This is a genomic window from Camelimonas abortus (assembly GCF_042432745.1).
In the GTDB taxonomy this organism is placed as follows: domain Bacteria; phylum Pseudomonadota; class Alphaproteobacteria; order Rhizobiales; family Beijerinckiaceae; genus Camelimonas; species Camelimonas abortus.
The window spans coordinates 2133870-2190527 of the sequence record NZ_JBHLWR010000006.1 but is presented as its reverse complement, the minus strand read 5'-3'; the positions used below and the strand labels follow the sequence as shown (position 1 = coordinate 2190527).

At 71.9% G+C, this 56658-nt stretch carries 46 protein-coding genes and 1 tRNA gene (2 of these 47 running past the window's edge); 24 read left to right on the top strand and 23 right to left on the bottom strand.

What is annotated here, in order from left to right:
- Positions 1-326, bottom strand: partial view of an MFS transporter gene (locus ACFFJB_RS11765; protein WP_376831548.1) — the start only. The gene continues 1093 nt to the left of window position 1, outside the view; 326 of the gene's 1419 nt are visible here — the first part of the coding sequence; the start codon lies at positions 324-326; the stop codon falls past the left edge of the window.
- A 3-nt stretch (positions 327-329) separates the two neighbouring features.
- On the bottom strand, positions 330-1910 hold the full coding sequence (locus ACFFJB_RS11760; RefSeq protein ID WP_376831547.1) for an OpgD/OpgG family glucan biosynthesis protein: 1581 nt from the start codon (positions 1908-1910) through the stop codon (positions 330-332).
- Positions 1911-2643: 733 nt separating this feature from the next.
- Here ACFFJB_RS11760 and ACFFJB_RS11755 point away from each other — a divergent pair.
- Together ACFFJB_RS11755 and ACFFJB_RS11750 are read left to right on the top strand one after the other, a co-directional pair.
- Positions 2644-3798: a type III PLP-dependent enzyme gene (locus tag ACFFJB_RS11755; RefSeq protein WP_376831546.1), complete on the top strand. Its 1155-nt coding sequence runs from the start codon at positions 2644-2646 to the stop codon at positions 3796-3798.
- Positions 3799-4047: 249 nt separating this feature from the next.
- Positions 4048-4623, top strand: a complete 576-nt coding sequence (locus tag ACFFJB_RS11750; RefSeq protein WP_376831545.1) for a GNAT family N-acetyltransferase — start codon at positions 4048-4050, stop codon at positions 4621-4623.
- A gap of 51 nt (positions 4624-4674) precedes the next feature.
- On the opposite strand, the gene ACFFJB_RS11745 is transcribed toward ACFFJB_RS11750, so the two are convergent.
- Positions 4675-5529, bottom strand: a complete 855-nt coding sequence (locus ACFFJB_RS11745) for a creatininase family protein (RefSeq protein WP_376831544.1) — start codon at positions 5527-5529, stop codon at positions 4675-4677.
- Between the two features lie 265 nt (positions 5530-5794).
- Here ACFFJB_RS11745 and ACFFJB_RS11740 point away from each other — a divergent pair, with 265 nt between their 5' ends.
- From ACFFJB_RS11740 to ACFFJB_RS11720, 5 genes are all read left to right on the top strand, one after another.
- Positions 5795-6805, top strand: a complete 1011-nt coding sequence (locus tag ACFFJB_RS11740; RefSeq protein ID WP_376832672.1) for an ABC transporter substrate-binding protein — start codon at positions 5795-5797, stop codon at positions 6803-6805.
- Complete coding sequence (locus ACFFJB_RS11735) at positions 6789-7574, top strand: ABC transporter ATP-binding protein (RefSeq protein WP_376831543.1); 786 nt, start codon at positions 6789-6791, stop codon at positions 7572-7574. Before ACFFJB_RS11740 ends, ACFFJB_RS11735 begins: the two co-directional genes overlap by 17 nt.
- Positions 7571-8377, top strand: a complete 807-nt coding sequence (locus ACFFJB_RS11730; RefSeq protein WP_376831542.1) for an ABC transporter permease — start codon at positions 7571-7573, stop codon at positions 8375-8377. The genes ACFFJB_RS11735 and ACFFJB_RS11730 overlap by 4 nt, the downstream gene beginning before the upstream one ends.
- 313 nt (positions 8378-8690) lie before the next feature.
- Positions 8691-9149: a MarR family winged helix-turn-helix transcriptional regulator gene (locus ACFFJB_RS11725; RefSeq protein WP_376831541.1), complete on the top strand. Its 459-nt coding sequence runs from the start codon at positions 8691-8693 to the stop codon at positions 9147-9149.
- Positions 9150-9263: 114 nt separating this feature from the next.
- Positions 9264-10235, top strand: coding sequence for a 2-hydroxyacid dehydrogenase (locus tag ACFFJB_RS11720; RefSeq protein WP_376831540.1), 972 nt, complete (start codon positions 9264-9266; stop codon positions 10233-10235).
- Between the two features lie 81 nt (positions 10236-10316).
- On the opposite strand, the gene ACFFJB_RS11715 is transcribed toward ACFFJB_RS11720, so the two are convergent.
- Complete coding sequence (locus ACFFJB_RS11715; protein ID WP_376831539.1) at positions 10317-10565, bottom strand: hypothetical protein; 249 nt, start codon at positions 10563-10565, stop codon at positions 10317-10319.
- Between the two features lie 416 nt (positions 10566-10981).
- Between ACFFJB_RS11715 and ACFFJB_RS11710 the strand changes: the two genes are divergently transcribed.
- Positions 10982-12178 (top strand): amidase, encoded by a 1197-nt coding sequence (locus ACFFJB_RS11710; protein ID WP_376831538.1) that lies wholly within the window; start codon positions 10982-10984, stop codon positions 12176-12178.
- A gap of 7 nt (positions 12179-12185) precedes the next feature.
- On the opposite strand, the gene ACFFJB_RS11705 is transcribed toward ACFFJB_RS11710, so the two are convergent.
- Positions 12186-13229, bottom strand: coding sequence for a nickel/cobalt transporter (locus tag ACFFJB_RS11705; protein ID WP_376831537.1), 1044 nt, complete (start codon positions 13227-13229; stop codon positions 12186-12188).
- Positions 13220-13912, bottom strand: a complete 693-nt coding sequence (locus ACFFJB_RS11700) for a DUF1007 family protein (protein ID WP_376831536.1) — start codon at positions 13910-13912, stop codon at positions 13220-13222. Before ACFFJB_RS11700 ends, ACFFJB_RS11705 begins: the two co-directional genes overlap by 10 nt.
- Positions 13913-14385: 473 nt before the next feature.
- Between ACFFJB_RS11700 and ACFFJB_RS11695 the strand changes: the two genes are divergently transcribed.
- Together ACFFJB_RS11695 and ACFFJB_RS11690 are read left to right on the top strand one after the other, a co-directional pair.
- The gene (locus ACFFJB_RS11695; RefSeq protein ID WP_376831535.1) at positions 14386-15705 is read left to right on the top strand and encodes an MFS family transporter; all 1320 of its coding nucleotides are present in this window, start codon (positions 14386-14388) and stop codon (positions 15703-15705) included.
- 370 nt (positions 15706-16075) lie between these two features.
- A complete protein-coding gene (locus ACFFJB_RS11690; RefSeq protein ID WP_376831534.1) occupies positions 16076-17077 on the top strand; it encodes a cyclase family protein in 1002 nt (333 codons plus the stop codon).
- A 123-nt stretch (positions 17078-17200) separates the two neighbouring features.
- Here ACFFJB_RS11690 and ACFFJB_RS11685 read toward each other — a convergent pair whose 3' ends face one another.
- Positions 17201-18505, bottom strand: a complete 1305-nt coding sequence (locus ACFFJB_RS11685; protein WP_376831533.1) for an MFS transporter — start codon at positions 18503-18505, stop codon at positions 17201-17203.
- 292 nt (positions 18506-18797) lie between these two features.
- The gene (locus tag ACFFJB_RS11680) at positions 18798-20294 is read right to left on the bottom strand and encodes an AMP-binding protein (protein ID WP_376831532.1); all 1497 of its coding nucleotides are present in this window, start codon (positions 20292-20294) and stop codon (positions 18798-18800) included.
- Between the two features lie 220 nt (positions 20295-20514).
- On the opposite strand from ACFFJB_RS11680, the gene ACFFJB_RS11675 reads away from it, so the two are divergent.
- Both ACFFJB_RS11675 and ACFFJB_RS11670 read left to right on the top strand, forming a co-directional pair.
- Complete coding sequence (locus tag ACFFJB_RS11675; RefSeq protein ID WP_376831531.1) at positions 20515-20817, top strand: type 1 periplasmic-binding domain-containing protein; 303 nt, start codon at positions 20515-20517, stop codon at positions 20815-20817.
- A 189-nt stretch (positions 20818-21006) separates the two neighbouring features.
- Positions 21007-22503, top strand: a complete 1497-nt coding sequence (locus ACFFJB_RS11670; protein ID WP_376831530.1) for a porin — start codon at positions 21007-21009, stop codon at positions 22501-22503.
- A gap of 73 nt (positions 22504-22576) precedes the next feature.
- On the opposite strand, the gene ACFFJB_RS11665 is transcribed toward ACFFJB_RS11670, so the two are convergent.
- Positions 22577-23335 (bottom strand): uracil-DNA glycosylase, encoded by a 759-nt coding sequence (locus ACFFJB_RS11665; protein ID WP_376831529.1) that lies wholly within the window; start codon positions 23333-23335, stop codon positions 22577-22579.
- A gap of 72 nt (positions 23336-23407) precedes the next feature.
- On the bottom strand, positions 23408-25009 hold the full coding sequence (locus ACFFJB_RS11660) for a bifunctional metallophosphatase/5'-nucleotidase (protein ID WP_376831528.1): 1602 nt from the start codon (positions 25007-25009) through the stop codon (positions 23408-23410).
- A 268-nt stretch (positions 25010-25277) separates the two neighbouring features.
- On the opposite strand from ACFFJB_RS11660, the gene hemH reads away from it, so the two are divergent.
- The 3 genes from hemH (at position 25278) to ACFFJB_RS11645 (ending at position 28009) form a co-directional block, all read left to right on the top strand.
- Positions 25278-26342 carry a ferrochelatase gene (gene hemH, locus ACFFJB_RS11655; RefSeq protein WP_376831527.1) on the top strand — a complete coding sequence of 355 codons (1065 nt, stop codon included), beginning with the start codon at positions 25278-25280 and terminating at the stop codon, positions 26340-26342.
- A gap of 164 nt (positions 26343-26506) precedes the next feature.
- Positions 26507-27490, top strand: a complete 984-nt coding sequence (locus ACFFJB_RS11650) for an SPFH domain-containing protein (protein ID WP_376831526.1) — start codon at positions 26507-26509, stop codon at positions 27488-27490.
- Between the two features lie 48 nt (positions 27491-27538).
- Entirely contained in the window at positions 27539-28009 is a 471-nt protein-coding gene (locus ACFFJB_RS11645; RefSeq protein WP_376831525.1) for an NfeD family protein, read from the top strand.
- A 15-nt stretch (positions 28010-28024) separates the two neighbouring features.
- On the opposite strand, the gene ACFFJB_RS11640 is transcribed toward ACFFJB_RS11645, so the two are convergent.
- Together ACFFJB_RS11640 and galU are read right to left on the bottom strand one after the other, a co-directional pair.
- On the bottom strand, positions 28025-29047 hold the full coding sequence (locus ACFFJB_RS11640; RefSeq protein ID WP_376831524.1) for a KpsF/GutQ family sugar-phosphate isomerase: 1023 nt from the start codon (positions 29045-29047) through the stop codon (positions 28025-28027).
- A gap of 215 nt (positions 29048-29262) precedes the next feature.
- Entirely contained in the window at positions 29263-30138 is an 876-nt protein-coding gene (gene galU / locus ACFFJB_RS11635) for a UTP--glucose-1-phosphate uridylyltransferase GalU (RefSeq protein ID WP_376831523.1), read from the bottom strand.
- Positions 30139-30520: 382 nt separating this feature from the next.
- Here galU and ACFFJB_RS11630 point away from each other — a divergent pair, with 382 nt between their 5' ends.
- The gene (locus ACFFJB_RS11630; protein ID WP_376831522.1) at positions 30521-31801 is read left to right on the top strand and encodes a DUF459 domain-containing protein; all 1281 of its coding nucleotides are present in this window, start codon (positions 30521-30523) and stop codon (positions 31799-31801) included.
- Positions 31802-31901: 100 nt separating this feature from the next.
- Here ACFFJB_RS11630 and ACFFJB_RS11625 read toward each other — a convergent pair whose 3' ends face one another.
- From ACFFJB_RS11625 to ACFFJB_RS11615, 3 genes are all read right to left on the bottom strand, one after another.
- On the bottom strand, positions 31902-33317 hold the full coding sequence (locus ACFFJB_RS11625; protein WP_376831521.1) for a glutamate synthase subunit beta: 1416 nt from the start codon (positions 33315-33317) through the stop codon (positions 31902-31904).
- 234 nt (positions 33318-33551) lie between these two features.
- Positions 33552-38324 (bottom strand): glutamate synthase large subunit, encoded by a 4773-nt coding sequence (gene gltB / locus ACFFJB_RS11620; RefSeq protein ID WP_376831520.1) that lies wholly within the window; start codon positions 38322-38324, stop codon positions 33552-33554.
- Between the two features lie 854 nt (positions 38325-39178).
- A complete protein-coding gene (locus ACFFJB_RS11615) occupies positions 39179-39673 on the bottom strand; it encodes an Hsp20 family protein (protein ID WP_376831519.1) in 495 nt (164 codons plus the stop codon).
- Positions 39674-39874: 201 nt separating this feature from the next.
- Between ACFFJB_RS11615 and ACFFJB_RS11610 the strand changes: the two genes are divergently transcribed.
- Positions 39875-40945, top strand: a complete 1071-nt coding sequence (locus ACFFJB_RS11610; protein WP_376831518.1) for an alpha/beta fold hydrolase — start codon at positions 39875-39877, stop codon at positions 40943-40945.
- Positions 40946-41066: 121 nt separating this feature from the next.
- On the opposite strand, the gene ACFFJB_RS11605 is transcribed toward ACFFJB_RS11610, so the two are convergent.
- The 3 genes from ACFFJB_RS11605 to ACFFJB_RS11595 form a co-directional block, all read right to left on the bottom strand.
- Complete coding sequence (locus ACFFJB_RS11605; RefSeq protein WP_376831517.1) at positions 41067-41507, bottom strand: HIT family protein; 441 nt, start codon at positions 41505-41507, stop codon at positions 41067-41069.
- Positions 41508-41583: 76 nt separating this feature from the next.
- Positions 41584-42375, bottom strand: a complete 792-nt coding sequence (gene hisN, locus ACFFJB_RS11600; RefSeq protein WP_376831516.1) for a histidinol-phosphatase — start codon at positions 42373-42375, stop codon at positions 41584-41586.
- Between the two features lie 150 nt (positions 42376-42525).
- Positions 42526-43416 (bottom strand): N-formylglutamate amidohydrolase, encoded by an 891-nt coding sequence (locus ACFFJB_RS11595; protein WP_376831515.1) that lies wholly within the window; start codon positions 43414-43416, stop codon positions 42526-42528.
- 272 nt (positions 43417-43688) lie between these two features.
- Between ACFFJB_RS11595 and cpdR the strand changes: the two genes are divergently transcribed.
- The 4 genes from cpdR to ACFFJB_RS11575 all read left to right on the top strand — a co-directional run bounded on the left by cpdR (position 43689) and on the right by ACFFJB_RS11575 (position 45405).
- Complete coding sequence (gene cpdR / locus ACFFJB_RS11590; protein ID WP_376832670.1) at positions 43689-44048, top strand: cell cycle two-component system response regulator CpdR; 360 nt, start codon at positions 43689-43691, stop codon at positions 44046-44048.
- A 227-nt stretch (positions 44049-44275) separates the two neighbouring features.
- Positions 44276-44350: transfer RNA gene (locus tag ACFFJB_RS11585), tRNA-Val, on the top strand.
- A gap of 148 nt (positions 44351-44498) precedes the next feature.
- Positions 44499-44624: a type B 50S ribosomal protein L36 gene (gene ykgO / locus ACFFJB_RS11580; protein WP_376831514.1), complete on the top strand. Its 126-nt coding sequence runs from the start codon at positions 44499-44501 to the stop codon at positions 44622-44624.
- A gap of 133 nt (positions 44625-44757) precedes the next feature.
- Positions 44758-45405, top strand: a complete 648-nt coding sequence (locus tag ACFFJB_RS11575) for a tetratricopeptide repeat protein (protein WP_376831513.1) — start codon at positions 44758-44760, stop codon at positions 45403-45405.
- 100 nt (positions 45406-45505) lie between these two features.
- On the opposite strand, the gene pyk is transcribed toward ACFFJB_RS11575, so the two are convergent.
- Entirely contained in the window at positions 45506-46954 is a 1449-nt protein-coding gene (pyk, locus tag ACFFJB_RS11570; RefSeq protein WP_376831512.1) for a pyruvate kinase, read from the bottom strand.
- Positions 46951-47352 (bottom strand): DUF1036 domain-containing protein, encoded by a 402-nt coding sequence (locus ACFFJB_RS11565; RefSeq protein WP_376831511.1) that lies wholly within the window; start codon positions 47350-47352, stop codon positions 46951-46953. The genes pyk and ACFFJB_RS11565 overlap by 4 nt, the downstream gene beginning before the upstream one ends.
- A gap of 564 nt (positions 47353-47916) precedes the next feature.
- Here ACFFJB_RS11565 and ACFFJB_RS11560 point away from each other — a divergent pair.
- Positions 47917-48183 (top strand): DUF2312 domain-containing protein, encoded by a 267-nt coding sequence (locus ACFFJB_RS11560; RefSeq protein WP_376831510.1) that lies wholly within the window; start codon positions 47917-47919, stop codon positions 48181-48183.
- A 141-nt stretch (positions 48184-48324) separates the two neighbouring features.
- Here the strand turns inward: ACFFJB_RS11560 and ACFFJB_RS11555 are convergent, their stop codons facing one another.
- The 3 genes from ACFFJB_RS11555 to ACFFJB_RS11545 form a co-directional block, all read right to left on the bottom strand.
- Complete coding sequence (locus ACFFJB_RS11555; protein ID WP_376831509.1) at positions 48325-50184, bottom strand: peptidoglycan L,D-endopeptidase MepK; 1860 nt, start codon at positions 50182-50184, stop codon at positions 48325-48327.
- A gap of 392 nt (positions 50185-50576) precedes the next feature.
- Positions 50577-52553: a L,D-transpeptidase family protein gene (locus ACFFJB_RS11550; RefSeq protein WP_376831508.1), complete on the bottom strand. Its 1977-nt coding sequence runs from the start codon at positions 52551-52553 to the stop codon at positions 50577-50579.
- Positions 52554-52638: 85 nt separating this feature from the next.
- Positions 52639-54114, bottom strand: a complete 1476-nt coding sequence (locus tag ACFFJB_RS11545; RefSeq protein WP_376831507.1) for a sigma 54-interacting transcriptional regulator — start codon at positions 54112-54114, stop codon at positions 52639-52641.
- 468 nt (positions 54115-54582) lie between these two features.
- Here ACFFJB_RS11545 and ACFFJB_RS11540 point away from each other — a divergent pair, with 468 nt between their 5' ends.
- Positions 54583-56454 (top strand): M3 family oligoendopeptidase, encoded by a 1872-nt coding sequence (locus ACFFJB_RS11540; RefSeq protein WP_376831506.1) that lies wholly within the window; start codon positions 54583-54585, stop codon positions 56452-56454.
- 90 nt (positions 56455-56544) lie between these two features.
- A protein-coding gene (locus ACFFJB_RS11535) for a RidA family protein (RefSeq protein WP_376831505.1) crosses the window boundary here: on the top strand, positions 56545-56658 show its start. Its footprint extends 300 nt past the window's final position; 114 of the gene's 414 nt are visible here — the first part of the coding sequence; its start codon is at positions 56545-56547; its stop codon lies off the right edge, out of view.

Genomic DNA, 56658 nt, shown 5'->3' with positions numbered 1-56658 from the left:
AACGGCATGGAGGGCGCCAGGCCGCAGGCCGCCGAACCAAGGCCGAAAATCGCCGCGCCGGCGAGATAGGCCCCGCGCGGCCCCGCCGCCCGCAGCAGCGCCGGCGAGGCGGCGGAGGCCAGAATCGACGCCACGATGAACAGCGAGGTGTTCCAGGCGTAGAAGTCGATGCCGCCGATGTCCGCCACCACCGAGGGCAGGATGGTGGCGGCGATGTAGACGTTGACGGCGTGCAGGGCGGCGCCGCCGGCGAGCGCCAGCGTCAGCGCCCCGTTGCGGCCGCGGAACAGGTCGCTCCAGCCGGCGGCGCCCGTGGCGGAGGTCATCGCTTACGGCGCTTTCCAGGGGCAGATCCACGTTTCGGTCAGCGCCTTGGCGCCGGCGCGCAGGAAGACGCGCACGTCCACGGTCTTGCCGGGCGGCGCCTCCACGTCCACGCCGGCGCGGAAGCCGCCGATATGCGGATTGGGAATGAGGAAGGTGCGCAGGATGCGCCCGTCGGAGACCGAGGCGTCCACCTGCACCCGCGACGGGTCTTTCAGCCAGTATTTCAGCTCGCCGCCGGCGAAATCCACCATCAGGCGGCGGGCGTTGGGATTGACCGGCTCGGCCGAGCCCAGCGCCCGCGGCGCCGACTGGAAGCTGTTCACCGCCTCGCCGCCGGCGTGCATGCCGGCGGTGGGGCCGATGCTGGTGATGGCGTAACGGTAAACCAGCTGCTCGCCCGGCTGCGCCGGCGCCTTCGGGATCCAGCAGGCGACGATGTTGTCGTTGGTTTCGTCGGTGGTGGGCAGCTCGATCAGCTCGACCACCCCTTCGCCCCAGTCGCCGCGCGGCTCCACCCAGTACCCGGGACGGCGCTCATAGGCGATGTCGAGATCCTCGTAATGTTCGAAGACGCGGTCGCGCTGCATCAGGCCGAAGCCGCGCACGTTGTTCTCGACGAAGGCGGAGATGTGCGTCTGCGGCGGGTTGCGCAGCGGTCGCCAGATCCACTCGCCGGAGGCGCAGTGGATCAGCAGGCCGTCGGAATCATGCGCCTCCGGGCGGTAGTCGTCGATGAGGCGCCGGTCGTTCTCGCCAATGAAGAACATGGAGGTGAGCGGCGCCACGCCCAGCTTTGCGATCGTCCGGCGCGGGAACAGCGTGGCCTCCACGTCCACCACCGTGTTTTTCGCCGGATAGATGATGAACTGGTAGGCCCCGGCTATGGAGGGGCCGTCGAGCAGGGCGCACACGACGACGCGGCTGTCGTCGTTCTTCGGCGCCTCCACCCAGAACTCGCGGAACGCCGGGAATTCCTCCTGCCCGCCGGCGTTGATGGCGATGCCCCGCGCCGAGAGGCCGTAGACCTGGTCCCGGCCGAGGAAGCGGAAATAGCTGGCGCCGATGAACGAGATCAGCTCGTCATGCACCCGCGGGTCGTTGAGCGGATAGTGCAGGCGGAAGCCTGCGAAGCCGACGTTGACCGGCAGCGGGCGGGCGAAGCGGTTGGCGCCGAAGTCGAACATCTGCGGCGAGTAGGGCACCGGCGTGGCCACGCCGTCGCGCACCACGTTCACCGTCACCGCCTGCTGGAACAGGAAGCCGAGGTGGAACATCTGCATGCGGTAGACGCCGCCCTGGCCGACGGGCAGGGCCTTGTCCGGCCGGTAGCGGATGTCGCGCCACTGGTCGAAGCCGAGCTTCGCCAGCGCCTCGGGCGCCTGGGAGGGGGGCGGGGCGTAGGGCAGGGCGGCCAGCTCGCGGGCCCGCTTCACCACGTCCTGGTAGCTGAACGGGGTGATGCCGGCGTCTTTCATGGCCGCGCCGGCGTCGGAGGAGTCGTCCGCGCCGGCGCCGTCCGCCAGGGCGAAGGCGGAGAGCGCCAGCAGGCCTTCGACAAAGGTTCTGCGTGAAAACTTCGACATTCTGACTCACTGCACCCTGGCGCGCGGCCGGATGCGGGCCGCGTCGCGCCTGCGCCCCGGGCGGACCTCAAGGACCGATTCGGGGGACGATGATTAACATGCCGGCGCGCGGGAGCCGGCGTGGAGCGGCCTTTGGCGCGGCTTTTCACCGCTCATCGCCTGGCCTTGCGTCAGAATTTTGCCCTTTTCGGCCGTTCGGGCCGCTTTTCGACGCTGCGGGCGAAATAACCCTTGCATGGCGGGTCGCGAGATTCTATCTCACCACCTGCCCAAATTCGCACGTGCCTGTGGCCGCGTGCCGGTTGGTGGGTATCCGGACAAGAGGCCGGACAACCGCCCGGGGTCTAAGGGCCGACTGACGCGAGGAACGGAAACCTGCGTTGGCGGCCCCGGTCGCAATGCGGCCTGACCCCAACATCAGACCGGCAGCCGGAGGCGAAACCGGCGAACCCCGCTTCTCCACGGGGGACGCAGCTTAAAGCAACGACGGAGCGGGCTTTTTTGGTCTCGTCGGCCCTCCAAAGGTCGACACCGAAGAGGCTTGTCCATCATTGCCGCGCGTGCGGACCGGGGTCTCCCCAGTCCAAACCAAGGCAGCACGGTCGGTAGATACGTCGTGGTCTGGTCGCGTCTCCACAGCGCGCCGGAGCGCGATGCGTCATCCGCATCATGCCGAACGCCGCCGGAAAAAGGCGTCCGGGCGTTCATGTCAGCTTTGAGGGGAGATACGCGCATGACCGAGCGTATTCGCGAATTCCTTCGTAATCGCCGCGAGGATGGTCCGTGCATGGTGCTGGATCTGGAGGTCGTGCGCGAGAACTACTACAAGTTCGCGGCCGCGCTTCCGGATACCCGCGTGTTTTACGCCGTGAAGGCCAACCCGGCGCCGGAGGTGCTGCAGCTGCTGGCCTCGCTGGGCTCGTGCTTCGACACCGCTTCGGTGCAGGAGATCGAGATGTCGCTGGCCGCCGGCGCCACGCCGGACCGCATCTCCTTCGGCAACACCATCAAGAAAGAGCGTGACATCGCCCGCGCGCTGGCGCTGGGCGTGCGCCTGTTCGCCGTGGACTGCCAGGCCGAGGCCGACAAGATCATCCGCGCCGCCGCCGGCGCCGGCGTCGCGCCCGAGGAGGTGCGCGTGTTCTGCCGCGTGCTCTGCGACGGCGCCGGGGCCGAGTGGCCGCTGTCGCGCAAGTTCGGCTGCGAGCCCTCCATGGCCGTGGACGTGCTGGAGCACGTGCACCGCAACGGCCTCACCGCCTATGGCGTGTCTTTCCACGTCGGTTCGCAGCAGCGCGACACCGAGGCGTGGGATTCGGCCCTCGCCATGGCGGCGGGCGTGTTCCGCGCCTGCGCCGAGCGGGGCGTGATCCTGTCGATGGTGAACCTGGGCGGCGGCTTCCCGACGCGCTACCTGCGCGACGTGCCGGAGGTCGAGGCCTATGGCGCCTCCATCTTCAACGCCCTGCGCCGTCACTTCGGCAACCGCATTCCCGAGACGATCATCGAGCCCGGCCGCGGCATGGTTGGCAACGCCGGCCTGATCGAGACCGAAGTGGTGCTGGTTTCGAAGAAGAGCGAGAACGACGACGTGCGCTGGGTCTACCTCGACATCGGCAAGTTCGGCGGTCTGGCCGAAACCATGGACGAGGCGATCCGCTATCCCATCACCACGGTGCGCGAGCATTCGTCGGAGATGGCCCCGTGCATCCTCGCCGGCCCCACCTGCGATTCGGCCGACGTGCTGTATGAGAAGCAGCCCTACATGCTGCCGGTCAGCATCGAGATCGGCGAGAAGCTGCTGATCGGCGGCGCCGGCGCCTACACCACCACCTATTCGTCGGTGGCGTTCAACGGCTTTCCGCCGCTGAAATCCTACGTCATCTGACCCGCGCCGGGCGGCCGCGCCGCCCGGTTCCCGCCGGCGCCGGCGCCCGCCGCCCCTTGCGGGCGGCGTTCGCCTGCGCGCCGCCTTCCCGCCATGCCGCCCCTGCGCCGGCCGTGCCCTTGCGGGGGCGCGGCGCGGGTCCGTCCGCGCCTGGCTTCGCCGTTTCCCGTCCGGCTCCGTTGCGGCCCGCCGGCCGGGCGCGCCCCCAACCTGCGCCGGCTCGCGCCGGCCGTTCCAGGACTGACGCCCATGATCGTCATCGGCGACGAAACCCCGTTCGAGACCACCGCCCGCGAGGCGCTGCTGGACCAGGCCATGGGCCCGGACCGCCGCCTGAAGGCGAGCGAGCGTCTGCGTGAGGGACAGGTTCCGGCCGCGGGGCTGGCGCTGGCGGCGCGCGAGACCTCCGGCGACGGGCCGGCGCGTCTTGTCGGAACGGTGCGGCTGTGGCGGGTGCTGGCCGGCGACCGGCCGGCGCTGCTGCTCGGGCCGCTGGCCGTGGCCACGGACCGCCAGGGCGACGGCGTCGGCGGCCTGCTGATGCGCGAGGCCATCGCCCGCGCCCGGGCGCTGGGGCACGGGGCCATCATTCTGGTGGGCGATCCGGAATACTACGCCCGTTTCGGCTTTTCGGCGGCGCTGACCGGCGCCCTCGCCATGCCCGGCCCGTGGGAGAAACGGCGGCTGGTGGCGCTGGAGCTGGTTGCGGGCGCGCTGGCGGGGGCGGCGGGCATGATCCGGCCGGCGGACGCCGCGGAGGAGGCCGCCGCGGCCGCGGGAGCGGGACGGCTTCGATGGGGCGTCGCCGGCCGCGCCGCCGCCTGAGCGGCGCTTTACCCGCAAGGCCGCCGGCCCTGTCCGGAGCCGGCGGCGGGCTCAGAGAAAGCCCGGCCGCTGACGCAGGCCGCCGCCCAGCTCGAAGCGGCGCATTTCACGCAGCAGCCGCACGAAGGCCGCCGCGGCGTGGTTTGCGGCGGCCTCGCCCTTTTCGCGGCTGGCCCGGCTGGCGTCGCCCATGGCGCCGGAGGGGTGCAGGTCCTGGGAGAGCCAGCTGAAACCCGCCGGCCGGTCGGCGCGCAGCAGCTCGTAGTCACGTTCAAGGGCGAGGCTCGCCGGCGCGAAATTCTCCGCCCGCTCCATGCGCACCAGATCCGGGCGGAACGCCAGCATCAGCGAGGTCTCGATCTCGCCGCCATGGATGCCGTGGCGGATCTCCTGGGCGTCGAACAGCCCCTCCGGCCAGCCGAGGCGCTGCCAGGACGTCTGCACCACCAGCATGTTGGCCTCCGCGCGCATGGCGCGGCCCACCACGTCCATCACCGGGCTGTTGCCGCCGTGAGACGACACCAGCGCAAGCTTGCGGAAGCCGGCCCGGCTGACGCCGACGGCGATCTCCCGCCACGCGGCCATGGCCGTCGCCGGCGCCAGCGTCAGCGAGCCGGGAAAGGCGATGTGCTCCGTGGACAGGCCCACCTCCTGCACCGGCAGGAATACGGCCAGCGGCGGCGGGTCGCTTTCCTGCTCCATCAGCGCGCGCACCCGCGCGATCATGCCGTCCATGACGATGGCGTCCACGCCGGTCGGCAGGTGCGGCCCGTGCTGCTCCACGGCGGCCAGCGGCAGCACCGCGATGGCGTCGGCCATGCGGTCCGCGCCGAATTCTTCGGTGGTCATCTCCCGCCACAGCCGGCTGCGGCGGAAGGGGGCGGGGGGCGTTGCGGTTTCGGCCATGGGTGCGGCGCGCCCTGTGTCCAGCGTTGCGCAAGGGTGTTGCCGGCGCGGGCCGGCCGGCGCATTCTGTTGCGCCGCAAGCGCGGCGCTTTCGGTATAAACAGGCTGTCTGAGGGTAACGCATGGCGCGCGCCGGGGAAAAGGTTCCGGAGCGCGGCGCGTGCGATTGCTGTGGGCGGACGCCGGCGCGGCGTCCGCAAAAGATCGCAAGGGGGCGGGCGTGACGAATGGTGTGACGCGGCGTCGGGCGATGCTTGCGCCCGTGATGCTGGCGCTGGGCGCCGGCGCGCTGGCTGGCGCGCCGGGGGCCGGCGCCGCCGGCGACGCGGCCGGAAAGAAGGGCCTGCGCAAGGTGCGCTTCGGCGCCAACTGGCTGGCCCAGGCCGAGCACGGCGGCTTCTACCAGGCCGTGGCCGACGGCACTTACGCGCAGCATGGCCTCGATGTGGAGATCATTCCCGGCGGTCCGCAGAGCAACAACCGTCTGCTGCTGGCGGTGGGCAAGCTGGACTTCTACATGGGCGGCAACATGCTGCAGCCCTTCTCCGCCGTGGAGCAGGGGCTGCCGGTGAAGGTGGTGGCCGCCATCTTCCAGAAAGACCCCCAGGTGCTGATGTCGCATCCGGGCGTGGGTCTCGACCGCTGGGAGGACCTGAAGAACGCCAGCGCCATCTACGTGGGGCGCGAGGGCCTCGCCTCCTATTACCAGTGGCTGAAGGCCGAGCACGGCTTCCGCGAGGAGAACACCCGGCCCTACGCCCACAATCTCGCCCCCTTCCTCGCGGACAGGCGCTCGGTGAACGAGGGCTACGCCACCTCCGAGCCGCTGGCGGTGGAGAAGCAGGGCGGCTTCCGCCCCAATGTCTTCCTGCTCGCCGACCACGGCTTCGACACCTACTCCACCACCATCGAGGCCCACGCGGACCGCGTGGCGAAGGATCCGGATCTGGTGCAGCGCTTCGTCGACGCCTCCATCATCGGCTGGCGCAACTATCTGCACGGCGACAACGCCGCCGCCAACGCGCTGATCCTGCGGGACAATCCCGACATGACCCAGGAGCAGATCGACTATTCGGTCGCCCGGATGAAGGAATATGGCGTGGTGGAGTCGGGCGAGGCGCTGGCCCTCGGCATCGGCGCCATGACCGACGCGCGCATGGAGCGCTTCTTCCGCAGCATGGTGAAGGCCGGGCTGTTCCGGCCGGATCTGGACTATCGCGCCAGCTATACGCTGCAGTTCGTCAACAGGGGGCTTGGGCTTGGGCCTTCCCGCTGACAGCGGAGCCGCGCCGCTGGCCTGGCTGCGGGACGTGACGCTGACCTTCCCCAACGGCGTGACGGCGCTGGCCGGCTTCAGCCTCACCGTGCGGCGCGGCGAGTTCGTGTCGCTGCTGGGTCCGTCGGGCTGCGGCAAGTCGACGGCGCTGCGGCTGCTGGCCGGGCTGCTGCAGCCGACGGCCGGAGAGGCGGGCCGCGCCGCGGCGCTGGCCGGGGCCGGGCGCATCGGCTTCGTGTTCCAGGACCCGACCCTGCCGCCCTGGTCGTCGGCGCTGGCCAACGTGCGTCTGCCGCTTGACCTCGCCGGCGTGGCGCGCGCCGAGGCCACGGAGCGCGCGGCCGCCATGCTGGCGCTGGTGGGGCTGAAGGGGTTTGAGCGCGCCCGGCCGCATGAGCTTTCCGGCGGCATGCGCATGCGCGTCTCCATCGCCCGGGCGCTCGCCACCCATCCGGACCTGCTGCTGATGGACGAGCCGTTCGCGGCGCTGGATGAATTCACCCGTTTCCGCCTCAACGACGATCTGCTGGAGCTGCGCGGGCGGCTGGGGCTGACGGTGGCGTTCGTCACGCACTCCAGCTGGGAGAGCGTCTACCTGTCGGACCGCATCGTGGTGCTGGGGCCGCGCCCCGGCCGGGTGACCGGCGAGCGCCGGGTGGAGGCGCCGCCGCGGCGGGGGCCTGAGTTTCGCGCCAGCGCCGGTTACGCCCGCCAGGCGGCGGAGGTCCTGGCCCTGGCGTCGGCGGCGGCTGCCGGAGCGGCGTCATGACGGCGCGCCGGCCGGATCCGGGGCGCCCGCTGCGGCGCGGCGGCGCGCGGCTGCTGCGCTCTGGCGCGCCGCTGGCCGCCGGCGCGGCGGCGCTGGCGCTGTGGGAGCTGGCGGTGCGCTGGCAGGCGATTCCGCCCTATATCCTGCCGGGGCCGCTGCTGGTGCTGCGCACGCTGGTCGCGGACTGGGGCATTCTTGGCCCGGCGCTGGCGACCACCCTGGCGACGACGGCGAAGGCGCTGGCGCTGGCGGTGGCCGGCGGCGTGGCCATGGCGCTGCTGTTCTCGCGCTCGCGGCTCATCGCCGCCTCGCTCTATCCCTTCGCGGTGGTGCTGCAGGTGACGCCGGTGATCGCCATCGCGCCGCTGCTGCTGGTGTGGCTGGAGCCGGGAGCGGCGGTGCTGGCCTGCGCCTTTCTGGTGGCGTTCTTTCCGGTGCTGTCCAACACCACGGCCGGGCTGTCGGCGGTGGACCCCGGGCTGGCGGAGCTGTTCCGCCTGTACGGCGCCAGCCGCTGGCAGCGGCTGTTGCGGCTGGAGGCGCCGTCGGCGGCGCCGCATTTCTTCGCCGGGCTGCGCATCGCCGGCGGTCTTGCGCTGATCGGCGCCGTGGCGGCGGAGATCGCCGCCGGCGCAGCCGGCCAGGGCAGCGGCCTCGCCTGGCGCATCGTCGAAGCCGGCTACCGGCTGAACATCCCGCGCATGTTCGCGGCCCTGCTGCTGATCTCGCTGGCGGGCGTCGCCATTCACGCCGGCCTGTCGGGGCTGTCGTGGCTGGCGCTGCGCCGCCGCGGCGGCGCCTGACGGGCGCCCGTCCTGCGCTTTCCCGGCCGCGCCGATTCCATGGGGCGCGGGGTTGTGCTCAAATCAGGACGTCAAATCACTGCGAGAGCGCATTCACGCCGCCCCCGGAAAGGGAGACGTCATGGCCGCCGCACGATCCGCCAGCGCCCGGAGCACGGTCCGCGGCAGGGAGGCATCCGCCGGCAGGCGCCGCGCGCCGGCCCGCCCGCCGGCCGAGCCGGCTCCGGCCCCGGCCGCCGGGACCGGTCCTGCTGCGGCGGCTGGCGCGCCCGCCGCCGCAGCCGCGGGCGAGGCGCCCTCCAGCACCCGCGCCATGCACAAGAGCGTCGGCTGGGCGCTCACCGTGGCGGCGCGGCTGCACCGGGCGGAGCTGGGCGAGCGGCTGGCCGGTCTCGGCCTGTTCCCCGGACAGGAACAGCTGCTGCAGGCGCTTTATGACCATGAAACCATGACCATGAGCGCGCTCGCGACGCTCATGCGCGTGCGCCCGCCCACCGTGTCCAAGGCGGTGGCGCGCCTCGCCGCCCAAGGGCTGGTGGCGCGCATCGACGGCGACGCCGGCGACGGCCGGCTGGTGCGCGTGCGGCTGACCGCCGCCGGACGCGCCCGGGCGGCGGAGATCGCCCGGATCTGGGGCGAGACCGAACAGCGCCTGCTGGAGGGGTTCGACAGCCGGGAGCGCAAGAAACTGCGCAAGCTGCTGCGTCGCGTGGCGGCGAATTTCAGCGGGGCGCCGGCTCCGGCCGGGCGTGAGGCGGAAAACGCCGGCTGATCCTCTCGCTTCCGGCCGCCGGCATGCATTACAACAGTGGCGGCTCCCGCCGGGGCCGGGCCGCCGCGCCCGCGCGCCCGCGCGGGCGGCCGCCCTGTTGATGCCGGAGGCGCCATGTCCCGTCCTGAAATCCTGCTGCTCAGTCCCATGATGCCGGAGCCGCGCGCCCTGCTGGAACAGGACTGCGTGGTGCATGACCTGCCCGCGGCCGCGGACCGGGAGGCGCTCATCGCCGCGGTCGCGCCGCGCGTGCGCGCCGTCGCCGGTTTCGGCGGCGTCTCCGCCGGCCTGATCGGCCGCCTGCCGCGGCTCGAGATCATCGCCAACATCGGCGTCGGTTACGACGGCGTGGACGTGGCGGCTGCCGCGGCGCGGGGCGTGGTGGTGACCAACACCCCGGACGTGCTCACCGAGGAAGTGGCGGACCTCGCCATGGGGCTGCTCATCGCCACGGTGCGGCGCATTCCCCAGGCGGACCGTTTCGTGCGCGAAGGGCGCTGGCTGCACGGACCGTTTCCGCTCACCGCCTCGCTGCGCGGCCGCACCGTGGGCGTGCTCGGCCTTGGCCGGATCGGCGAGGCCATCGCCCGGCGCTGCGCCGCCTTCGGGCTGAAAGTGGAGTGGCACAGCCGCCGCCGGCGGCCGGAGATTCCGTGGCCCTGGCGGCCCGGCCCGGTGGAGCTGGCGCAGTCCTGTGACATTCTGGTCGTGGTGGCGCCGGGCGGCGAGGCCACCCGCAACCTGGTGAACGCCGAGGTTCTGCGGGCGCTTGGGCCGGAAGGCGTGCTCATCAATGTGGCGCGCGGTTCGGTGGTGGACGAGCGGGCGCTGGTTGCCGCGCTGCAGGACGGAACCATCGCCGCCGCCGGCCTCGACGTGTTCGCCGACGAGCCGAACGTGCCGGCGGAGCTGGTCGCCATGGACAATGTGGTGCTGCTGCCGCACGTGGGCTCGGCCTCGGTGACCACGCGCAACGCCATGTCGCGGCTGGCGGTGGACAACCTGCTCAGCTGGTTCGCCGGCAAGGGGCCGCTGACGCCGGTTCCGGAGACGCCCTGGCCGGTCCGGCTTCCCGCGCCGGTCTGAGCCGGCGCCTTTCCCGGCGGGCATGAAAAAGGGCGGCCCGGCGGCCGCCCCGGTCCGCGCTCCCGTCGCCGTTTGCGGCGCTCAGCGCCGGAACGGCTCCACTTTCACGCCGGCGCGCACGAATTTCACCATCGCCCAGACGGCGATCGCCGCGAACACGGCCATGAAGACGTACTCCAGGGTGGTTCCCAGCTCCAGCAGGCCGGCGAGGGCCCAGCCGCCGGCGATGGCCGCGCCCAGCACCTCGACGCCGACCAGGACGGTCAGCGAACCCAGCGTCAGGAGATTGCGCCAGTTGATGCGGCCCGAACCTGCAGTGCTGTCGCTCACCCGTCCTGCTCCCGCAATGTCGCCACGAAACGCCGGCGCGCCGGCGCGCCGCCGCATCAATAACTTATCCGGGGCGCTCCGCACAAGGGCGGCGGCGCGCCGCCGGGCGCGCAATGCGATGGGCGCATGGGAGCTGTCCGCCCGCGGCCCTTAAGCCGTCCGCCGGGGAGCGTTATCATCCGCGCAACGTCAGGCCGGGCAAACAGGCAGACAAAAAGGCGGCCGCCGGCGGGGCCGGCGCGGCGCTCCGGCCGTCGTGGACGGGGCTTCGCGCGGCCGGCGAAGCCAGCGGAGGGAGCGCCTGTTCCGGCGCCGGCGGGCGCGCGGCAAGGTTGCGGTTGTGGCGTCGCCGCTTCACATGTCGACAGGCGGCGCCGGTTTGCGGCCCGCATCCATCACAGGGAACAGCAGCGCCCATGCGCGACGATCCATACCGGGCTTTTCTGCCCTACCCCGAAGTCTCCGTGCCGTCAGCGGCCAGCGGGCCGCTGGCCGGGATGACGTTCGCGGTCAAGGACGTGATCGACGTCGCCGGCTATCCCACTGGCTGCGGCAACCCGCTGAAGCTGGCCGCGTCCGGCGTGCGCACGGTCACCGCGCCGGTGGTGCAGCGGCTGCTTGACGCCGGCGCGCGCTTCGTGGGCAAGACACAGACGGACGAATTCGCCTATTCCGTGCTGGGGCGGAACATCCATTTCGGCTCGCCGGTCAATCCGGCGGCGCCGGGCCGCATGTCCGGCGGTTCTTCCTCCGGCTCGGCGGTCGCGGTGGCGGCCGGCCAGGTGGATTTCGCCCTTGGCACCGACACGGCCGGCTCCATGCGCGCCCCGGCCTCCTATTGCGGCGTGTTCGCCATCCGTCCCAGCTGGGGACGGGTTGACTCAACCGGCGTCGAGCCGCTCTCGCCCAGCTTCGACACGGTGGGCTGGTTCGCCCGCAGCGCCGAAACGCTGGGCCTGGTGGCGGAGACGCTGCTGGGCGAGGACCCCGCGCCGCTGCCGGGCGCGGCGCGCTTCCTGGCGGACCGCGCCTGCTTCGCCCTTCTGGGCGAGGACGCCGCCGCGGCGCTGGACGGCGCCCTGCGCAAGATCGGCGCGCGGCTGGGCGGGCTGGATCCCGCCTCGGTGGCGCCCAACCTCGACAACCTGTGCTGGGCGCTGCGCCACCTGCAGACGCGGGAGGCGTGGGAGACGCACCGGGCCTTCATCGAGCGCCACGCGCCGCTGCTCAACCCCACCCTGGCCAACCGTTTCGCCACCGGCAAGGACCTCACCGACACCCAGCTGGCCGAGGCGCGGTCGCTGGCCGCCCGGTTCCGCAATCATCTCGCCAGGCTGCTGGGCGAGGGCTCGGTGCTGGTGTTGCCCACCATGCCGTCGCCGCCGCCGTTCCTCGCCGAGGTGGAGGCGTCGCTGGAGGATTTCCGCAACCGCACGCTGCGGCTGATGTGTCCCTCCAGCCTCAGCGGCTTCCCGCAGGTCAGCATTCCGCTGCATGGCGACAGCGGCCCCGTCGGCCTGTCGCTGCTGGGGCCGGCGGGGTCGGACCGCTCGCTGATCCAGCTGGCCGGGCGCGTCGCCGAGGCCCTGGGCGAGCGCTGCTGCGCCGCCTGAGTCCCCTTCAGCCCGCGATCACGCCGGGCGCGCCAGCCAGCAGCAGCGCGCCCGCAGCCAGCAGCTCCAGCGCCGCCATGACGCGCGCCCCGGCGAGACTGCCGCCGGCGGCGAAGGCCAGGGCCATCCTTTTGGCGAACACCGCCAGCGCCGCGATGGCGGTGGTGGTGACCGCGGTTCCGGCCGCCATGGCGAAAGTGGCGGCGACGCCCGCCGCCAGCGCCTTCTGCGACAGCGCGAACGCCAGCACGATCAGCGCGCCGGAACAGGGGCGCAGACCCGCGGCCAGCACGACGGCGGCCATGGCGCGCCAGTCGCGGGCGCGCGCCGCCGCCTCGGCCCCCGGCATGTGGACATGGCCGCAGCCGCCCTCGCAGCAGGCGTCCGCTGCGGCGGCCGGCGGCGCCTGCCCCTGCAGCAGCCGCGCCAGCGTTCCCGCCTTGCGCCAGGCCAGCAGGGCTCCAAGCGCCGCCACCACGGCGAAGCTCGCGGTCTCCGCCAGCGTCGCCCCGGCCTTCACCGTCGCGGCGGTGGCGTTGAACACGAGGGCGAAGCCGAGCGCGATCGCCGCCGCCACGACCGCCTGCAGCAGCGCCGCCGCCCAGCACAGCGCCGCGCCCCGCGCCAGCGCGCGTTCATTGGCGACCAGATAGCCCGAGATCACCGCCTTGCCGTGGCCGGGGCCGGCGGCGTGGAACACGCCATAGGCGAAGCCGACGCCCATGAGGCTCCAGAACCCGTGGGTCCAGAGCCCTGCGCCGTCATGGGCCGCCTGCTGCAGCCCGCCGGTGAGCGCCCGGTAGAACGCGGACTGCATGGCGGCGATGACCGCGCCGGCGCCGCCGGAGGCGACGGGCTCGCGCATGCCGGCGCCGAAGGGATTGCGCGCCGCAGGCGCCGCCGCCTGGTCCGGCAGCAGCAGGGCGAGTCCGCCAAGCGCGAGCAGGACCAGGGCGACGGCGGCGCCGGCCAGCGCCGCGCGCAGGGCGGGCTCGCGCCAGCCCGCGGTCGCCGTTCCGCCTGCTCTGGTCTTCATGCTGGTCACGGACATGCCGCCACCACCTTGTTCGCAAACTGGCCGCCGTAATTCGACGCCGCGCCCAGCCCCTCGAAGAACGCCTCGGAAAGATCGCCTCCAGCCGGCTGCTGCGGCGGCTTGGGCCGGGTGATGGTGACGACGCATCCCTGCGGCGCATTCTCCAGCTTAACCGCGTCATCGCCTCCGGCGATCGAGAAGGCGACGAAATAGGTCGGATCCGACACCTCAAACATCATCGCCCGGCCAGGCGGCAGGGGCTTTTCCAGCGGCAGGTCGAAGGTCAGCGTCAGCTGCCCGTCGGCGAAGCTCATGGCGCCGTTCTGCGGCGGCAGGAACGTTGCCTTCACCCCGTCGGCCCGCAGCCTGGTGAACCAGCCGAACTCCGCCAGCCCGTCCATGTTCTCCTTCGCCAGCCCGGCCAGCTCCCCGGCTGAGAGGACGCCGTCGCCATCAGCGTCCAGCCCCTGGGTGGCCCAGGCCGAAAAGGCCCGGTCGAAGGTCCAGCGATGGCGCACCATGGTCACGTGTCCCGCGCCATCAAACACCAGACGCTCCTGCGCAGTCACCCACACATGGGGATGGGCCTGGGCCGGCGCAGGAGCGAACGCTCCAGTAATGGCCAGCGCCAGCAGGAAGGCGGCCCGCGGGGCGGGCGGGCGCGACGTCGGGGCGCGCGGCGTGTGCGTGAACGGCATGTGCGTCCTGTCCTGAAATGGCGGCGCGGCCGCTCCGGCGTCCTGCCGGAGCCGGCGCGGCCGGAGCGCTCCATCTGTGGGGCGCCGCCGCGACCGGATAAAGGCCTGCCGGCGGGGCGCGCCGTCGCAGCCGCCCGCCGTGGCAGTCGCCGGAAAAGGGCGGCGGGGCGCAGGCCTTTGACAGTATAGCCTGGCTCACGCCTGCCTGCTTATGGTGTAAATACATTGACGTAATTTATTGACGATGGCCATTACTATATTTGGCAGAATTGTTGTAAGAGCGGTGCACGACGCACGGGACGCGCTCTCTTTCCCAAATGCTGCATTCCCCTGCGTCATGAGAAGTCGTGACGTCGCCCACCCGGCGCCGTTGCTGTTGCGTTCAAGCCGTCGCCCGGCTGCGGCCTGTCGCGCGCCTGCGCTGGAAGCGCGGGCGGCGGCGGCGGTGGTCGCGCGTCGTCAGGAGCCCCCGCATGAGCACAGTCCCGACCGCCACGCCGTCTGAAATCTCCACGATGTCCGATGGCCGGCGGGTATTCGCGATTTTCGCCGCCTCCTCCGGCAATCTGGTCGAGTGGTACGATTTCTACGCCTATGCGTTCACCGCGATTTATTTCGCGCATGCCTTCTTCCCCAAGGGCGACCCCACGGTCGAGCTGATGAACGCGGCCGCGGTGTTCGCCATCGGTTTTCTCATGCGGCCCATCGGCGGCTGGCTGTTCGGCCGCATCGCCGACCGCTACGGCCGCAAGTTCTCGATGATCCTGGCGGTGCTCATGATGTGCGGCGGCTCGCTGGCCATCGGCCTGCTGCCCACCTGGGAGACGGTGGGGCTGCTGGCGCCGGCGCTGCTGCTGCTGGCGCGCATGGTGCAGGGCCTGTCGGTGGGCGGCGAATACGGCACCAGCGCCACCTACATGAGCGAGGTGGCCAAGCCTGGCCGGCGCGGTTTCTTCAGCTCGTTCCAGTATGTGACGCTGATCGGCGGCCAGCTGCTGGCGTCCGTGGTGGTGCTGGCCCTGCATGACGTGCTTGGCGAGGAGGGCATGCGCGCCTGGGGCTGGCGCGTTCCGTTCTTCATCGGCGCCGGGGCGGCGCTCATCGCCCTGTTCCTGCGGCGCACCCTGTCGGAGACGCTGCCGGAGGAGCGCGCCCGCCGCAGGGAGGCGGGTTCGCTGCGCGCCCTCATCGCGGACCATCCGCGGGCCTTCCTGCTGGTGCTGGGGCTGACCGCCGGCGGCTCGCTGATGTTCTACACCTGGTCCACCTACATGCAGAAATACCTGCTCAACACCACGGGCCTGCCCACCTATACGGTGGGGGTGGTGATGACCGCGGCGCTGCTGGCGTTCATGCTGGCCCAGCCGGCGTTCGGCTATCTGTCGGACCACATCGGCCGGCGCGCCTGCATCATCATCTTTGGCCTGCTGGGCATGTTCTGCACCGTGCCGCTGCTGCGGGCCATCGCCGGCGCGTCCGATCCGTTCACTGCCTGGGCGCTGGTGATGCTGGGCATGCTGATGATCTGCTTCTACACCTCGATCGGCGGCGTGGTGAAAGCCGAGCTGTTCCCGGCCGAGGTGCGCGCCCTTGGCGTGGGGTTTCCCTATGCGGTGGCCAACGCGGTGTTCGGCGGCTCGGCCGAATATGTGGCGCTGCGCCTGAAGGACGCCGGCGTGGAGAGCTGGTTCGGCTGGTACGTCACCGCCATGGCGGCGCTGGTGTTCGTCGTGGGCCTGCTGATGCCGGACAACCGCAAGACCGGCTATCTGCGCGGCGAGGGCGTGGACTGAGCGGCCGCGCCGGGCTCCGCTCCCGTCCGGCGCAGTTTTCCTCAAACATCTTCGCGATTCCTGCGTATTTGCGTCTGGTTCTGGAGCAGATCCGGGGCGGGAGACTGTCCCGGACTTGAACGGCGCGCTGCTCCTGCGGCATTCTTTCGCGGCGGCGATCCGGACCGGCGCCGCCAGCGAAGGGGGCGCTTCCGCCCTGGCGGGAGGCGCCGGCGTTCCGCCTGCGGGGCGGGCGCGCCTGTTCTCTTCCGCATGGCGCCGGTCCGCCGCCTGACAGGGCGGAGGTCATGGACGGAGCCATGGCCATCCGCGCCGGCGAAAACGGGCGGCCTCACGTCAGGGCCGGCGCACAACTCCGGGAGGAAACACTATGTCCAACAAACGCACCCGCATGTCTGGATTCGCCCGCACCGCCGCGGCCGGCGTGCTTGCCCTCGCCGCGGCGGCGCTCGGCGCCGGCGTCGCGACGGCGCATGACGAGAAGGGCGGCGCCGCCGACATGAGCTGGACCAAATCCAAATATGGTCCCGACGACGAGGTCGGCGCCGCCAACCTGGTGACGCCCGAGCTGGTGGCGAAGGCCGCGGGCCTGGTGAAGACCGGCAAGGTCTATAACCTCGCCATGGAGTCCAACCCGTCGCTGCCCGCCTATGAGCCGCGCAAGTTCGAGATCATGGTGGTGCAGCCGGCCCAGGGCGGCGTCGCTGGCGGCTTCGGCCCCAACAAGGCCACCTATAACGACGACATGGTGGTGGGCTGGAACGGCGCCGGCACCCACATTGACGGTCTCGGCCATCTCGGCGTCGACAACGTCTATTACAACGGTCACAAGGGCCACGAGTTCGCCGACATCAAGGGCCTGAAGAAGCTGGGTCTGGAGAAGTTCCCGCCGCTGGTCACCCGCGGCGTGCTCATCGACATGACCAGGTATTTCAACACGCCGATGGTGAAGGAGGGCACGCCGTTCAACCGCAAGGAGATTGAGGAGGCGGCGAAGGCCCAGGGCGTCGAGATCCGCAAGGGCGACGTGGTGCTGTTCCACACCGGCTGGGCTGACCTGATCGGCAAGGACAACAAGAAGTACATCCAGGTGCAGCCGGGCCTCGGCATGGACGGCGCGAAGTACCTCGCCGATCTCGGCGTGGTGGCCATCGGCTCCGACACCGCGGCGCTGGAGGTGCTGCCGGGCGAGACCAGGGACCTGTTTCCTGTGCACCAGGAGCTGCTTGCCCGCCAGGGCGTCTATATCCTCGAGAACGTCGTGACGAAGGACCTGGCGAAGGACAACGCCAATGAGTTCATGGTCGTTCTCGCCCCGCCGCGCATCACCGGCTCGGTGCAGGCCATCTTCACCCCGGTGGCGGTGCGCTGACCGGCGCGGCGACGGACAGCCCCGCGCCGGCGCTGGCGGAAGGGGCAGGACAGAAGAAAGGGGGCCCCGGGCCCCCTTTCCGTTTGTCGCGGCGGGCGCCGCCGCCGCGCCGGCGTCACGCCGTCAGTGGCGCGCCATGGTGTGGCTGTAGTCGCGGGCGTAGCGCTGGGCCGCCCACAGCGCCAGCGCCGTCACCAGCGCGGCGATGGTGAGATACCAGCCCACGGCGGCGAGGCCGTATTCGGTCGCCAGCCAGGTGGCGACGTAGGGCGCCAGCGAGGCGCCGAGAATGCCGCCGAGATTGAAGGTCATCGACGAACCGGTGTAGCGCACCTCGGTGGGGAACAGCTCGGCCAGCGCCGCGCCGATCGGGCCATAGGTGAGGCCCATCAGCGCCAGGCCGATGATCAGGTAGAGCGCGATCACCGGGAGCGAGCCGGAGCCGAACATCGGCTGGATGAGGAAGCCGAAGGCCCCGATGGCGAGGCTGGTCCAGACCAGCATGGGCCGGCGCCCGTAGCGGTCGGCCAGCACCGCCGACACCGGAATGAACAGGCCGAAGAACACCACGCCCAGCATCTGCAGCGGCAGGAACTCGCTGCGCGGGATCTTCAGCGCCGTGGTGCCCCAGCTGAGCGAGAACACCGTCATCAGGTAGAACAGCACGAAGGTGGCCATGGCCCCCACCGTGCCCAGCAGCAGCGGCAGCGGATAGTCGCGGAACACGCTCAGCACCGGCGCCCGCACGCGCTCGTTGCGCTCCAGGGTTTTGCGGAAGGCCGGCGTCTCGGCGATCTTCAGGCGCACGTACAGGCCGATGATCACCAGCAGGGCGCTGAGGATGAACGGCGCGCGCCAGCCCCAGGCGAAGAACTGCTCGTCGGTGAGCAGCGCGCCGATGCCGAGGAAGCAGCCGTTGGCCAGAATGAAGCCGATGGGCGCGCCCAGCTGCGGGAACATGCCGTACCACGCCTGGCGGCCGGGCGGGGCGTTCTCCGTGGCGAGCAGCACCGCGCCGCCCCATTCGCCGCCAAGGCCAAGGCCCTGGCCCAGGCGGCACAGCGCCAGCAGCAGCGGCGCGGCGACGCCGATGGCGTCATAAGGCGGCAAGAGGCCGATGAGCACCGTGGAGACGCCCATCAGCATCAGCGCAGCCACCAGCGTGGCCTTGCGGCCGACGCGGTCGCCGTAATGGCCGAACACCGCCGCGCCGAACGGGCGGGCGAAGAAGGCGATGGCGAAGGTGGCGAACGACTGCAAAAGGCCGCTGGTGGGATCGCTGGAGGGGAAGAACAGCCGGGGAAACACGATCACCGCGGCCGTCGCGTAAACATAGAAGTCGAAGAACTCGATGGTGGTGCCGACAAGCGAGGCGAGAAGCACGCGCGCAGGCGAATTGGCGGCTGGCGAGGGGGCTTGGGCTGACACGCAAGGATACTCCCGGCGGGGCGACAGCCTGACGCTCCGGCCCGGAGGGCGCCGGCGGCGGGGGGAGACTGTCGCTGGTTCATCCGGAACGGTCCCGTGACGGGGGTGACTGTTGACCGCTCCATTCGTCGCCGTTCGGTAAATGCTTGCGGCGTCTTTCGCAATACGCGCCGTCGGGGCGGCGTTGCGGCGCGCGCGGCCCCGCAGGCGCCCGCGCGCCGGCCGGGCCGGTCTTTCCGCTTTTTCAGCGCACGGCGGGCGCAGGCGCGCCCGCCGCCGTCATGACCCTGCGTCAGCGTGGCGCCGGAATGCGGAACTCCCGGCCCTCCTCCAGCCAGCGGATGCGCTCGTCGCGCAGCATGGTGCGGCGCACCTTGCCGGCGTCGTCGCGCACGGTCTGGCCGGTGAATTCATAGGTCTCCGGGTGCTTGTTCCGGCTCAGGCGGCTGGCGAGGAACGCCGGCAGCTCCGCCAGCAGCTCCTCCGGCGCCACGCCCGGCGCCACCTCGATGATGGCGTGGATGCGCGCGCCAAGATCGGAGTCGGGCAGGCCGATGACGGCGCAGCTGCGCACCGACGGGCTGGCGATCAGCGCCGCCTCGACTTCGGCGGGATAGATGTTGGCGCCGCCGCGCAGGATCATGTCGGAGCGCCGGTCGGCCAGCCAGATGTAGCCCTCCTCGTCCATGTAGCCGATGTCGCCGAGGGACTCCCAGCCGTCATTGTCCCGCTTCGGCTCGGCGCCGAGGTAGTGGTAGGTGGAGCCCGGACCGTCGGCGGCCTTGAGGAAGATTTCGCCGGTCTCCCCCGGGGGCAGCTCGCGCCCGTCCTCGCCCACCACCTTGGCGGCGCCTGCCTGGACGCGACCGACCGAACCCTTGCGCTGCAGCCATTCCGTGCCGGAGATCACCGTGGACGCCTGGCGCTCGGTGCCGCCGTAGAGCTCGAAGATTTTCTCCGGCCCGAGCCATTCGATCCACGCTTCCTTGAGCCATACCGGCATGGGCGCGGCCATGTGGAACACGGTCTGCAGGCTGGAGACGTCGTACCGGCCGCGCACCTCCGGCGGCAGCGCCCAGATGCGGCTCATCATGGTGGGCACAAAATTCACCCACTGGATGCGGTGACGGTCGATGAGGCGCAGCGCCTCCTCTGCGTCGAACTTCTTCATGCCCACCAGCAGCCCGCCGCCGAACAGGGCCATGTGCGAGATGATGAACGGGGCGTTGTGGTAAAGCGGCCCCGGATTGAGCAGGTTGACGCCCGGCGTCACCAGGCCGGCCACGGCGGCGGCGGTGTCATGCACGGCGGGCATGTGGTCGACGATCACTTTCGGCCGGCCGGTGGAGCCGCCCGAGGTCATGGCCTTCCAGTAGCGCGCCACCGGCGCCTCGACCGGAGAATCGTCATGGCCTTCCGGAACGAAGTCGGCCGGCAGGGCCCTGGGCGCGTTCCAGTCCGGCTCGCCGCCGATGACCAGCGAGGGGCGCAGCAGCTCGAGAATGGCCGCCGCCTCGCCCCGCGGCAGGCGCCAGGAGAGCGAGCAGGGCGTGGCGCCGCATTTCCAGATGGCGAAGGTGTTCTCGTAGAACGTGTTGCTGTTGGGCAGGCCGACGGCGACGAAATCGCCGGGCCGCACGCCCATCTCCATGAACGCCCGGGCGCGGCGGTTGGCGCGGCGCTCCAGTTCGCCCCAGGTCAGCGTGTCGTCCCCGTGAATGACGGCCGGCGCGTCGTGACCCTTGCGGTCGGCGTACCAGCGCGGAATGTCGCCCATCGGCAGCAGCATGAGTTTCCTCGCCCAGTTCCTGCGCCGGCGGAGCGGCGCATGCGGAAGCGTCGTCGCGCCCGGGCGGAGGCTTCCTGTCGTTTCCGCCCGGCCCCGTCCGTTCTAGGGAGAAAGCTCCGCCGCGAAAAGGGGCGCCGGCCGCTCCGGGCGCGCGCGTCATGCGCGCGGCGCACGGATTAAACGCCGGCGAAAAAAACCTGTTTGCGCACAAGGACATGCAATGGCCATTCGCTGCCAGAACGACGATCTCGGCCGCGAACATGTGAGGGGCTTCAGGAAAGCGCCCGGCGGCCGCGCGAAGGACATGATCGTCGCCGGGGCCGCCTGCGACGTCACCAGTCCCGCCATCGACCCGCTGCTGGTGAAACTGGCCGGCCCCGGTGCCCGCGTGTTCTGCGACGTCACCGTTGACAAGTTCGTGTCGCAGTCTCTGCGCAAGATGAGCGGGCCGGGCTGGAGGCCGCTGCACTGTCTCGCCGGCATCCCGGTTGCTTCATGTTGGTCCACGCGCTCCTGCGACTGACGAAACGTAATGGATGGGCCGTAACGCTGTTTCCGCGTTGTGCGCTACGCCGCCGCGCGGCCGCTTTCCGGAAATATCTGTATTGTCCACAAACAGTAATTATATCTGTAAGAATTATAAATTTTTCTTTCTGAAAATAAATGTATTTTATGGGTGTGTGTCACAATGAATATTTGCAGGAATTTACAATTGACAGCCATTGCCCTGGCGGGGGTCGCGGGCGGCGGCCCGCTCGCCTGGGCGTCTGGGGCGATGGCGGCCGACCTGCCGTCCGGGCCGTATGGCGGCGCGCCGGCGGAACAGGCGGTGCGCGCCTGTTCCGAGCATGGCGGCGGCTTTTTCGCCATACCCGGCTCCGACACATGCCTGCGCATCGGCGGCATGGTGGAGGCCAATGCGACCATGACGACGCCGCAGGAACGCGGCGCCTCCAGCCGCTATGGCGTCATCGTCACCGGCCGCATCGACGCCGACGCGCGCACCAGCACCGACTGGGGCGCGCTGCGGACCTTCGTCCGTTTCGACATCAGCAGTCTCACCGGAACGGGCGTCAGCGGCGACAAGGCGCGGCTTGGCTCCGGTTTCGGCGCGACCGGCGTCGACACCTGGGGCAAGGCCCAGAAGGGCGTCGACGTCAGCCGGGCGTTCATCCAGTTCGGCGGGCTCACCGCCGGCCGGGCGTCGAGCTTCTTCGAATTTTACGCCCATGACGTCGAGATGCTCGGCGCCACGCCGGCGTCAGACGCCTCGCCCGTCAACCTGCTGGCGTGGACCTTCGGTCTCAGCAAGGGCTGGTCGCTGACGCTGTCCGCCGAGGACGGGATCTGGCGGCGCCGGCCCGTCGCCTGGTCGGGCGCCGTTCACGCCGACGGCTCCTGGTCGCCGGACGGCTGGACGCCGGGCGCGACGCCGGTGGCGCTGGTCCCGCTTGGCGCCGGCCCCGACGGCCGCCCCATTTTCGGCCGGGTCGACGTGCGCCAGCGGGACACGATGCCGGACGTGGTCGCCGCCCTGCGTCTGGACCGCTCCTGGGGCGCGCTGCAGTTCTCCGGCGCGCTGCGGCGTCTCGACGTCCGCGGCACGGTGCGGGACGGGAACGGCGCGATCGTCGCCGGCCATGGGCCAGCGGGCAAATATGGCGGCGCCGTCCAGGCGGGCGTGATGCTGAACCTGCCGGCGCTGGGCGACGGCGACCGTCTGTGGCTGCAGGCGGCGTGGGGCAGGGGCGCCCTCAGCTACACAGGCGCCGCGCCGCTTGGCTTCGACACGCTGAACGGCAACCAGTTCGGCAAGATCACCGCCTGGTCAGCCGACGCCCTGGTGGGGCCGGACGGACAGCTGCGCCTGTCGCGGAGCTGGTCGGCGGTGGCCGCCCTGCAGCACTACTGGCGGCCGGATTTCGCCCAGAGCGTGTTCGCCGGTTACGGTCGCGTCAGCTACGGCCGCGGCCTCACCGCCGGCATGGGGACGGCGGGTGGTTTCGCCGGGCCCATCCCCGGCAATGGCGTGCTGGCCGTCGGCACGCGGCTGGACTGGGAGCCGGTGAAGGACCTGTTCGTCAGCGGCGAGGTGGCGTGGACCCGGCTGCGCAACAGCCGGCCGGCCGTGGAGGCCAGCCGCGTCGCCTGGACGCCTCGCCAGGAAAACGGCTGGAACGCAAGGCTGCAGATCCAGCGCAGCTTCTGATCCGGACCGGAAGCGCGCGACGGCCTGCGCCGGCGAAACGCCGCGCAGGCCGTCGTCCGTCCGCGCCCCGCCGTCAGGCGCCGTCGCCGCTCCGGCTCCAGTCGACGGCGCCCCGTCCGGCCTGCTCCAGAAAGGCGTTGACGCGGGAAAACGGCCGCGAGCCGAAAAAGCCGCGGCGCGCCGAGAGCGGCGAGGGGTGGGCGCTCTCGATCACCAGGTGCGTCGCGCCGGCGGGATCATGGGCGCGCGCCAGCCCCGCCATGCGGCGCGCGTCAGCGCCCCACAGCACGAACGCCACCGGTTTCCTGCCGGCGGCGAGGGTGGTGACCGCCTCCGCCGCCAGCGCCTCCCAGCCCCAGCCGCGATGGGCGCCGGCGGCGCCGGCCTCCACCGTAAGCGCCATGTTGAGCAGCAGCACGCCCTGGCGCGCCCAGCCGCTGAGGTCGCCGCCGGCGGGCGGGGGGACGCCCAGATCGTCCGTCAGCTCGCGGAAGATGTTGGCGAGGGAGCGCGGCGGCGGTCCGCTGCGCCGCACGGAAAAGGCGAGGCCGTGGGCGTCGCCGGGAGTGGGATAGGGATCCTGGCCGAGAATCACCGCCCGCACCGCATGGAGGGGCGTGAGCCGCAGCGCCGTCAGCAGGCTCCCGGGCGCGGGCAGCACGACGGCGCCGGCGGCGCGGCGGGCGTCGGCGCGCGCGGCCGCCCTGGCGGCGGCGCCGGAACGGAAGAACGCAAGGTCCGCCCAGCCGTCAGCGGTCTCCGCCATGAAGCGGGCGACGGCGTCCTGATAGCTGGCGGGCGTGGCGCGGGCGGCGGGCGATGCGTCGGTCATGGCGCTTCTCTACGCCGGCGCGGCGGCGGACGGAACCGCCATTCGCGCCCGCCGCGGCAGGGACGGCGCGCGTCATCGCGCCGGCCCGCGCGCCGCCGTGTCCGCGGCCGCTCCGGCGGCGCTGTCCGCCCTGGCCGCCGGCCCCGTTTCGATGCGGATGCGTCCGTCGAGGCGGGGCGTGAAGCGGCCCTTGCGGCGCAGCCATGCCATCACGTCGCTGGCCAGCAGGCGGTTGCCGGCGTCGACGCCGCGCCCGTCGTCGGTGGCGAACATGCCGTAGCCGTCGCCGCCGCGCAGCATGTAGTCGTTGATGGCGACGCTGTAGGCGTCGGCCGGACCTGCCGGGCGGGCGCCGATCTCAAGGCTGGTCACCCGGTCGCCGGCGGGGCGCGACGGGTCCACGGTCACCCGCATGCCCGAGATCTGCGGGAAGCGCCCGGCGCGGGCGTCGAGGCGGGAGAAGCCGTTTTCCAGCGCCTTTTTCAGCGTGGCGCCGCTGGCCTTCACCACCACGGTGCGGTTGCCGAAGGGCAGTTCGGTGAGGATGTCGCGGCGGGTGAGCGTCGCCCCGGCCGGATAGACCCGGTCGCCGCGGATGGAGCCGCCGTTGACGATGGCCACGTCCGCGCCTGACATCTCGCGGATCGCGTCCGCCACCAGATCGCCGCCGGTGGCCTCGCGATAGCGCACGCTGGCGGCGCGGGTGTCCAGCTCGCCTCCGAGCACGGCGAGTGCGACGTCAAGCGACTGCGACAGCTCCTGCTCCAGGGCGTCCACCTGGGCCTGCATCTGCGGGTCGGGGGCGACGCGCAGCGTGTCGTGGATGCGGAAGTCCGGGCTCCAGCGCAGGCGCCCGCCCCGGTCGCCCGGCTCCACATGGACGTCCACCGTCGTGACGTAATTGGCGTCGTGGGAGGACTCCACCGCGGCGGTCTGTTCGTCCCAGTAGATGAACAGGTCGTGCACGTGGCCGGTGAGCAGCAGGTCCACCAGGCCGGAGCGGATGATGCGCAGGTCGGTGTCGCGGTCGGTGTGGGTGAGGGCGACGACGAACTGCGCGCCCTCCCTGCGCAGCAGCGCCGCCTGCTCCTCCAGCGTCTCCATGACCGGCGCGAAGGTGAGGTCGCCGGCGTTGGACTGCATGGGAATGTCGCTGAGCGTGATCCCGGTCAGACCGACGCGATATCCGCCCAGGGTGAAGATGCGCCGGTCGGCGTGGCCCGGCAGCGGCCGGCCGCGGGCGTCGCGCATGTTGGCGGCGAAGAAGGGAAAGCGCGCCTCGCTCACCCGTTTCGCGTAAACCTCGGGACCGAAGTCGAACTCGTGGTTGCCCGGCGTGAAGGCGTCCGGCTGCAGCAGGTTGGTGAGCGCCACCACATGCGCGCCCTGGTCGAAGCCGGAGAGCAGGGACGGGGAGAAGGCGTCGCCGGCGTGGACGAACAGCATGGGGACGCCGCGGGCGCGTTCCGCCTTCACCACGGCGGCGAGGCGGGCGTAGCCGCCGCGGCCGTCTTCGGCGTTCACGCGGTAGATGTCGTTGACCAGAACGAAGGAGAAGGCCGGGCGCGGCCCCTCCTCCGCCGGCGCGGCCGGCGTCTGCGCGGCCTGCGCCTGCGTCATGGCGAACGGCAGCGCCAGCGCGCCGATCGCGCCGCGACGCGTTATCTCACCCATGGTTTTCCCTCCAGCCCCGCAACCTGTTATATGAAGCGTCCCCGCGCCGTCGCCGGCCGGCCCGTCCGGGAACGGCGGACGCGAGTCCCCGCCCTGTCGCCTGGCCTGCGTCTCCGCTAAAGGAGTGGCGCGGCCCGGTTCTGGCGCCAGGGCCGGCGCCGCCCGGAGACGGTCCGGCCGCCGGTTCCGGCGTCCGGCTGCAGGCTCCGCGCCTGTTCCATCCATTTTCGCCGGCCTCGCCGCCGGTTACGGGGCACAGACCATATCCATGACGAGCGTCGCCACCGCCGGGGCCGGCAACGGCCTCTCCCCGCACAAGCCGACGGACCATCCGCCCGTGCAGAGCGGCCGAATCGGCGTGCTGCTGCTGAATCTTGGCACGCCCGAGGGCACTGACTACTGGTCGATGCGCCGCTATCTCAAGGAATTCCTGTCTGACCGGCGCGTCATCGAGACCTCGCGGCTCATCTGGTGGCCGGTCCTCAATTTCATCATCCTGACCCGGCGTCCGGCCGCCAAGGGGCGCGACTACGCCTCCATCTGGAACACGCAGCGGAACGAGAGCCCGCTGAAAACCATCACCCGGGCCCAGACGGAGCAGCTCGCCGCGGCTCTGGCCGGAGTGGACGGCCGCATCGTCGTCGACTGGGCGATGCGCTACGGCCATCCCGCCATCGAGGACCGGCTGAAGGCGTTGCAGCAGCAGGGCTGCGACCGCATCCTGCTGGTTCCGCTCTATCCGCAGTACGCCGCGGCCACCACGGCCACCGCCATGGATCACGCGTTCCGCGCGCTGATGAAAATGCGCTGGCAGCCGGCCATCCGCGCGGTTCCGCCCTATTACGCCGATCCGGCCTATATCGGGGCGGTCGCCGCCTCGCTGAAAAAACATCTGGCGCAGCTCGACTTCGAGCCAGAGGTGATTCTCGCCTCGTTCCACGGCACGCCGAAGGACTGCCTGCTGAAAGGCGACCCCTATTACTGCCAGTGCCACGCCACCTGGCGGCTGTTGCGCGAGGCCATGGGGCTGCCGGAGGAGCGGTTCCGCATGAGCTTCCAGTCGCGGTTCGGCAAGGACGAGTGGCTGCGCCCCTATACGGACGAGACCATCATCGCCCTGGCCCGCAGCGGCGTGAAGCGCCTCGCCGTGGTGACGCCGGGTTTCGCCGCCGACTGCCTGGAGACGCTGGAGGAGATCGGCGTCGAGAACGCCGGTTATTTCCGCGAGAACGGCGGCGAGCAGTACGCCGCCATCCCCTGTCTCAACGACAGCCCCGAAAACGGCGAGATGCTGCGCCGCATCGTGCTGCGCGAGCTGCAGGGCTGGATCTGAGGCAGGAGCGGCCGCCGCCGCGCCGCCGTCTGCGCCGGCCCGTGCGGTTGCGCCCGTCCGCAAACGCGTTACCCTCCGTAAATGGCGCTGTCGCGCCGCTCCCGCGCGCCCTATGGCGTCGCGCCGCAGGCGTGGGGGCGGGCAGCGGGGCGCGGGAGGGCCGCATGGACGGGACGACGGTGCTTTCGGGCTTCAGCATTTTCATGATCGCGCTGGCCATCCTGGCCATCGTCACGGTGATCGCCGGCGTGCGCACCGTGCCGCAGGGCTACGCCTTCACGGTGGAGCGTTTCGGCCGCTACTCGCGCACGCTGGGACCGGGCCTTGGCCTGATCATTCCCTATGTCGAGCGCATCGGCCACCGCATGAACATGATGGAGCAGGTGCTCGACATTCCCGGCCAGGAGGCGATCACCCGCGACAACGCCAGCGTCAGCATCGACGCGGCGGCGTTTTTCCAGATCCTCGACGCGCCGCGCGCCGCCTATGAGGTGTTCAACCTGCCGGTGGCGCTGCTGACGCTGACCATGACCAACATCCGCACCGTGGTCGGCTCCATGGATCTGGACGAGCTGCTCTCCCACCGCGACGAGATCAACGAGCGGCTGCTGCGGGTGATGGACGAGGCCGCCGCTCCGTGGGGGGTGAAGGTCACCCGCATCGAGATCAAGGACATCCAGCCGCCGCCGGCCATCGCCGACGCCATGACCCGCCAGATGCGCGCCGAGCGCGAAAAGCGCGCCAGCATTCTGGAGGCGGAGGGCCTGCGTCAGGCGGCGATCCTGCGCGCCGAGGGCGAGAAGCAGGCGCAGATCCTGGCGGCCGAGGGCCGCCGCGAGGCCGCCTTCCGCGACGCCGAGGCGCGCGAGCGCCAGGCCGAAGCCGAGGCCGCCGCCACCCGCATGATTTCCGGGGCCATCGCCGCCGGCGACCCGGCCGCGGTCAACTTCCTGGTGGCGGAGAAATATATTGAGGCGTTCCGCGCCCTGGCGCAGTCGCCGAACCAGAAGATCATCGTGACGCCCTATGATTCCGCCGGCCTGATCGGCGCGCTCGCCGGCATTGCGGAAATCACGCGGCCGGCGGCCGGCGGCGAGGGCGCGGGCGAGCGGCCGCGCCGGACGCCGCCGACGGCGCCGCGGGTGTGATCAGGCGCGGCGCGCCCTGCGCCGCCGCGACGGGCGGGTGGAAGACACATGCCGGAGAATGGAACAGGTTGGGCGTTGCTTGCCGGCGGGTTGCTGCTGGTGGCCCTGGAGGTGATGGCCCCGGGCGTCTGTCTGCTGTGGTTCGGCCTTGCGGCGCTGGGGGCCGGGGCGTGCGGCCTGTGGTTTGATCTTGGCTGGCAGGCGGCCGCCGGCCTGTTCTGCGCTTTCAGCGTGATCTCGGTTCTGGCCGGCCGCTGGCTGACGCGGAGCGCCGGCGATGATGACGACGGCCGGACCGCCGTGCTGAACCGCCGCGCCGCGGCGCTGGCGGGGCGCCTGGCGCCGCTGCGCGAGCCGGTGGTGAACGGGCGCGGCGGCAGCGTGCGCATCGACGACACCATCTGGCGCGTCACGGGTCCGGACGCGCCGGCCGGAACCCTGATGCGCGTCGCCGGCGTCGAGGGCGTGACGCTGGTGGTGGAGCTGGCGCAGACGCCCGGGACTCCGCCAGAGGCGTGAGAAGGGGCCCGCGCGTCAGGCGACGCCGGCGCGCAGCAGGTCGAGATAGTGCACCAGGCCGGCGATCCGGCCGTTCTCCATCACCACCAGGGCGGTGATCTTGCTGCGCTCCTGCATCTCGAGGGCGCTGGCCAGCAGCGTGTCCGGCGTAACGGTGCGCGGATTGCGGGTCATGATCCCGGTCACCGGGGCCGAGCCCATGTCAGGGCGGAAGTTCCGGCGCAGGTCGCCGTCGGTGATGATGCCGGCGAGCCGGCCCTCGCCGTCCACCACCAGCACGCAGCCGAAGCCCTTGGTGGAGATCTCGGCGATCGCTTCAGAGAGGATGGCGTCGTCGCGCACCACCGGCAGGCGGGCGCCGGTGTGCATGATCTCCCGCACCGTGCGGAGCTGGGCCCCGAGCTTGCCGCCCGGGTGATAGACGCGGAAATCCTGGCGGGTGAAGCCGCGCCCCTCCAGCAGGGCGATGGCGAGGGCGTCGCCCGTCACCATCTGCAGCGTGGTGGAGCTGGTGGGCGCCATGCCGTTGGGGCAGGCCTCGTCCACCGCCGGCAGGATGAGGGCGAGATCCGCCTGGCGGGCGAGGGTCGAATCCGGCCGCGAGGTGAGGGCCAGCAGCGGAATGCGGAAGCGCCGCGAATAGGCGATGATGTCGGACAGTTCGGTGGTCTCGCCGGACCACGACATGGCGAGAATCACGTCCTCCGGCTGCACCATGCCGAGGTCGCCATGGCTGGCCTCGGCGGGGTGCACGAAATAGGCGGGCGTGCCGGTGGAGGCCATGGTGGCGGCGATCTTGCGCCCCACGTGGCCGGATTTGCCCATGCCGGTGATGATCAGCCGGCCGCGGCTGGCGCGGATCATGGCCACGGCCCGGGCGAAGGGCGCGCCAAGACCGTTGGCGAAGGCGGCGGCCAGCGCGTCAAGGGCGGCGCGTTCGGCGGCGACGGTGCGCAGCGCCGAAGCGACGTCGGCGCGGGCCGCGTCAGTGAGCGCCGCGTCGGACGCGGAAATGGCCGGAGAGCTGGTGACGGTCATGGCGTCAGGATCGGTTGGGCCAGCCGCCGTCGCCTGGGGCGCGCGGCGACGCGGCCGGCGCGTCTGGCCGTCAGGGCCAGATCGCAGGGGGAGCCCGCAAGGCGCCCGGGGGCGGCGGGCCGCATAACGCCGGATAAATAGACGCGACCGCCCCGGGACGCAAATCCGGGGGCACGGCCGCCGCGTCGCAGGCCGCGCGTGGACCGGCGATCGCGTCAGCGCGACAGCATGCGCTGGAGTTCGGCGCGGAACCTGTCGGAGAGGTCGGAGCGCGACAGGGCGTAGGACACGTTGGCCATCAGGAAGCCGAGCTTGGAGCCGCAGTCGTGGATCTCGCCGTCAAAGCGGGCGGCGTAGAACGGCTGGCTGGCGGACAGCTGGATCATGCTGTCGGTGAGCTGGATTTCGCCGCCCGCCCCGCGCTCCTGTTTCTCCAGCAGCGCGAAGATCTCCGGCTGCAGGATGTAGCGGCCGGAAATGGCGAGGTTGGAGGGCTGGGTTCCGGGCTTCGGCTTCTCCACCATCCGGGTGACGGGGTAAACGCCGTCGCGCTCCGCCTCCACGCCGACGATGCCGTACTGGTGCGCCTGGTCCGCCGGCACCTCATAAACCGAGATGATGTTGCCGCCGACGCGGTCATAGGCGTCGCGCATCCGGGCGAGGCAGGGCGTCTCGCCGAAGTGCAGCATGTCCGGCAGCACCAGGGCGAAGGGCTCGTCGCCGACGATCTCGCGGGCGCACCACACCGCATGCCCCAGGCCGAGCGGGGCCTGCTGGCGGGTGAAGCTGGTCTGTCCGGCGCCGGGCAGTTCGGCGCGCAGCTGCTCCAGCTCCTTCAGCTTGCCGCGCTCCTCCAGGGTGCGCTCCAGCTCGAACTGGCTGTCGAAATGATCTTCGATGACGCCCTTGTTGCGGCCGGTCACGAAGATGAAGTGTTCAATGCCCGCGGCGCGCGCCTCGTCGACGGCGTGCTGGATCACCGGACGATCCACCACTGTCAGCATTTCCTTGGGCATCGCTTTCGTCGCCGGCAGGAAGCGGGTGCCAAGGCCTGCGACCGGGAATACGGCTTTGCGGATCGGTTTCGGCATGAAAGTTCCTGGAGTTGTTCCGTCTGGAGGAAGTCCGGGGACGCGTCACACGTACAGAAGTGTCACTGTGAAGCCCAGGTTACAAGGGCGGCCTGCGGCGCATGGGGCCCTGCTGCGGTCTCGCGCCCGTCCCGCCGCGCGGCCGGAAGGGCCCGCGCCCCGGCGCCCCGGCGTCCCGGGCCGGCGCATCCTATCTGGGCGGCTGGTTGTGACCAATCGATGGCGGCGGCTCCGGTTGCGCCCGCCCGGCGTGGACAACGCGCCGGGGCCGCGGAAGATCCGCCGGCGCGCCGCGCATGGCGACGCGCGGCCGGCGCATGCTATCTTGCGCGCTGTGGTCACGGCCGGCGGGGCCGGGGACCGCGTCAGGGAGAAACGGGGGATGGCGTCGCAACAGCAGCAGAAGCCGCGTCGCCGCGCCCGGCGCGCGGCGCGGCGCATGGCGCTGGTCATGGCGGCCGGCGTGGCGTTGCTGGTCGCTCCGGCGCCGCAGCCGCCTGGCGGCGGGCGCGGCGTGGCCCTTGTCGGCCCCGCGACGGCGCTGGACATGGACCTGCGCCAGCCGCTGTTCACCCGGCGGACGCCGGCGTCGCGGCCGCCGCAGTACCGGCGCGCGCCTGCCTATGAGCCGCCCCGCCAGCGCGGTTTTCTTGAAACCCTGTTCGGCGGCGGACGCGCCCAGCAGCCGGCCGCCCCGCCGGCGTACCGGCGGCGCGAGCGGGCGGAGCCGCCGCGGCGCGTCCGCGCCGCGCCGCGCCCGGCGCCGGTTCGCCCGCAGGTGACGCGCACGGAATTCGTCTATCTCATCGCCGCGCCCGGTCCGTCCCGCCTCGCCGAGGGGCTGGAGGCGGCCTTCGCCGACCGGCCGATCGTCGGGGTGCGGCCGCTGCGGGCGCCGCGCGAGACGCCCGCGGACGCCGCCGCGCTGCTCGCCCCGCTGCCGGCCGAACTGGCCGGCCAGGGGCAGGAGGCGGTGGTGGTGATCGAGGCGCGGCCGGAATGGGCCCGGCTGGACGGCGAGCGGCTGCGCGCCCTCGTGGAGGATGCGGCGGCGCGGCTTCAGGCCCGCGGCGCGCCGGTGGTCTGGGTGGGGTTGCCGCCGGTTCCCTCGGCGGAGGCTCCGGCGCGGGCCGCGACGGTGAACGGGGCGCTCAAGGCGGCGGCGCAGAAAACCGGCGGCGGCTTCGCCGACGCCTGGGCGGCCTTCGCCGACGACGACGGCCGCTTCACCGCCTGGGGGCCGACGGTGACTGGCGAGACGGCGCGGCTGCGCGAGGACGGCGACGGCGCCCTGACCCGCGCGGGCGCGCGCAAGCTCGCCCATTTCATCGCCCTGGAGGCGCGCCGGCTGCTGGCCGCCCGCCATGCGCCGCCGTCGCCGGCGATCGCCGATCCGTTCGCCCTGCCCGGGCCCCCTCCGCCGCCGGTGGCGACGGCGGCGCCCGACGGCGCGGGGGAAAAGCCGCCGGAACGTCCGGCCGTGGGGCCGGTGCTGCCGCTGGGCCGGCTGCAGGCCACGCCGGGCGCGCGCCTCGTCTCCCAGGGCGCGGACGCCATGCGCGACGCCGACGGCCTGGCGCGGCGCGCGCTGGGGGAGGGTATTCCGCCGCCGCCGGCGCCCGGCCGGGCTGACGATTTTCGCTGGCCGCGCGGCGGCGGCTGACCTTTCCGGCGCTGAAAATGCGACGGGCCTGTCCGGTCCGCCCGGACAGGCCCGTGATTGCAGGCGGCGGAGGGGCGCCGCGGGCGCCTTCCCGCCGGCGTCAGCGCGGCAGGTCGCTGTGGCCCATCAGGTACTGGTCCACGGCGCGGGCGCACTGGCGGCCCTCGCGGATCGCCCACACCACCAGCGACTGGCCGCGGCGCATGTCGCCGGCGGCGAAGACCTTCTCCTTCGAGGTCTTGTAGCTGATGACGTCGGCGGCGACGTTGCCGCGCGGATCATAGGCGACGCCGAGGCTGTCGAGCATGCCCTCGTGCACCGGCTGCACGAAACCCATGGCCAGCAGCACCAGGTCGGCCTTCAGCTCGAACTCCGTGCCCGGAATGGGCTTGAAGTCGGGGCCGACGCGCACGCACTTCACCGCCTTCACAACCCCGTTCTCGCCGGTGAAGCCGGTGGTGGACACCGAGAAGGCGCGCTCGGAGCCTTCCTCATGGCTGCTGGAGGTGCGCAGCTTCATCGGCCAGTCGGGCCAGGTGAGCAGCTTGTTCTCCTTCACCGGCGGCTGCGGCATGATCTCCAGCTGCGTCACCGAGAGCGCGCCCTGGCGCACCGAGGTGCCGATGCAGTCAGAGCCGGTGTCGCCGCCGCCAATCACCACCACATGCTTGCCGGTGGCGAGGATCGGCTTGCCGCCGGTGTTCTCTCCCGAGACGCGGCGGTTCTGCTGCGGCAGGAACTCCATGGCGAAGTGCACGCCGTCGAGCTCGCGGCCGGGCGCCTGCAGGTCGCGGGGCTTCTCGGAGCCGCCGGCCAGGATCACCGCGTCATGGTCGGAGAGAATCTCGTCGATGGTCACGTCGACGCCGACATGGACGTTGCAGTGGAAGTTCACGCCCTCGGCGCGCATCTGCTCGATGCGGCGGTCGATGTGGCGCTTCTCCAGCTTGAAGTCCGGAATGCCGTAGCGCAGCAGGCCGCCGGGTCGGGCGTTCTTCTCGTACACGTGCACGTCGTGGCCGGCGCGGGCGAGCTGCTGGGCGGCGGCGAGGCCGGCGGGGCCGGAGCCGATGATGGCGACGCGCCGGCCGGTCTTCACGGCCGGCGGCTGCGGCTGCACCAGACCCTTCTCCCAGCCGTGGTCAATGATGGCGCACTCGATGCTCTTGATGGTCACCGGGGCGTCGATGAGGTTGAGCGTGCACGAGGCCTCGCACGGGGCGGGGCAGATGCGGCCGGTGAACTCCGGGAAGTTGTTGGTGCTGTGCAGGTTGGCCAGCGCCGTCTCCCAGTCGCCGTTGTAGACGAGGTCGTTCCAGTCCGGGATCTGGTTATTGACGGGGCAGCCGTTGTGGCAGAACGGGATGCCGCAGTCCATGCACCGGGCCGCCTGCTCGCGCAGCGCCGGCTCTGACGGCGGGATGACGAACTCCCGGTAGTGACGGATGCGGTCAGAGGCAGGCCGGTACTTGCGGTCCTGCCGGTCGATTTCGAGAAAGCCGGTAACCTTGCCCATAACGTGCGTTTGCCTTTTCCGGGCGGCGCGGAGCCGCGGCGCGTTGCGCTCAGCGGCCCTGTTCGCATCTCGTGCGACAGAAACCGCCCTGTCCTGATCGCGATCCGGCCGGGGCGGGGCCCCGCGCCGGAAGACGCCGGAGAGGGCGGCGCGCCCGCCGCGAGCCTCTCCATGGGGCCTGGCGGCCGCGGACGGCGCGCCAGGCGCGCAGGCGTGCGCCTGCGCGGTTTGCCGTCATTCCGCGGCGATGCGGCGCGGCGCCTGACCGAAGGCCTCGAGCGCGCGGCGGTACTCGACCGGCATCACCTTGACGAATTTGGGCAGGTAGCCGGCCCAGTTGTCGAGGATCTCCTTCGCCCGGGCGGAGCCGGTGTAGCGGTAATGATCGCCGATCAGCTGGCGCAGGCGTACGGCGTCGCGGCCGGTCATGTTCGAGAGCACGTCGACGCGGCCCTTGAACTCCAGGTCGCCGCCCTGGCCCTGCGTCTCCTCCATGAGCTCCTCCTCCTCGGGCACGGGCTCGAGTTCGACCATGGAGAGGTTGCAACGGCTGGCGAAGTCGCCGGTCTCGTCGAGCACATAGGCCACGCCGCCGGACATGCCGGCCGCGAAGTTGCGCCCGGTCGGGCCGAGCACCACCACGACGCCCCCGGTCATGTACTCGCAGCCATGGTCGCCGGTGCCCTCGACCACCGCGATGGCGCCCGAGTTGCGCACGGCGAAGCGTTCGCCGGCGACGCCCCGGAAGAAGCACTCGCCGGCGATGGCGCCGTACAGCACCGTGTTGCCGACGATGATCGACTTCTCCGGCACGATGCCCGCGTTGGCCGGCGGGCGCACGATGATGCGGCCGCCCGAGAGGCCCTTGCCGACGTAGTCATTGGCCTCGCCGGTGAGGTCAAGGGTGACGCCAGCCGCCAGCCAGGCGCCGAAGGACTGGCCCGCGGTGCCCGTGAGGCGGATGTGAATGGTGTCGTCCGGCAGGCCGTCGTGGCCATGGCGGCGGGCGACCTCGCCCGAGAGCATGGCGCCGGTGGAGCGGTCGACGTTGCAGGTGCGCATCTCGATCTCCACCCGCTCGCCGCGCTCGAGGGCGGGCTGGGCGGCGGCGATCAGCTTGCGGTCCAGCACCTGCCCGAGGTGGTGGTCCTGCGCCTCGCTGTGGCGGATGGCCAGCGGGCTGTCCGCCTGCGGCTTGTGGAACAGGCGGCTGAAGTCGAGCCCCTGGGTCTTCCAGTGCGCCTCGACGCGGCGACGGTCCAGCATCTGCATCTGGCCGATCATCTCGTCGAAGGTGCGGTAGCCCATGGCCGCCATCAGCTCGCGCACTTCCTCGGCGACGAAGAAGAAGTAGTTGATGACGTGCTCGGGCTGGCCGACGAAGCGCTTGCGCAGCACCGGATCCTGGGTGGCGACGCCAACCGGGCAGGTGTTGAGGTGGCACTTGCGCATCATGATGCAGCCGGCGGCGATCAGCGGCGCGGTGGCGAAGCCGAACTCGTCGGCGCCGAGCAGGGCGCCGATCACCACGTCGCGGCCGGTGCGCAGGCCGCCGTCCACCTGCACGGCGATGCGGCTGCGCAGGCCGGAGGCCACCAGCGTCTGGTGCGTCTCGGCGAGGCCGATCTCCCACGGCGAGCCGGCGTGCTTGATGGAGGTCAGCGGCGAGGCGCCGGTGCCGCCCTCAAAGCCCGAGATGGTCACATGGTCGGCGCGCGCCTTGGCCACGCCGGCGGCGACGGTGCCGACGCCGATCTCGGACACCAGCTTCACCGAAATGGCCGCCTGCGGGTTGACGTTCTTCAGGTCGTGGATCAGCTGCGCCAGATCCTCGATCGAATAGATGTCATGGTGCGGCGGCGGCGAGATCAGGCCGACGCCCGGCGTGGAGTGGCGGCAGCGGGCGATGACCGCGTCCACCTTGTGGCCGGGCAGCTGGCCGCCTTCGCCGGGCTTGGCGCCCTGGGCCATCTTGATCTGGATCATGTCGGAGTTGACCAGATACTCGGTGGTCACGCCGAAGCGGCCGGACGCCACCTGCTTGATGGCCGAGCGCATGGAGTCGCCGTTCGGCAGCGGCCGGAAGCGGTCCGCCTCCTCGCCGCCCTCGCCGGTGTTCGACTTGCCGCCGATCCGGTTCATGGCGATGGCGAGGGTGGTGTGCGCCTCGCGCGAGATCGAGCCGAACGACATGGCGCCGGTGGAGAAGCGGCGGACGATGGCGGAGGCCGGCTCCACTTCCTCCAGCGGCACGGGCTTGCGGCCATCCTCTTCGGCCGTGCGGATGCCGAACAGGCCGCGGATGGTGAGCAGCCGCTCGCCCTGCTCGTTGATGCGCCGTGCGAAGGCCCGGTACTTGTCGCGGGCGTTGCCGCGCACCGCATGCTGCAGGTCGCGCACGCTGTCGGCGTCCCAGGCGTGCGTCTCGCCGCGCACGCGCACGGCGTAGTCGCCGCCCACGTCAAGGGCGTTGAGATAGACCGGCGCGTTGCCGAAGGCGTCGCGGTGACGGCGGGCGGTCTCCTCGGCCACCTCGGCGAGGCCCACGCCCTCGATCGGCGTGGCGGTGCCGGTGAAGTAGCGGGCGACGAACCCGCTCGACAGGCCGACGGCGTCGAAGATCTGGGCGCCGCAGTAGGACTGGTAGGTCGAAATGCCCATCTTGGACATGACCTTCAGCAGCCCCTTGCCGATGGCCTTGATGTAGCGCTTGATCGCCTCCTTGCGGTCCACCTCCGGCGGGAAGTCGCCGCGGGCGTGCATCGCCAGGATGGTCTCGAAGGCCAGATAGGGGTTGATGGCCTCGGCGCCGTAGCCGGCGAGGCAGGCGAAATGGTGTACCTCGCGCGCCTCGCCCGTCTCGACCACCAGGCCCACCGAGGTGCGCAGGCCCTTGCGGATCAGGTGGTGGTGCACGGCGGCGGTGGCCAGCAGCGACGGAATCGGGATGCGGTCCGGGCCGACCTGGCGGTCAGACAGCACGATGATGTTGTACTTGCCGCGCACGGCCGCCTCGGCGCGCTCGCACAGGCGCTCCACCGCCTGCTCCATGCCCGCGGCGCCCTGTTCGGCCGGGTACGTGATGTCCAGCGTCTTGGTGTCGAACTGGTCCTCGACCGCGCCGATGTTGCGGATCTTCTCGAGGTCCTCGTTGGTCAGCACCGGCTGGCGCACCTCAAGGCGCTTCAGGCGCGCCGTGCCCTCGTGGTCGAGGATGTTCGGGCGCGGGCCGATGAACGACACCAGGCTCATCACCAGCTCCTCGCGGATCGGGTCGATCGGCGGGTTGGTGACCTGGGCGAAGTTCTGCTTGAAATAGTTGAACAGCGGACGCGGACGCGACGAGAGCGGCGCGATCGGCGTGTCGGTGCCCATGGAGCCCACCGCCTCCTGGCCGGTGATGGCCATGGGCGGAAGGATCAGCTTGAGGTCTTCCTGCGTGTAGCCGAACGCCTGCTGGCGGTCGAGCAGGGAGACGTCGGCGCGCGGCGCGCGCGGCTCCACCGGCGGCAGGTCCTCAAGGATGATCTGGGTGCGCTTCAGCCACTCGCGGTAATTGTGGCTGGTGGCGAGCTCCTTCTTGATCTCCTCGTCGGAGACGATGCGGCCCTTTTCGAGGTCGATCAGCAGCATGCGGCCGGGCTGCAGGCGCCACTTCTCGACGATGTCCTCCTCGGGGAACTCCAGCACGCCCATCTCGGAGGCCATGACCACGAGGCCGTCGCGGGTGACGAAATAGCGGGCCGGACGCAGGCCGTTGCGGTCCAGCGTGGCGCCGATCTGGCGGCCGTCGGTGAAGGCGATGGCGGCGGGGCCGTCCCACGGCTCCATCAGCGCGGCGTGATACTCGTAGAAGGCGCGCCGCTCCTCGTCCATCAGCGGATTGCCGGCCCATGCCTCGGGGATGAGCATCATCATGGCGTGGGCGAGCGAATAGCCGCCGCGCACCAGGAACTCGAGGGCGTTGTCAAAGCAGGCGGTGTCGGACTGGCCCTCGTAGGAGATCGGCCACAGCTTGGCGATGTCGTCGCCGAACAGCGGCGAGGACACGGAGGCCTGGCGGGCGGCCATCCAGTTGACGTTGCCGCGCACGGTGTTGATCTCGCCGTTGTGGGCGACCATGCGGTACGGATGGGCCAGCGACCAGGTGGGGAAGGTGTTGGTGGCGAAGCGCTGGTGCACCAGGGCGACGGCGGACTTCATGCGCGGATCGTTGAGATCGCGGTAGTACTCGCCCAGCTGGTTGGAGAGCAGCATGCCCTTGTAGATGAGGGTGCGCGACGACAGGCTCACCACATAGAAGCCGTCCATGCGCGGGTCGTTGCGGTCATGGACGATGTTGGAGACCACCTTGCGCAGCACGTAGAGGCGACGCTCGAACTCGTCGCCGCCGGCCTCGCCGGAGGCGATGCCCTGGCCCTTGCCGATGAACACCTGGCGGTGGAAGGGCTCGGTGGGCAGCACGCTGTAGCCGAGGCCGGAGTTGTCCACCGGCACGTCGCGCCAGCCGAGCAGCACGAGGCCCTCCTGCGGGGCGCGCTCGGCGAAAATGGCCTCGATTTCGGCGCGGGCTTCCGGATTGCGCGGCATGAAGATGTGGCCGACGGCGTAGTCGCCGGGGCCGGGCAGGTTCACGCCGGCCTCGGGAGCGACGGCGGCGAAGAACTCATGGGGGGTCTGCAGCAGCATGCCGCAGCCGTCGCCGGCCTTGGGGTCAGCGCCCACGGCGCCGCGGTGCTCGAGATTGCGCAGGATGGCGAGGCCATGCCGGATGATGTCGTGCGACTTGCGGTTGTGCATGTCGGCGACGAAGCCGACGCCGCAGCTGTCATGCTCGTTGGCCGGGTCGTAGAGGCCGAACGGGGCGGGGAAGCCCGGATCAATGGCGCGACGGTTCGTCAGCGGCGCTGCGTCGGCGCTTTTGCCGGCCGCGCGGGCGGCGCCGGAGGCTGCGGACACGCTGGCGATGTCGTTATGGCTGGCCTTGCGGCCGTTGTTGTCGCGCATGGATGGTGACCCTCGACTAGAAACTCATGCGCCGTCCGGAGACGGCGGATCTGGCCAGATCGCCACGCCGGAACGCGCCGGGCGTCCGTACAGGCGGCAGTCATCGAGGGTCGGTCGCTCTGGCCTTGCGCCCGCTCCTCGCGGGCCCAATGATCCTGTCAGGCCACGCGTGCGTCAGCGATCCGCGCTGGTGCGGATGGAAATCTCCAGGGTTTTTCGTTTGGCTGCGACCATTGCTGCGCCATTCGCCCCGCTGACAGGACGCCTGGAGATGCCGGACGCGCCAGAGCGCCGTCCCGGCCGGATGACCTGCATATCCAGGCTCTGGCCTGAACAAAGGCCGAAACGCCCTGGCAGATCGTCGCGGATCCGGCCAAGACGCAACTGCCTCCAGTCACGTCAATGATTGGACAGCACCGCTGTCCTAAACGCACCTTGGCAGATTTCCAGGAAGCGCACAAGACAGTTAAGGCATCAGGTTGTCGATTAAGTTTTGTGCAACAAGATCACAAAAACGGCGCCTGTGCCCGCCGGTCGCCATCCGGATGGCGCCGGCGCGCCAGAAATTGCGCGCAACCCGCCCGAATCGCGGGCGCCGGCGCCCGCGGCGCGCATGCCCCCGCCAGGCCTCCCGTGGTCTCCCGCGTGGGCAGACGCAGGTCGCCGGCCAGAACTGCGCCGGATGCATGGAAAAGCGCGCGAGGAAAAGCGCGCGAGGCGCGGGCCCGAACAAGGCGAAAGGCGGGGGCCTGGGCCTCCGCCTTGCGGGCGGGCGCCGCGGCGTCCGCGGCGCCGTCATGTTTCCGCCGGGCCGGCGGCGTGGCGCGGGGCCGCTCCGGCCCCGCGGGAGGACGTCAGTGCTGCGTGGCCGCAGGCGTGGCTTCGACTTCCTGTACGGCCTCTTTCTGCCCGGCCGCGCCGCCGGTGGCGATCGGGATCAGCCGCGGCTTCTCGGCCTCGGGAATTTCGCGCACGAGGTCGATGTGCAGCAGGCCGTTGTCGAGACGCGCGCCGGTGACGTTCACATGGTCGGCGACCTGGAACTTGCGCTCGAAGGCCCGGGACGCGATGCCCTGATGCAGGTATTCGCGCGCCTTGTCCTCGGTCTTCGTGGTTTTCTCGCCGCGCACCGTCAGCGTGTTCCCGTTCATCTCCACCGTCAGGTCGTCGCCGGAGAAGCCGGCCACCGCGATCGAGATGCGATAGGCGTTATCGCCCGTGCGCTCGATGTTGTAGGGTGGGTAGCCGCCGGAAGCGCCGTCAACGCCTGTCAGCTTGTCGAGCATGCTGAACACGCCGTCAAAGCCGATGGTCGAACGGTAAAGGGGCGAAAGATCGAAGTGTCGCATGGCATATCCTCTTCTGAGCAACATGCAGTCCGCCTTACAGGAGCACGGACCAGAGCCTCATGTACGCAGCCGCTGGCGGCCTGCGTACGCCCTGGATTTGGGGACAGGTCGCGTGTTTTCAAGGGGGACGGCGCACAAATCATGAAACGTCCGCCGCCACGCGGCGTCATTTCCTGAAAATGCGCGAAGGGGTGGGGAGATATGGACGCGGCTTCCGACGCGATCGCCCGGTTTGTGGAGACGGAGGAGCAGCCCGTGCCGGAGGGGTGCGAGGCGCTTGTGGCGCGCGCCGCCGACGGGGTTCGCCTGCGTGTGGCGCGCTGGCCCGCCCGGCTTGGCGGCGGGGCGTGGGGCGGGGAGGCCGCGCCGCCCGGCCGCTCCGGCGTCGCGGCGGCGCCGCGCGGCACCGTGGTGCTGATGCAGGGGCGCGGCGAGTTCATCGAAAAATATGGCGAGACCATCGAGGACCTGCGCCGGCGCGGCTTCGCCGTGGTGACCTTCGACTGGCGCGGCCAGGGCCTGTCCGGCAGGCTGCTGCGCGACCGCCGCAAGGGCCATGTGCGGGATTTCCGCGAATACCGCCTCGACCTTGAGGCCGTGGTCGCCCAGGCGGTGCCCGCTTACTGGCCGCGGCCGCTGTTCGGCCTCGCCCACTCCATGGGCGGCGCCGTCGTGCTCGACGCCCTGGCGCACGGCTTCGACCGCTTCGCCCGGGTGGCGCTGTCGGCCCCGATGGTGGACGTGGTCACGCCCATGCCGCCGGGCGTGGCGCGCGGTCTGGCGCGCAGCCTGTGGCTGGCTGGCCTTGGCCGGGCCTATGTGCCCGGCGGCGGGCCGGAGCCGGCGCCGGCGCGACCGTTCGAGGGCAACCTGCTGACCGCAGACCGCGGGCGCTACGAGCGCACCCGCGCCCTGATCCGCGCCGGGCGGGAGGCGGGCCTTGACGTCGCCGTCGGCGATCCGACGGTCGGCTGGGTGCGGGCCGCCTTCCGGCTCATCGACGCCATGGCCCGCCCGGCCTTCGCCCTGGCCATCGCCACCCCGGTGCTGGTGGTGGCGGCGGGGGCGGACCGCATCGTCTCCACCCCGGCGGCGGAGCGCCTGGCCATGCGGCTGAAGACCGGACGCGCCATCGTGCTGCCAGGGGCGCGCCACGAGATCCTGATGGAGCGCGACGCGATTCGCGACGCCTTCTGGGCGGCGTTCGACGCCTTCATTCCCGGCAGCGCCGCCGAGTTCGCGCCGGAGCCGCTGCGGCTGGAGCAGGCCTGAACCGGCGCGCCCCGTCGCGCTCCCGGGGGCTGCCCGCCACGGCGGCCTTCGTCCGCCGGACACGGACAGCAAAAACCGCCCGGCGCGCCGCGCCGGACGGGACGGCGAGGTCCCCCGCGTCTCAGGCCGGCTCTTTCAGCGCCCCTTCGAGTCTCGCGCCCACCGTCTCCAGCGCCTCCGGGCCGACGCGCGGCGGGTGGCGGAAGGTGAGGTTCTCCTCGACGATGTAGCGGCGGGAGGTGAGGTCGGTGGGCTCCTGCATGGGCACGAGGTGGGCGTGGGCATGGGCCACGTCCACGCCGGAGTACATGAAGCCGACGCGCTCCACGCCCCACAGCTTCTTCTGCGCCCGGGCGATCTTCTGGCCCATGACGATGGTCTCCTGGGCCAGCTCCGCCGGCATGTCGTCGAAGAAGCGGTAATGGGCGCGCGGGATGATCAGCGTGTGCCCCTCGCGCACCGGCTGGATGTCGAGGAAGGCGACGAGATTCTCGCTCTCGCACACGATGCGCGCCGGAATCTGGCCGGCGGCGATGGCGCAGAAAATGCAGCCGTTGCTCACGTTGTCTCCCCGTTCCTGACTGGTCGATGATGAGGCGCGACGGACGGCGCCGCCGCGGCGCGGCCCGTTCGCCGGCTCAGCCGTCGACGGCGGCCAGCAGCTCCATGGCCGCGGCGTGGACGGCCGGATCGCCGGCGGCGACCACCCGGCCGCCGTCCGTGGCCGGCCCGCCGCTCCAGGTGGTGACGACGCCGCCCGCCCCCTGGATCACCGGGATCAGCGGCGCGATGTCGCAGGGTTTCAGCCCCGCCTCCACAACCAGGTCGATGTGGCCGGCGGCGAGCATGCAGTAGGCGTAGCAGTCGGCGCCGTAGCGGGTGAGGCGGCAGGCGCGCTGCACCCGGCTGAAGGCGGCGAATTCGGCCTCCGAGAACAGGTGGGGCGAGGTTGAAGCCAGCGTCGCCGTGGCCAGCGAGGCGCAGCGCCGGGTGCGGATGACGCGGGTTTCGCCGTTGCGCCGGTAGCGGCTCTGGCCGCAGTCGCCCCAGAACCGCTCGCCGGTGAAGGGCTGGGACATCATGCCGAAGACCGGCCGGCCGTTGCGCTTGAGGCCGATGAGCGTGCCCCACAGCGGCAGGCCGCTGATGAAGGCGGCGGTGCCGTCGATGGGGTCCAGCACCCAGACATATTCGGCGGCGGAGCCTTCGGCGCCATATTCCTCGCCCTCGATGCCGTGGGCGGGGAAGGTGCGGCGGATGCGGGCGCGCATGGCCGCCTCGGCGGCGCGGTCGGCCTCGGTCACTGGGTCGAAGCCGCGCGGACCGGCCTTGTTCTCCATCAGCATGGTCGAACGGAAAAACGGGGCGATGGCGCGCCCGGAAATGTCAGCCAGCTCGTTGACGAAAGCGGCGAAATCGACGGCGGTCACTGTGCGCTGTTCCCTGGATGTGGGCCTGTCCGCGGCCGGCGCGGCCGCCGGGACTGCGTCGCGCCGCGACGCGGCGGACAGCCGGCGCATGATGACATATCCCCGCAGGGATGGCGACGTGCGCCGCCGCGCGGCCGGGCCGCCGCCGGTCTACTCCGCGGCGAGGCCCCGCGACGGCAGCAGCTCCGGCGCGGCGGCGAGAAAGTCCGCCAGCACCGCGCGCAGCCGGGCGGCGACGTCGTCCCACCCGGCCGCCGGCGTGATGGTCTCCTCGTCCATGTACAGGCCGCGGTTGATCTCGATCTGGATGGCGTGGCGGCCGGCCAGCGGCGCGCCGTAATGCTCGGTGATGAAGCCGCCGGCGTAGGGAATGTTGCAGGCCACGTCGAAGCCGGCTTCCTGGAAGCGCATCGCCAGGAAGGCGGTGAGCGCCCCGGAGCAGCTGGAGCCGAAGCGGTCGCCCAGCACGATGTCCGGCGTGGGGCCGAAGCGCCGCGGCGTGCTGGAGGACGGCATGGAGTGGCAGTCCACCAGCACCGCCGCGCCGAAGCGCTCCTGGGTGCGGGCGACGAGCCGGCGCAGGGCGCGGTGATAGGGCCGGTAGAGCGTGTCGATGCGGCGCAGGGCGGCCTCCGGCGAAAGCCGCTCGCGCCAGATTTCCTGCCCCTCCGCCACCACACGCGGAATCACGCCCAGCCCGCCCGAGACGCGCGGCGAGCGGGTGTTGGCCCACGCCGGCAGCGGGCCGGAGAACATTTTCGGGTCCAGCTCCCACGGCTCGCGGTTCAGGTCGAGCCAGGCGCGGGGAAATGTGGCGTGCAGCATCGGCGCGCCCAGCGCCGTCACCGGGCCGACCAGCAGGTCCACGAAGGCGTCTTCCGAACGGCGCAGCTCCAGCGGAGACAGCCGCGACTGGGAGAGAAACTCCGGCGGATAGCAGCGGCCGGCGTGGGGCGCGTTGAGCACGACGGGCGCGGTCTGCACGACCGGCTCGGTCACCACGAACGGCGGATCGAAGATGGGGTCCGTCGACAGGGGCATGCCGGTGGTCCTGCTGCGTGGCTTCCGGCATGCCGGAGCACGTAAGATGCTGTCCCGCGGGAGGGGCCGCCCGCGCCGCGGGGCCCGCCGGATGGGGCTGTCCGGCGCCCGGCGGCGCCGGGAACAGTGGACGTCAGTCCGGGCCGGTTGTCCAGATCCCCGCGCGCCCCGCCGTCCCCGCGCGGGTTATGGCCGTGCGGACCATTCACCCCTTCTTTACGGCGCCGGGGCCATGGTGGCCAGGGACAATGGGCGAACTGCTGACCGCGATGATGAACAAGATACTGCTCGCCGAAGACGACGACGACATGCGGCGCTTCCTGACGAAGGCGCTGCAGAACGCCGGCTACGAGGTGGCCGCGTTCGACAACGGTCTTTCGGCCTACAACCGGCTGCGTGAGGAGCCGTTCGGGCTGCTGCTCACGGACATCGTCATGCCGGAGATGGACGGCATCGAGCTGGCGCGGCGCGCCACCGAGCTCGATCCGGACCTCAAGGTCATGTTCATCACCGGCTTCGCCGCCGTGGCGCTGAACGTGGACTCCGCCGCTCCGCGCGACGCGCGGGTGCTCTCCAAGCCCTTCCACCTGCGCGATCTCGTCGCCGAGGTGGAGAAAATGCTCGCAGCCTGACGGCGACCCCGTCCGGGCCGGTTTTCCAGCCTGCGGCGAAGTTATCAACATGCGGGGGAGTTGCCATCGGCCGGCGCGCCGGTTATTACCCCGCTCACTCACGGAGCGCCCGGCTCCACGGGCTCCGGGCGTCAGGCGGTTGCGGATCGTGACGCCGCGGTGAGGCAAATTTTTCTTTCCGCACGGCTTGTGTCGCTCCGGTTTTTGGGGCACAGAGCGGCGGAAAAGGGCGCGTAGCTCAGCGGGAGAGCACTACGTTGACATCGTAGGGGTCACAGGTTCGATCCCTGTCGCGCCCACCATTTCATTGAAACGCCGCAGCGCCGCAACCGGCGGGCGGATGTTTCGGTCCTGGACAGCCGCGGATCACGGCCACGGGCGGCTCCCCTGCCCGGCGTGAAACGCGCCAGCAGACGGGGCGGTTGCGTCGCGTCGTAGAGGAACAGGGACATGAAGGTCCGCAATTCTCTGAAGGCCCTGCTCGGCCGTCATCGCGACAACCAGCTGGTTCGCCGCAAGGGTCGCGTGTACATCATCAACAAGACCCAGAAGCGCTACAAGGCGCGTCAGGGCTGATACGGATCGCAGCCCGCGGTCACCGGATCAGGGCAGGGTCCGCGCGCAGGCGCGGACCCTGTCTTTTTGCGTGCGCGCGCCGCGCCGCCGCCGCGGGCTTTGGCTGCCTCCCGCACTGCGCTATCATCCGGTCATGACGCACAGTCCGAAGCCCCGTCTCCTGTCGCTGCGGCGCGCGGCCGCCGCGCTGGCGCCGGCGCTGCTGCTCGCCGGCCTCGCCGCGCCCGCAGCCGCCGGGCCGGCGCCGGAGGCGGCGACGCCCGCGCCGCAGGCGCCCGCCTCCGGCGAGGCCGGCGAACGGGCGAACGCCCTCGACGGCCTGTTCGCGCGCCTGAAGGAAACCACCGACAGCGATGAAGGCGAGGGCATCGCCCGGCGCATCGAGGCGCAGTGGCGCCGCTCCGGCAGCGCCGTGGCCGACCTGCTGGCCAGCCGCGCCATGGCGGCCAGCCTCGCCGGCGATCCGGCGCTCGGCGTGCATCTGGCCGACCAGGTGATCGCCTTCCGTCCAGGCTGGGCGGCGGCGTGGCGGCAGCGGGCGACGCTGCTGGCGCAGCTGGGCGACGACCAGCGGGCGGCGGCCGATCTCGCCCGGGCCCTCGCCCTGGAGCCGCGCGACTACCAGGCGCTGGCGCTGCTGGGCGCGCTGTTCCAGCGCAACGACGATCCCGCCGGGGCGCTGCGCGCATGGCGCCGGTCGCTGGAGATCAATCCGCACCAGGGCGAGCTGAAGGAGCGGGTGGAGAAGCTGGCGCCGGAGGTGGACGGCCGCGACCTGTGAGGCGCGCGGCGCGCCGCCGCTCCGCCACGTCCTGAAAAATTGCGTGGCGTTCCCGGAAACCGCGACGTCCTGAAAAAGGCGGGCGCCGGTCCGGCGCGGCTCAGGCCCCGCCGGCGCCGGTGGAGCTGATGAAGGCCATGCGCAGCAGGTTGGTGGCGCCGGGCGAGCCGAAGGGCACGCCGGCGACGATCAGCACGCGCTCGGCGGGCTTCGCGAAGCCTTCCGCCGCGGCGATGCGGCAGGCGCGCTCGGTCATGTCGTCCACGTCGTGGGCGTCTTCGGTGACCACCGCATGGATGCCCCAGGCCACGGCGAGGCGCCGCGCCGTGGCCTGGCGCGGCGTCAGCGCGATCATCGGCGTCTGCGGACGCTCGCGCGAGATGCGCAGGCCCGTGGCGCCGGACGCCGTCCAGGCGACGATGGTGCGGATGTCCACCGTCTCGGCGATGGTGCGGGCGGCGGCGGCGATTGCGTCGGCGCCGGTGGACTCCGGCGCCGAGCGCTGGGCGTTGATGATGGCGCGGAAATTGGCGTCGCTCTCCACCTGCACGCCGATGCGGTCCATGGTGGCCACCGCCTCCACCGGAAACTGGCCGGCGGCGCTTTCGGCCGAGAGCATCACCGCGTCCGCGCCCTCGAACACCGCCGTGGCCACGTCGGAGACCTCGGCGCGGGTCGGCACCGGCGAGGAGATCATCGACTCCAGCATCTGGGTGGCGATCACCACCGGCTTGCCGAGGCGCCGGCCCATGCGGGTGATGAGCTTCTGGATGCCCGGCACCTGCTCCAGCGGCATTTCGACCCCGAGGTCGCCGCGCGCCACCATGACGCCGTCGGCCACGTCGAAAATCTCCTCAAGCCGCGCCACCGCCTGCGGCTTCTCGATCTTGGCCATGACCAGGGCGCGGCCGGCGGCGACCTTCCGCACGTCGGCCACGTCCTCCGGACGCTGTACGAAGGAAACGGCGATCCAGTCGACGCCGCAGTCCAGCGCCGCCTCCAGGTCGGAACGGTCCTTGGCGGTCATCGCCGAGACGGGAATGGTGGTGTCCGGCAGGCTCACGCCCTTGCGGTCGGAGACGGCGCCGGGCACCACCACCGTGGTCTCCACGGCGATGTTCCGGCCCCTGCGGCGCGTCTGCGTGACCTTCAGCTCCACCTTGCCGTCGTCCACCAGCACGCGGTGGCCGGGCTCCAGCGCCCGCAGGATCTCCGGATGGGGCAGCTGCGCCCGCGTGGCGGAGCCGGGCGTCTCGTCGCCGTCGAGCACGAAACGGGCGCCGGATTCGAGGATCGCCCGGCCGCCGGCGAACACGCCCAGACGCAGCTTGGGCCCCTGCAGGTCGGCCAGCACGCCGATGGGCCGGCCAACCGCCGCCTCCACCGCGCGGATGTCCGCCACGCGCTGGCGCAGCGCCTCACGCGAGGTGTGGCTCATGTTTATGCGGAACATGTCCGCCCCGGCCCGGAACAGCGCCTCGATCCGCCCGGGCGTTGAGGAGGCCGGTCCCAGGGTGGCGACAACCTTGACCCGTCGCATGCGTCTCATCTGGATTTCTCCGGCGTTCTGGGCGTGTCGGTGAGCTGGATGGTCCAGCTCTTCTGTTCTCCGGTGTCGACTTCGAAGAAGCCGTTGCGATCGTAGCCGCGGGCAAGGCAGTTCTCGACCCCGCGAATGGAGAACTCCCTGTCCCTGGTGCACATGTAAGCCTTGCCGGACCAATCCCCGCCACGGTCATAGTCCACCGCGTAGACGTAATAAAACCGTGAGGCGAGGGCGCCTTTCAGCAGGGTCTCGCAGCGCCGCGCCTCCAGGTTCCACCAGCCTTCCGTCACCCAGCCCTGGCCGTCGCGATAGCCGAGGGCCACGCCGACGCGGCTGCCGGTCATGTTGCACAGGCGCAGGTCGGCCAGGGCGTCGCCGGCGCCGGCGGCCAGCGCGCCCATGGCTGCGGCCGCCGCCAGCACGAGGCGCGCGCCGCGCGCGCGTCTGCGGAAAACGGAACGGCGGCGAAGCGGGCGGGAGACGCCGTTCCCCGCGGGGGCGGCGGGATGCAGGGCGGGAGAACGCATGACGGTCAGCAACATCTCCATGCAGCCGGGGCCGATGGCGGGGCCGGCGGGGGGCGCGGCCATCCGGCGGGCGGGAGCGCCTGCCTGCGGCCGGGGCGTTCGGGGCCGCCGCGCCGGCGGCGAAAACACAGACGGTTCGCAGGCGCGAACATCGGGGATTCGCGCGGCGAATCTGTGACGGCGCCGCCGCCGGCGGCGGAATCGCCGCTCCCGCATCATGCCCGCGGCCGCGGGGCGCCGCCAGCCTGAACTTCGCCGCCCCGCAGGCGCCGGCTCCGCTCCCGAATTGCGGGGAAAGGCGCCGCGGCGGCGCCGGCCGGCGCGGCGGATTAACCGAATGGATTCATCTTGCAGCCACAGATTCGGTTATACATCGCCCGGACGCGGCCAGCTGCAGGGGCCGGCCGCCGCCCATGCAAACAGGGAACCTCGGAACCCATGAACAATCCCGGCATGGCCGACGTCGCCGACACCGGCGTCGCGGCAGACGAACTGCGGCAGTTCATTGAACGCCTCGAGCGCCTCGAGGAGGAGAAGGCCGGCATCGCCGGCGACATCAAGGAAGTGTTCGCCGAACTGAAGGGACGCGGCTTCGACGCCAAGGCGGTGCGCAAGATCCTGCGCATCCGCAAGCAGGATCAGGCCCAGCGTCAGGAGGAGGAGGCGATCCTCGAGCTCTACATGCAGGCGCTGGGCATGGCCTGACGCCGGCGGGCGCCATCCCCCGTCCGCGCGCCGCGCCGCCGGCCTGGCGCGCAATGCCAAAGGCGGCTCCGCCCGGGCAGGGCGGAGCCGCCTTTTTCTGTCCGGACGCTCGCCGTCCGGGGGCAGGCCGCAGGCGGCGCCTCAGGGCGACGCCGCCGGTTTCTTCAGGCCGAGCAGGGCGGCGGCGAGGGCCGCGCCGGTGGGGTCAGACGGATCGGGCGCGGCGCTTGCGGCCGTGTCCCAGGCGGCGGCGATGCGCGCCGGCGCGGCGGGGCGTTTCGGCGCGCCCCTGTCGGCGCCGGCCGGCGTGACGGTCTGGGCGGCGTTCTGGGCGGCGGCCTTGCGCGCCGCCGCCGGAGCGCCGCGCAGCTCGGGCGGACGTGGCGGCGGCAGCGGCAGGGGCCCGAGCGACGAGGTGGTCTCGGCGGTGGCGGCGTAGGCGAGCACCCCGGCGGGCGTCTCCTGTCGCCGCAGGTCGCCGGCGACGGCGCTCACCGGCTCCGCCAGGGCCGGGCGCAGGCTGGCTGGCCGCGCGGGCGGCAGCGGCGCGAAGGCCAGGGCCGGCGCGCCCTGCTGCGGCGCGTCGCCGTCCGCGTCGTCGCGGGCTGCGGCCGGGCTGATGTCCCGCGGGCGCGCCGGCGGCAGCGGCGCCAGGGCGAGGGCGATGGCGGCGGCGGCGCCTGCGTCGCCGTCAGGGTCAGGCGCGGGGAGGGCGGGCGAGAGCGAATCCGGCCGGCGCGGCGGCAGCGGCACGATGGCCATGGCCGGCGCGGCGCTCTCCGCCTGCGCGTCCGTCTGGCCGGCGGCGAGATCCGCCGGCCGCGCCAGCGGCAGCGGCGGCGCCGCCGGGGGCGGCAGCGCGGCCATGCGCGTCTGCGGCTGCTGCTGCGGCTCCATCGGCGGCAGGCGGTCGGCGGTGACCGCCGGCTGTTCCTGCTCCTCCGGCTCCGGCGTCTGCTCCGCCTGCTGCGGCTGACCGCGCCGGCCGCCGCCGAGGAAGCCGAGCAGGCCGGCGTCGCCGCTGGTCTCGTCGCCCTTCGCCCAGGCCACCTGTTTCGCCGTGGCGGCGGCCTCCTTCGCCGAGCGGGGCCGGTAGGCAGGCGCCCGGGCGATGGCCTGCTGCTCGGCCACGTCCTCGCTCTCGTCGCTGCCGCCGAACAGGCGCGCCCAGAAGCTCTTCTTCGGCTGCGCCTCGGCCGCGGCGTAGACCGTCGCGCCGGGCACCGAGCCGCCGCGGGCGAGGATCTCCCGCCGCGCCTCGTCATAGCCCGGCAGCGGCCGGCCGTTGGCGGGAATGTGCACGGTCTTGCCGTCCGGGAAGATGCGGATCAGCTGGGCGTAGGTCAGACGCGGCCAGGTGCGCACCGAGCCCACGTCCAGGTGCACGAACGGATTGTAGGACGAGGGGTAGTAGCCGACGCCGCCGCGCTGCAGGCGGATGCCCACCTCGCGCACCCGCGAGGAAGGCACGTCCGGCAGGTAGAAGTCGATGGCCTTGCCCAGCATGTGCTGGCTGTGCTCGGCCACGCGGCTGGAGCGGCGGCGCAGCATGGCGTTGGTGGCCGGGGCGCGGTAGGCGGAGAGCACGTGGATGGTCTCGCGCGAGCCCAGCTCCCGGTACACCTCCCACAGCAGGTCGAACAGCCGCGGGTCCATGTTGGTGGGCTCCTCGCGCCGCCAGTCGCGCAGGAACCAGTTGAGCTGCTTCAGCGCGGCCCGGTCATAGGCGCCGTTGCGCCGGAAAGTGACGGTGAGGCTCTCCTTCGTGTGCACGTAGTAGAGCGACAGGGTGCGGGTGTCGCCGTTGGCGACGGCGTTCTGGGTCTCGGAGACGCCGGCCAGGCAGGCGCCGGCGAGCGCGACGGCGCCAAGGCACAGGCGCGCGAGGCGCCCCGCCAGCCAGCGCGGCGCGGGGAGCGACAGGAACGTCCGGCTGCAGGTCCGGCGCCCGTCGGGTCCGGTCGCGACGCTGGAGCTGGATGAGGGGCGTGGCGCCGACAAGTTGTGTACCCCTGATGAATTGTCTGACGGCGGCGCGCGGACGCGCACGGCGGATGATCGTGATGCGGCCCCGGCCGGCGGGGCGCGGCGCGCTGGCGACAGGATCGCCGGACGCCGGCTCCGCCGGGGCGGAGACCTGCGACGCGGGATCATCTGCAGGGCGATGCGCCCCAAATGATGTCGCCCGCGCCGGCGGCGAACATTGCCCAGACTTTTCGTGCAGAAGCCTTAACGCGAGGTTAGCCTGCTTCGCGCTTTCCCGCTACGCCGCGCCGCGGCTCCGCCGGACGCGCCGGCCAATATCCAGACATGTTGCTGGAATCACGGGAATATTTCCCGCGCCTGCGACCGTTTCATCTGGGGACAGGGCGCCGGGCGCGCCGCGCCGCCCCTCAGGGCGCGCCGCGCAGCCGGGCGAGGGCGGCGCGCATGCGCGCGTCCACGCCATAGATGTCCTCGCGGGCGTGCATCGTTCCGCCGGCGTCCACCGAGGCGGTGAAATAGGCGAGGTGCACCGGCAGCGGCCGCGCCAGGCGGACGGTGCGTTCGCCCTTGCCCAGCAGACGGCGGATGCGCTGCTCCGGCCATTCCGGGCCCAGCGCCAGCGTGGCGAAGGCCAGCGGATCGTCCACGCGCACGCAGCCGTGGCTGAAGGCGCGCCGGTTGCGCCCGAACAGCCCGCGGTTGGGGGTGTCGTGCAGGTAGACCGCGTGGTCGTTGGGGAACATGAACTTGATGCGGCCGAGCGCGTTGCGCTCGCCCGGCGGCTGGCGCACCGTGATGCGGTCGCCGCGGCGGATCACCTCATAGCCGCGTCTGGCGGCGTATTGCGGATCGCGCGCCAGCGCCGGCAGGAACTCCTTTTTCAGGATGGACGGCGGCACGGTCCAGTACGGGTTCAGCACCACATACTGGATTTCGTGCGAGAACACCGGCGTCGGCGTCTCCGGCTTGCCGACGATGATCCGCGTCTCGAACGCCAGCCGCCCCTCGCGGACGAGGCGCATGCGGAATTCGGGAATGTTGACGAACACGTAGTCGTCGCCAAGGTCGCGCGGCAGCCAGCGCCAGCGCTCCATGTTGACCACGAGCAGGGATTCATCCTCCTCCCTGGGGATGTCGCCGCCGGTCATGGCCAGCACGGTCTGGCGGGTGAGCACGCCGGTGGGCTTGAGGCCGCGGCTGCGCTGGAACTCGGCCACGGCGGCGGCGAGGCGTTCATCATAACTGACGTCGTCCGAAGGGGTCAGGCCGAGGCGGCTTCGCACCAGCTTCACCCGCGGATCCTGCATGCCCACGCGCAGCGGCGGCCCGTGGGGAATGCGCGCCACCGCCGGCTCCGGCGGGCGCGCGGCCCGCAGCGCGATCAGCCGCGCGCGCAGCGCCTGGTAGCCGGCGTGGGAGGGGTTCCAGGCGGCCAGCGCGTCGCCGGCGTCGCGCCCGCGCTGCATCGCCACGGCGAGGCCGGCGAGCACCCTGTCTGCGTCCGGCAGGTCGCGGCGGGGCGTGAGCAGCCGCGACAGCCGCGCCGGATCAATGCGGGCGCCGGAGGCGTCGCGGGCGTATTTCACCGCGTTGACGCTCTGGCGCACCTCCGCTTCGGCCAGGGCGGCCGGGGTCGCGCCGGCGGCGAGGGCGGGCGCCGGATAGTCGGCGCTTTCCAGCCCCTCCTCCCAGGCGCGCTCCATGCGGGCCTGGGTCTGGCGGGCGCCTTCGTTCCAGCCGCCGTCGCGCAGCCACAGCGGCTCCTGGCGCGCGGCGTAAAAGGCGCGGAGCCGTTCCTGCTGGGCGCTGTCCAGCCGGCTGCCGGCGAAGGTCGCCGGATCGGCCAGCAGGGCCCGGGCGAGGTCCATCACCGCCGCGGTCACGATCTCCGGCGTCACGTCCGCCGTCGCCGGCGGCGGCGGGGGCAGCTGGTCCGCCAGGGGGGACGCCGTCGCGGGGGCGAAAGCGCCGCGCGGCGCGCCGTCGTGGCCTTCGCCGTCGCCGGTCGTGGCGGCGGCGGCGGGCGCCAGCAGCGTCAGCGCTCCGCCGGCGTCGTCGCCGGGCGCCTCCAGCGGCCTGATCGCGCCGGTGTGCCCGGCCTCGTCCTCCGCATCGTCGTAGAGGGTGATGAGGGGACCGCCGGACGTTTCCGGCGCTCCGGCGGCGCGCAGCGCGGCGACGCCCGTGGCGGAAGGCGGCGCGGCGTCCAGGGCCGTCGCTCCGGGCGCTGGCGTGTCCGTCCCCGCGTCGACGATGATCCACGCGTCCGCAGGGTCCGCGCCTGTCTGCGGCTGGCGGGCCGCGCCCTCGCCTGCGCCCGCGGCCAGCGCGGCGGCGAGAGCGAACAGGCCGGTCGCCAGCCGATCAGTCCGCCATGTCCTCACGTGCGCCTCCCATGCGATAAAGTCGGGACGTCGTCGCGCGCCTTGCGGCGCCGTGATGCGCGGGCGCGCCGGCCCGCGGGGTGGTTCAGGCCATGTCCACGGCCAGCGCGCGGACATCGCCCCCGCCGGCGCGGAGCCGGGCGGGGCCGGCGGCCTCACGTTCCGGCAGCAGGTCCAGGTCGCGCAGCTTGCGGTACAGCGTCGAGCGGCCGATTCCCAGCCGGCGCGACACTTCCGACATCTGCCCGCCATAATGGCGCACGGCGAAGCGGATCACGCCAGCTTCAATTTCGGCCAGGGGCCGCAGTTCGCCCTGGCCGTCGAAAATGTCGGGCAGGTCGCAGGCCGCCGTCCGTTCGCACATGGCGGCGCAGGGCGGCGCCGGCGCGGCGGCCCCGCTCCCGCCGTCTTCCGGCCACGCCAGCGTCCAGCCGCCGGTCTCCGCCGCGTCCGGCGCCTGCGCCGCGGCCACGTCGGCGGCGGTGATGGGCCCGCCGCCGGCCCGCAGAGCCGCATGACAGAGCCGGGCGCGCAGCTGGGCGATGTTGCCGGGCCAGTCGGCGGCGGCGAGCGCCGCCATGGCCTCCGCGTCCGGCGCGCCCGGAAAGCCCGGGCGCAGCGCCGCCGCCCGGCCCGCGCCCATGCGCGCCAGCACGGCGGCGACGATGGCCGGCAGGTCCTCGCGCAGGTTGCGCAGCGGCGGCAGACTGACCGGCGCCACCGACAGCAGGTAATAGAGGTCGTCCCGCACCGCGCCGGCGCCGACGCGCTGGATCAGCGGCTGGCGGGCGCTGGCGAAAATTTTCAGCTCGCGCAGCGCCCCGTCCCGCCCGCGCAGGGCGTTGCGCCGGCGCAGCAGCTCCATCAGCTCGCCCTGGGCCGGCGCCGGCCAGTCGCCGATGTCGCGCAGATAGAGCGAACCGCCGGCTTCGCCGTGAATCAGGCCGGTCTCGAGGTCGAGGCCAAGGCGGCCGGCGGCGGCCGCCAGCCCCTCCGCCGCCGCGTCCGGGCCAAGCTGCAGCAGCGGCCGCTGCCGGCGCAGGCCGGCGGCGTGCAGCGCCCGCGCGAAGGCGAGCTTGCCCACGCCCGCCTCGCCCTCCACCAGCACCGGCAGGCCGGCGCGCAGCGCCCGCCGGCCCTGCGCGGCCGCACGGGCGAACGTCGCGCTGGCCGCGGCCAGATCATCCAGCGACGGCTCCAGCCGGCGCTCGCCGCGCCGCGGCTGCGGCGCCTCCGGCGCGGCGGCCATGCGTTCGCGCAGGGCGCGCGCCTGGCGCTCGGGCGTGGCGCCGGCCACGGTTTCTACGCCAGAATCCTGTAAAATTGCGACGTCAACAGGCGTCAGTCTGGCCTGGGCGGCCAGCATCCGGGCGCGCAGGCCGGCGGCGCGGGCCGCCTCCAGCAGCGTCAGCACCGGCGCGGCGTCGCGCGCGCCCGACACGAAAACGGCGGCAGGGCGCGCTCCCTCGCGCAGCAGGCGCAGGGCCGTCGCCAGGTCGCCGGCGGCGCAGGCCCGCCCGCCTGTGGCGGCGAGCAGCGCGCGCGCGTCGGCGGCGCCCATGTCCAGACACGCCAGCAACGCCCCGCCCCCGGGCGGGGCGGATTCGGCGCCGGATACGCTGACGGACTGTCGGAACCGCTGGCTGGTGGCGGACTGTGTGACCATGCCTGAAGCGAGCCTCATGCCTCGGGGCGCGGGCCCGCCGCCGGCGACCAGCTTCGCCCCCGTGTGTATCGTTACGGGGCATGGTGGGGAACAACAGTAAAGTCCGTGTTAACGCTGTCATGAATTTTCGCGCGCCGCGCCGCTGCGTCCGTTCGGGCCGCCGGGCGGCGCTTGTGAAAAAGCTGTCGGCCGGCGATTGTTTCGCCGACGCGTCATGACCAGCTTGTGGCGCATGGCGCCCTGACGCGGCCGGCGCGGCGACCGGTCCGGCGCGGATGCGGGGCGTTTTTCGAACCGTCGCGGGCGTCCGGCGCCGCCGGGCCCGCCCATGCAGCGCGCTGCGGCGCGCAGCGGAGGATGTCAATGTCATGCGCCGTTTCCGCGCTTCGTCACCTGCAGCTTCCGGTTCCCGCGGCCAGCGCGGCCGCTGCGGCCGGCGGGGCCGCCGCCGCGCCGGATCTGGGCGCGCTGCCGCGCTGGGATCTCTCGGCCCTCTATCCGGGCATGGATTCGCCGGAATACCGGGCGGATTTTGAGGCCATCGAGGGCCGGTGCGCCGCCTTCGCCGGCAAATGGCGCGGGCGCGTGGCGGAGCTGGCGGCGACGCCGGAAGGCCAGGCGCAGCTCGACGAAGCCATCGGCGAATACGAGGCGATCTCCGACCAGCTCGGCCGCATCATGTCCTACGCCGGGCTGATCTATTTCGGCGACACCTCCGACCCGGCCAACGCCAAGTTCTACGGCGACGCCCAGGAGCGGGTGACCGCCGCCAGCGTGCACCTGCTGTTCTTCCAGCTGGAGCTGAACCGCCTTGACGACGGGCTGTGGCGGCGCCTGCGCGACAGCGCCGCCATGGCGCGCTGGCGGCCGTGGCTGGACGACCTGCGCAAGGAGAAGCCATACCAGCTCTCCGACGACATCGAGCGGCTGTTCCATGAGAAGTCGGTGACCGGCGTCAGCGCCTGGAACCGGCTGTTCGACGAGACCATCGCCGCCCTGCGTTTCGAGGTGGACGGCGAGAGCCTGCCCATCGAACCCACGCTCAACCTGCTGCAGGACGCCGACCCCGGCAAGCGGCGCAGCGCCGCCGCGGCCATCAGCAGCGTGTTCGCCGCCAACCTGCGCACCTTCGTGCTGGTCACCAACACCCTGGCCAAGGACAAGGAGATCTCCGACCGCTGGCGCGGATTCGCTGACGTGGCCGACAGCCGCCACCTCGCCAACCGGGTGGAGCGCGAGGTGGTGGACGCCATGGTCGCCGCCGTGCGCGCCGCCTGTCCGCGCCTGTCCCACCGCTATTACGCGCTGAAGGCGCGCTGGTTCGGCGTGGAGCGCCTCAACTACTGGGACCGCAACGCGCCGCTGCCGGAATCGTCGCAGCGGGTGATCGGCTGGGAGGAGGCGCGCGACACGGTGCTGGCCGCCTATGGCGAATTTTCGCCGGAGATGGCCCGCATCGCCCGCCGTTTCTTTGACGAGAACTGGATCGACGCGCCGGCCCGCCCCGGCAAGGCGCCGGGCGCCTTCGCCCATCCCACCGTGCCTTCGGCGCACCCTTACGTGCTGCTGAACTATCTGGGCAAGCCGCGCGACGTCATGACCCTGGCCCACGAGCTGGGCCACGGCGTGCACCAGGTGCTGGCCGCCCGCCAGGGCGCGCTGATGGCCCCGACGCCGCTCACCCTGGCCGAAACCGCCTCCGTGTTCGGCGAGATGCTCACCTTCCGCCGCATGCTCGACCAGGCGCCGCCGGCCGAACGGCGCATCATGCTGGCCTCCAAGGTGGAGGACATGCTCAACACCGTGGTGCGGCAGGTGGCCTTCTACACCTTCGAGCGCAAGGTGCATGAGGCGCGCCGCAACGGCGAGCTCACCGCCGGGCAGATCAACGCCTTCTGGATGGAGGTGCAGTCCGAGAGCCTGGGGCCGGCCATCCGGCTGGACGAGGAATACGGCGTGTGGTGGGCCTATATCCCCCACTTCATCCACTCGCCGTTCTACGTCTACGCCTACGCCTTCGGCGACTGTCTGGTGAACTCGCTCTACGGCGTCTACCGCAAGGCCGGCGACGGCTTCGCCGCGCGCTACCTCGAGATGCTGGCGGCGGGCGGCACGAAGCACCATTCCGAGCTGCTGGCGCCCTTCGGCCTCGACGCCGCCGATCCGGCCTTCTGGCGGATCGGCCTCGGCATGATCGACGATTTCATCACCGAGCTGGAGCAGCTCTCCGCCTGAGCGGGGGCTGCGGGCCGCACAGGAGCCCGCGCCGGCCCGGCGGCGTCGCCGCGGCGGCGACGGGGCCGCGCCATACAGGGAGGAACAGACATGTCCCAGGGCGGTTTTGTCGCGGTGCTGCCGGAGGGATGGCCGCGTCCGCGCGGCTATTCCCATGGCGTGGTCAGCGCGGGGTCACGGGTGCTGCGGGTCGCCGGCCAGACC

Bases quoted from the DNA above. Each gene is read 5' to 3' on its own strand.
- ACFFJB_RS11740 (WP_376832672.1), top strand. From the start codon at position 5,795: ATGCTGGCGCTGGGCGCCGGCGCGCTGGCTGGCGCGCCGGGGGCCGGC.
- ACFFJB_RS11645 (WP_376831525.1), top strand. From the start codon at position 27,539: ATGCCGGAGAATGGAACAGGTTGGGCGTTGCTTGCCGGCGGGTTGCTG.
- ACFFJB_RS11725 (WP_376831541.1), top strand. From the start codon at position 8,691: ATGCACAAGAGCGTCGGCTGGGCGCTCACCGTGGCGGCGCGGCTGCAC.
- ACFFJB_RS11615 (WP_376831519.1), bottom strand. From the start codon at position 39,673: ATGCGACACTTCGATCTTTCGCCCCTTTACCGTTCGACCATCGGCTTT.
- cpdR (WP_376832670.1), top strand. From the start codon at position 43,689: ATGAACAAGATACTGCTCGCCGAAGACGACGACGACATGCGGCGCTTC.
- pyk (WP_376831512.1), bottom strand. From the start codon at position 46,954: ATGAGACGCATGCGACGGGTCAAGGTTGTCGCCACCCTGGGACCGGCC.
- ACFFJB_RS11745 (WP_376831544.1), bottom strand. From the start codon at position 5,529: ATGGCCGAAACCGCAACGCCCCCCGCCCCCTTCCGCCGCAGCCGGCTG.
- ykgO (WP_376831514.1), top strand. From the start codon at position 44,499: ATGAAGGTCCGCAATTCTCTGAAGGCCCTGCTCGGCCGTCATCGCGAC.
- ACFFJB_RS11560 (WP_376831510.1), top strand. From the start codon at position 47,917: ATGAACAATCCCGGCATGGCCGACGTCGCCGACACCGGCGTCGCGGCA.
- ACFFJB_RS11755 (WP_376831546.1), top strand. From the start codon at position 2,644: ATGACCGAGCGTATTCGCGAATTCCTTCGTAATCGCCGCGAGGATGGT.
- ACFFJB_RS11705 (WP_376831537.1), bottom strand. From the start codon at position 13,229: ATGTCCGTGACCAGCATGAAGACCAGAGCAGGCGGAACGGCGACCGCG.
- ACFFJB_RS11690 (WP_376831534.1), top strand. From the start codon at position 16,076: ATGTCCAACAAACGCACCCGCATGTCTGGATTCGCCCGCACCGCCGCG.
- ACFFJB_RS11545 (WP_376831507.1), bottom strand. From the start codon at position 54,114: ATGGGCGCCGCCGACGCGCGCGCGCTGCTCGCCGCCACAGGCGGGCGG.
- ACFFJB_RS11710 (WP_376831538.1), top strand. From the start codon at position 10,982: ATGCGCGACGATCCATACCGGGCTTTTCTGCCCTACCCCGAAGTCTCC.
- ACFFJB_RS11610 (WP_376831518.1), top strand. From the start codon at position 39,875: ATGGACGCGGCTTCCGACGCGATCGCCCGGTTTGTGGAGACGGAGGAG.
- ACFFJB_RS11595 (WP_376831515.1), bottom strand. From the start codon at position 43,416: ATGCCCCTGTCGACGGACCCCATCTTCGATCCGCCGTTCGTGGTGACC.
- ACFFJB_RS11630 (WP_376831522.1), top strand. From the start codon at position 30,521: ATGGCGTCGCAACAGCAGCAGAAGCCGCGTCGCCGCGCCCGGCGCGCG.
- ACFFJB_RS11660 (WP_376831528.1), bottom strand. From the start codon at position 25,009: ATGGGTGAGATAACGCGTCGCGGCGCGATCGGCGCGCTGGCGCTGCCG.
- ACFFJB_RS11640 (WP_376831524.1), bottom strand. From the start codon at position 29,047: ATGACCGTCACCAGCTCTCCGGCCATTTCCGCGTCCGACGCGGCGCTC.
- galU (WP_376831523.1), bottom strand. From the start codon at position 30,138: ATGCCGAAACCGATCCGCAAAGCCGTATTCCCGGTCGCAGGCCTTGGC.
- ACFFJB_RS11665 (WP_376831529.1), bottom strand. From the start codon at position 23,335: ATGACCGACGCATCGCCCGCCGCCCGCGCCACGCCCGCCAGCTATCAG.
- ACFFJB_RS11625 (WP_376831521.1), bottom strand. From the start codon at position 33,317: ATGGGCAAGGTTACCGGCTTTCTCGAAATCGACCGGCAGGACCGCAAG.
- ACFFJB_RS11680 (WP_376831532.1), bottom strand. From the start codon at position 20,294: ATGCTGCTGCCGATGGGCGACATTCCGCGCTGGTACGCCGACCGCAAG.
- ACFFJB_RS11575 (WP_376831513.1), top strand. From the start codon at position 44,758: ATGACGCACAGTCCGAAGCCCCGTCTCCTGTCGCTGCGGCGCGCGGCC.
- ACFFJB_RS11695 (WP_376831535.1), top strand. From the start codon at position 14,386: ATGAGCACAGTCCCGACCGCCACGCCGTCTGAAATCTCCACGATGTCC.
- ACFFJB_RS11650 (WP_376831526.1), top strand. From the start codon at position 26,507: ATGGACGGGACGACGGTGCTTTCGGGCTTCAGCATTTTCATGATCGCG.
- ACFFJB_RS11760 (WP_376831547.1), bottom strand. From the start codon at position 1,910: ATGTCGAAGTTTTCACGCAGAACCTTTGTCGAAGGCCTGCTGGCGCTC.
- ACFFJB_RS11675 (WP_376831531.1), top strand. From the start codon at position 20,515: ATGGCCATTCGCTGCCAGAACGACGATCTCGGCCGCGAACATGTGAGG.
- hemH (WP_376831527.1), top strand. From the start codon at position 25,278: ATGACGAGCGTCGCCACCGCCGGGGCCGGCAACGGCCTCTCCCCGCAC.
- gltB (WP_376831520.1), bottom strand. From the start codon at position 38,324: ATGCGCGACAACAACGGCCGCAAGGCCAGCCATAACGACATCGCCAGC.
- ACFFJB_RS11750 (WP_376831545.1), top strand. From the start codon at position 4,048: ATGATCGTCATCGGCGACGAAACCCCGTTCGAGACCACCGCCCGCGAG.
- ACFFJB_RS11700 (WP_376831536.1), bottom strand. From the start codon at position 13,912: ATGCCGTTCACGCACACGCCGCGCGCCCCGACGTCGCGCCCGCCCGCC.
- ACFFJB_RS11565 (WP_376831511.1), bottom strand. From the start codon at position 47,352: ATGGGCGCGCTGGCCGCCGGCGCCGGCGACGCCCTGGCCGACCTGCGC.
- ACFFJB_RS11540 (WP_376831506.1), top strand. From the start codon at position 54,583: ATGTCATGCGCCGTTTCCGCGCTTCGTCACCTGCAGCTTCCGGTTCCC.
- ACFFJB_RS11730 (WP_376831542.1), top strand. From the start codon at position 7,571: ATGACGGCGCGCCGGCCGGATCCGGGGCGCCCGCTGCGGCGCGGCGGC.
- ACFFJB_RS11720 (WP_376831540.1), top strand. From the start codon at position 9,264: ATGTCCCGTCCTGAAATCCTGCTGCTCAGTCCCATGATGCCGGAGCCG.